This is a genomic window from Xanthomonas sp. WHRI 7065, assembly GCF_040203115.2.
Classification (GTDB): Bacteria; Pseudomonadota; Gammaproteobacteria; order Xanthomonadales; family Xanthomonadaceae; genus Xanthomonas; species Xanthomonas arboricola.
Window position 1 is genome coordinate 1,824,099 of sequence record NZ_CP168194.1, and the last position, 56,494, is coordinate 1,880,592.

Consider the following 56,494-nt stretch of genomic DNA (forward strand, 5'->3'; position numbering starts at 1 on the left):
TCAGCGACTTGGTCGTTGAACGGATTGAGGAGCGCATCGGCGACCAGCTTCTGCTGTTCGACGATGTGGTCGGCCATATGGCCGGCGGCAGGCGAGGGCGAACGGGCACGGCCGGCGTAATGCAGGCTCTGGCCGCTGGCCAGGCAGAAGTTCAGGTGGTGGCGGATCTGGTACCAGGCACCCTGGTTCTGCGGTTCTTCCTGGCACCACACCACGTCGGTGGCGTTGGCATAGGCCTTGAGCTCGGCGGCCAGCTGCGCACGCGGGAACGGATACAACTGCTCTACGCGCAGGATGGCGACGTCGTCCTGGCCACGCTTGGTCTGGTCTTCGAGCAGGTCGTAATAGACCTTGCCCGAGCACAGCACCACGCGCTTGACCTTGCCGGCGTCGGCCTTGGCGTCGGGAATCAGATGCTGGAACTCGCCCTCGGCCAGTTCTTCCAGGCTCGATACCGCCAGCTTGTGGCGCAGCAACGACTTGGGCGTCATCACCACCAGCGGCTTGCGGGTGGTCATGCGCATCTGGCGGCGGATCATGTGGAAGCACTGCGCCGGCGTGGTCGGCACGCAGACCAGCATGTTCTCCAGCGCGCACAACTGCAGGAAGCGCTCCAGACGCGCGGAGCTATGCTCCGGGCCCTGGCCTTCATAGCCGTGCGGCAGGAACAGCGACAGGCCCGCGATACGGCCCCACTTGGCTTCGCCAGCGGCGATGAACTGGTCGATCACCACCTGCGCGCCGTTGGCGAAGTCGCCGAACTGCGCTTCCCAGATGCACAGCGCATTCGGGTCGGTGGTGGAGTAGCCGTATTCGAAGCCCATCACCGCTTCTTCGCTGAGCAGCGAGTCGATGATGGTGGCATCTTCGGGGTTCTGCACCAGCTGGCGCAGCGGCAGGTGATAGCTGTCGGTCTTCTGGTCATGCAGGATCGCGTGACGGTGGAAGAACGTGCCGCGACCGGCGTCCTGGCCGACCAGGCGCAGCTTGTGGCCTTCGGCCAGCAAGGTGGCATAGGCCAGGTTTTCGGCAAAGCCCCAGTCGCCGGCCTGCTCACCGGCGGCCATCTTGACGCGGTCGTCGTAGATCTTGCCGACGCGCGCATGCAGCTCGACGCCTTCCGGAATCGTGGTGATCAGCTTGGCCAGACGGTCCAGCTGCTCGCGCTTGACGCGGGTGTCGACCGGATCGGCAGCGGTGCCGACCAGATACTTGGACCAGTCGATGGCGAATTCGTCCGGCTTGCGCGTCGCCAGTTCGGTGGTGTACTCGCCCGAATCAAGCTTGTTGCGATAACCGTCGACTAGCGCCTTGGCCTCGTCGGCGCTCAGCACGCCGTCGCTTTCCAGCTTGGCGGCGTACAGCTCGCGGGTGGTCTTGTGCTTGCGGATGGTCTGGTACATCACCGGCTGGGTCGCTGCCGGTTCGTCGGCCTCGTTATGGCCCCAGCGGCGGTAGCAGACCAGGTCGATGACCACGTCCTTCTTGAACTGCTGGCGGAATTCGTAGGCCAGCTTGGACACGAACATCACCGCATCCGGGTCGTCGCCGTTCACGTGGAAGACCGGCGCGCCGATCATCTTGGCCACGTCGGTGCAGTACAGCGTGGAACGGGCGTCGTCGCGGGCGCTGGTGGTGAAGCCGATCTGGTTGTTGACCACGATGTGCACGGTGCCGCCGACGGCGAAACCACGCGCCTGCGACATCTGGAACAGTTCCATCACCACGCCCTGGCCGGCGAATGCGGCATCGCCGTGGATCAGGATCGGCAGCACGGTCTTGCGCTCGGCATCGCCAAAGCGTTCCTGACGCGAACGCACGCTGCCGACCACGACCGGGTCGACGATTTCCAGGTGCGAGGGGTTGAAGGCCAGCGCCAGATGCACCTGCTTGTCGCCACCGACCGCGATGTCGGCCGAGAAGCCCATGTGGTACTTCACGTCGCCGGTGTGGGCGCGGTCGTCGTGGGCGTGCTCGAACTTGCCTTCGAACTCGTCGAACAGCTTGCGCGGGTTCTTGCCCAGCGTATTGACCAGCACGTTGAGGCGGCCGCGGTGGGCCATGCCGATCACGATGTCCTTGACCTGATCGTTGCCGGATTGGCGAATGATCTCGTCCATCATCGGGATCAGCGCGTCGCCGCCTTCCAGCGAGAAGCGCTTCTGGCCGACGTACTTGGTGTGCAGGTAGCGCTCCAGGCCTTCGGCAGCGGTGAGCCGCTCCAGCGTGCGCTTGCGGCTGGCCGCGTCGCCGGCGATCTTGCCGCCGGCATCTTCCAGGCGCTTGTAGATCCACTGGCGCTGGTCGAATTCCTGGATGTGCATGAACTCTGCGCCGATGGTGCTGGCGTAGGTCGCCTTCAGGCGGGCCAGCAGATCCTTCAGCTTCATGCGCGGCTGGCCGCCGACGCCGCCGGTGCTGAACTCGCTGTCCATATCCGCCTGCGACAGGCTGTGGAACGGCAGGTCCAGATCGGGCGGGTTGACCGGCGGGGTCAGGCTGAGCGGATCGAGCTGCGCGCCGAGGTGGCCACGCGCACGGTAGGCGGTGATCAGGCGGCCGACGTTGCGCTCGCGCTCGTCACTGGCCGCTGCGCCGGTGCCGGCATTGGCAGCCTGCTTGGAGGCGGTGAGGATGTGGGCAATGGCTGCCGAGTGCGGTACATCACCGGCATCGCGACCCTTGAAGCCATCGAAATAGCTCTTCCACTTCGGGTCAACACTGTCCGGGGCGACGAGGTACTGCTCGTACAGATCCTCGATATAGGCGGCGTTGCCGCCGGCGAGCTGCGATGACTGTGCGAACTGCTTTAGGAGATTATCCACGATGGTAAGTCGGGTCTGCTGTGGGGATGATTGTGCGGAAGCGGCGGGGCGAGATGCCCTGTCGGTCGGTCTCAAATCTCTAAAAATTATACCCCCTTGCGCTAGTGAGGGGGCGTCTGCCAGCTGACCGGACGGGTAGGTGCAACCGCCTGGCGCCTACGTGCGAAGGGCGCTGCGGTCTCAGATGCCGAGTGCGCGCGGTTCGTTCCAAAGCGCGCTACGCTCCCATATCTGCGCGAATTCGCGCTCCAGCTGGCGGCTGCGCGCCGCGCCCGACAGCCAGGTTTCGCCATCGTCGAAGCGATGGCCTGTTGGACGAAAGTAGTAGGCGTCATCGCCCACCACATAGGCCGACGCGTAGCTGGCATCGACCGGATCGCTGACCGCGCGGAAGCGGAACACGCTGGGCAGGCGCTGGGCCAGCCGCAGCATCGCGCTGCTGTTGGCGCCCGCGGCGGCGGTGTCCTGCACCAGCACCTGCACGCGCTTGTCGTGGCGGGCGGTGGCGAAGCGGCGCAGCGCATCGAGCACTGCGGGGTTGTCGAACAGCGGTGGATCCAGTGCCCGCGTATAGATCAGCACCTGGCGGCGTGCGGCGCACAGCAGGCCGGTGGTGGCGGCCAGGGCCGCGCGCAGGTCGTCCACCGCCATCGGGCCGTCGAGACGGCGGTGCAGGGGCCTACCCGGGCGATCGCCCGCCGTTGCCGCGCTAGCCGAGTGCCGGTCGGAAGAGGTGTCCGGCAGGAAGCCCAGGCGTGCGAACACGGCCTCGGCGTCTGTGTTCACGCGGGTTTGCAGGCCGGGCCAGCCGCGTTGTTGCGCGGTGGCGACGGCGGCTGCGAGCAACCGGTCGGCCAGGCCGCGGCGGCGCCAGCCCGGCAGCACGCCGAGCCGGTCGATGCGCCGATCCGCCGTCAGCCGCACCGAGCCGACCAACTGGCCGTCCTCGTTGCGCAGCGCCAGGTGCAGGCTGAGCGGGTCCAGGGCGTCCCAGTCGGCAGCGCTGTCGTCGGTGCTGCCGGTGCCGCAGGCCAGGCGCAGCGCGCGCAGGGCTGCGGCGTTGGACGCCGCATCCAGCGAGACGATCTGCGGCCCGGCCTGGGAACTCATGCGCGCTGGTCGGACCCGTCGTCGTCGCCAGCGTCCGATGCCGCGTCGTCGTCGGCCAGCCCGCGGTCGTCGTCCTGGTCGGCATCCTCGCCTTGTTCGGCCTCCTCAGCCTGGGCCGGGCCGTCCGCGGCGTCGGCGACCTGCTCGACGTCGGCCTCGGCGTCGATTTCATCGTCCGCGTCCGGCGTGTCGGCCTCGGCGTCGGCATCGTCTTGGTCAGCCGACAGGCTCAGGACGTGGGCCTGGTCGTCGTCGATGTCCTCGATGTCGTCCTCCGCGTCCTCGTGGGCGCGCTGGTAATGGCCCTGCGCCAGCAGCTCCAGCACCACCTCGCGGCCACGGTTGGACAGCTGCGCATACAGTGCGCCGTCGATCTCTTCGGCTGCGGCCAGCCGTGCGGCGTCCTTGGCCGACAGCGCGAATTCCAGGCCGCTGCAGAACAGGGTGGCGCCACGCTTGGCGCGCCGCCAGGCCAGCCGCGACCAAGGGTGACGGTGCAGCAGCACGCCTTCTTCCAGCGCCTGCTCGACCGCCTCGCGGGGGATCGGTTCGGGTGCCGGCACTACGTCGCCGGAGGCGCGGTAGGTGGTCATGAAGCGGCCGAACCAGTCGCCCAGGCGATCCGGGTCGTTCATGCGCAGCGCGTTGAGCGCTTCGACCACGCGGTTCATCGCGGTGACGTCGATCTCGTACGGATCTGCCGGCACCTTGAGGTCTTCGTCGTGATAGCGCACGGCCTCGTCGGCATCGGCGATCAAGGTGTCCAGGTAGTCGCCGATCAGCTCGGCCGAGGACGGCGCGCGGGTGCCGATGGAGAAGGTCAGGCAGGCGTCTTCGGCCACGCCGTGGTGCGGCACCAGTGGCGGCAGGTACAGCATGTCTCCCGGGCCCAGCACCCAGTCGTGGGTGGGCTTGAAGTCGCGCAGCAGCTTGAGCTCGACATCGTCGCGAAACGCCAGCGGCGCGGCCTTGCGGCCCTGCTGCGCGCGTGCGTCGATCTGCCAGCGGCGGTGGCCCTGGCCCTGCAGCAGGAACACGTCGTAATGGTCGACATGCGCGCCGACCGAGCCGCCGGTGGCGGCGAAGCTGATCATGATGTCGTCGATGCGCCAGCGCGGCAGGAAGCGGAACTGCTCCAGCAGCGCGCGGACGTCGGCGTCCCACTTGTCGACGTCCTGCACCAGCAGGGTCCAGTCATGGTCGGGCAGGCCGGGGAAGTCGGTTTCCTGGAACGGGCCGGTGCGCACGTTCCAGTCGTCGGTGGCGCGGTCATGGCTGATCAGGCGTGCCAGCACGCCGTCTTCGCAGGCCAGGCCGGCCAGGTCTTCGGGCTGCAGCGGGGACTGGAAGTCCGCAAACGCATTGCGGATCAGCAGCGGGTGCTTGTGCCAGTAGTTGCGCAGGAAGCGCTCGACCGGCATGCCCAGCGGCTGGTCGCGGGTGGCGTGGATCTCGAAGGGCAGTGGCGCGCCTTTCCTGGCGGCGATCTTTTTTGCGGGGGTTTTTTTCATGGTGTCACGGGTCCGACTGGAGGGCCGGCGCGGTGCGGCCGGCGAGGTGGCTTATTGTCGCCCAGCCCGCCATGCGCTGCCTTGCATGCGGGTGTCGCGGTAAGGTTGCGGTGCGCGTCCGGGCCATGCAGGGCCGGGTATGCAGCTTGGTGTCTCGGTGTCAGCAGATCAGCGGGTGGATATCTGGTTGTTGCTGCCATAGTCGTTGACCATCGCAGTGCCGGATTGCTGGGTGATGCGGTTGCCGCGGCCGTGCAGCGTGACGGAGGCGATCGCCTGCGCCTGTACCTGGTTGTCGTCGCCCGGCACCAGCAGCGTGCCGATGCGGCCGGCCTTGAGCGTGGAGGTGCGGCTGAACAGTTCGATGGTGCTGGCATCGCCGGCGAGGGTGACCTGGGCATCGTTGCCGACCATGCGCACTGCCTCGGCGCGCTCGATCTGCACGATCGCATGCTGGCCCAGCACTGCGATCGTGCCGCAGTCACCCTTGAGGACCAGATTGGCGTTCTGGCCGGTCAGATCGACGTTATGGCCGTCGCAGCTGACCGTGCCGCTGGTCGAGGTGACCATCAGTGTCTGCCGCTCGCCATTGCTGGCGACCTGGGTGGCGCCGTCCATGCTCGGAACTGACGGAACCGAAGGAACCGGCGGCACCGGTGCGGCCGCCACGCCGGCCGGCGCGTGCGGCGCGGCAGCGGCGGAGTCGGGGTGCGAGTCGGGAGTGGCCTGCTTCCCGCAGGCCAGCAATCCGCAGGCCACCGACGCAAGCAGGGAGGCAGACAGCAGCGCGCGCAATGCCATGGCAATACTCCTGACAGCTGGATACAAGGGCGTGATACCGGTGGATGAATACCGCTGCTTAGATCGCGCGCGCCAGCTGTTCGGCCAGCCCGGTGTACGCACCCGGCGTCAGCGCCCGCAGCCGCTGCTTGTCCTGCTCCGGCAACTGCAGGCTCTCGACAAAGGCCTGCATGGACGCGGCAGTGATGCCCTGGCCGCGGGTCAGCGCCTTGAGCTGTTCGTAGGGGTTGGGCAGGCCGTGGCGACGCATCACCGTCTGCACGGCTTCGGCCAGTACTTCCCAGGCCGCATCCAGATCGGCATCCAGGCGTTCGGGATTGACGGTCAGCTTGCCCAGACCCTTGGCCAGTGAATCCAGCGCGACCTGGGTATGGCCGAACGCGGTGCCGAGCGCGCGCAGCACGGTGGAGTCGGTGAGGTCGCGCTGCCAGCGGCTGATCGGCAGCTTGGCGGAAAAATGCTCGAACAGCGCATTGGCGATGCCGAAATTGCCTTCGGCATTTTCGAAGTCGATCGGGTTGACCTTGTGCGGCATGGTCGAGGAGCCGACTTCGCCTTCCTTGAGCTTCTGCTTGAAGTAGCCCAGCGAGATGTAACCCCAGATGTCGCGCGACAGGTCGATCAGGATGGTGTTGACGCGGCGGCTGGCGTCGCCGATTTCGGCCACGTTGTCGTGCGGCTCGATCTGGGTGGTGTAGGGGTTGAACACCAGGCCCAGGCTTTCGACGAAGCGCTGCGCGAACGCGGCCCAGTCCAGCTCCGGGTACGACACCAGGTGCGCGTTGTAGTTGCCGACCGCGCCATTGATCTTGCCGGTCAGTTCGACCGCGGCGATCTGCTTGCGCTGCCGCTCCAGGCGCGCGACCACGTTGGCGATTTCCTTGCCCAGCGTGGTGGGCGAGGCGGTCTGGCCATGCGTGCGCGACAGCATCGGCTGGCCGGCCTGGGCATGGGCGAGGGCGCGCAGGCTGGCAGTGATGCCGTCCAGCGTGGGCAGCAGCACCTCGCGGCGCGCCTGCTCCAGCATCAGGCCGTAGCTGAGGTTGTTGATGTCCTCGCTGGTGCAGGCGAAATGCACGAATTCCAGCGCCGGGCCCAGCTCGGCATCGTCCTTGAGCTGTTCCTTGATGAAGTACTCCACCGCCTTGACGTCGTGGTTGGTGGTGCGCTCGATCTGCTTGACCCGCGCGGCATCGCCGACGCTGAAGTCGTCGGCCAGGCGGCGCAGGGTCTGGGTGGCGGCGGCCGAGAATGGCGCCAGCTCGGCGATGCCCGGCTCGGCGGCCAATGCCAGCAGCCATTCGATCTCGACCTTGACCCGCGCCTTGATCAGGCCGTATTCGGAGAAGATCGGGCGCAGCGCATCCACTTTGGAAGCGTAGCGGCCGTCGAGCGGGGACAGGGCAAGCAGGGCGGAATCCGACATGGGCAGGGCACTGGGAGGCTGGCGGGGGTGCGTATTCTACGCCGCCCCGGCGCCGGCTTCGCCGATCGGCCGCACCGTGATGGCCTGGATCCGGTGCCCGGCCATGCGCCGCACCGTCAGTGCGTGGCCGTCCAGCTCCAGGGTTTCGCCTTCTTCGGGCAGCCGCTGCAACCGGTGCACGATCAGCCCGCCGACCGAATTGACGTGGTCCGGCGCGCTCAGATCCTGGCCCAGCAGACGTTCCAGGCGGAAGATCGAGGTGCTGCCGGCCACCAGCAGCGAGCCGTCCTGGCTGCGGATCGGGGCATCGCGCACCACGTGGCGGTGCTCGTCCTCGATCTCGCCGACCACCACTTCCAGCAGGTCTTCCAGGGTGAAGAAGCCCAGGATGCGTCCCTCGTCCTCCACGCACAGCGCCAGATGGGTGGTGCCGGTGCGGAACTGCTCCAGCGCGCTGGGGATCGGGGTTTCCAGGGTCAGCAGGGTGGGCGGGCGCAGCAACGGGCGCAGATCGTCCAGGTCCTGGCTGCGTGCCATCGCCACCAGCAGATCCTTGGTATGCAGGATGCCCAGCACCTGCTCGCCATCGGCGTCGAACCACGGGTAGCGGCTGTAGCGCGACTCGCTGAATTCGGCCAGCACCGATTCCAGCGTCATGCCTTCGCGCAGGCTGCGCAGGTGCTCGCGCGGGCGCATCAGGTCGCCGGCGACCAGGTCGGGCAGTTCCAGTGCGTGGCTCATCAGGGCCAGCCCGTGATCGGGCGTGGTGGCGTTGGGATCCTGGCGGCCGACGATCAGCATCAGCTCCTCGCGCGAATAGCGATGCGACTGATGTTCCACATCGCCCCAGCCCAGCACCCGCAGCAGGCGGTTGGCGCTGGTGTTGAGCACCCAGATCGCCGGGTACATCAGCCAATAGAACACGTAGAGCGGCGCGGCGGTCCACAGCGACATCCGCTCCGGGCGGCGGATCGCCATGGTCTTGGGCGCCAGTTCGCCCAGCACGATGTGCAGGAACGAGATCAGGCTGAAGGCGATCGCCAGTGCGGTGAACTGTGCCGCTTCCGGCGACAGGCCGGCGGTGTCGAACAGCGGCTGCAGCAGATGCGCGAAGGCCGGCTCGCCGACCCAGCCCAGGCCGAGCGAGGCCAGGGTGATGCCGAGCTGGCACGCTGACAGGTAGGCATCCAGATGCGCATGTACCCCGAGCAACAACCGCCCACGCCAACCGTTGTTCTGCGCCAGGCCCACCGCCTGCGTGTGGCGCAGCTTGACCAGCGCGAACTCGGCGGCGACGAAGAAGCCGTTCAACAGCACCAGCAGCAGTGCGACGAACAACAGCAGCACGTTACCCAACATGGCGTCCGCCTCCATGGCGCGTAGCGGCAGTGACGCGGTATGTCAGCGGCTGCGCGTCGGTGCCGGGGCAGTGTGCAAGCAAGCAAGACGCAAACGATGCGTTTCTACAGTCAGGGTCGTCGCCCATGGCGGCGTGGTACCTCGTATGGATCATTGGGCAGTCTAGCCCAGGGCTTGCGACGACACGGTCGCAACGCTGCGAGCGAGTATCGTAGGCAGCCTCGCCAGCGTGGGCACGCCCGCTGCCAGCCATCCATCACCACAAACCAACAATGTGCGGAGAGTGCAGATGAGCGAACGTTTCAGGACCGAACACGACAGCATGGGCGAATTGCAGGTGCCCGCCGATGCCTTGTGGGGCGCGCAGACCCAGCGTGCCGTGCAGAATTTTCCGGTGTCCGGCCAGCCGATGCCGCGCGGCTTCATCCGCGCGCTGGGGCTGATCAAGGCCGCTGCGGCTAGCGTCAATGCCGAACTCGGGCTGCTGCCCAAGTCGATCGGCAAGGCCGTGCAGGATGCGGCGCTGCAGGTCGCCGACGGCACGTATGACGCGCAGTTTCCGATAGACGTCTACCAGACCGGCTCGGGCACCTCGTCCAACATGAATGCCAACGAGGTGATCGCCACGCTGGCCACGCGCGCCGGCAAGGACGCGGTGCATCCCAACGATCACGTCAATCTCGGCCAGAGCTCCAACGACGTGGTGCCCACCGCGATCCGGGTGTCGGCGTTGCTGGCGGTGCAGGAACACCTGCAGCCGGCGCTCAAGCATCTGCGCAAGACCATCGACAAGCGCGGCAAGGGGCTGGACAAGGTGGTCAAGACCGGGCGCACGCATCTGATGGATGCGATGCCGCTGACCTTCGGCCAGGAATTCGGTGCATGGTCGGCGCAGCTGAGTTCGGCGCAGGAGCGTATCGACGATGCCCTCAAGCGCCTGCGCCGGCTGCCGCTGGGCGGCACCGCGATCGGCACCGGCATCAATGCCGATCCGCGCTTTGGCGGCAAGGTGGCCAAGGCCTTGTCGGGCTTGAGCAAGTTCAAGTTCGAGAGTGCGGACAACAAGTTCGAAGGTCTGGCTGCGCAGGACGATGCGGTGGAGTTGTCCGGTCAGCTCAATGCGCTGGCGGTGGCACTGATCAAGATCGCCAACGACCTGCGCTGGATGAATGCCGGCCCCCTGGCCGGGCTGGGCGAGATCGAGTTGCCGGCGCTGCAGCCTGGCAGTTCGATCATGCCGGGCAAGGTCAACCCGGTGATTCCCGAAGCCACCGTAATGGCCTGCGCACAGGTGATCGGCCACCACACCGCGATCACAGTGGCCGGGCAGACCGGCAACTTCCAGTTGAACGTGACGCTGCCGCTGATCGCCTACAACCTGCTGGATTCGATCAACTTGCTGGGCAATGTGGCGCGGTTGCTGGCCGATAGCGCGATTGCCGGGTTGAAGGTACGCCAGGAGCGCGTGCGCGAGGCGCTGGATCGCAATCCGATCCTGGTTACCGCGCTCAACCCGATCATCGGCTACGAGAAGGCCGCGGCGATCGCCAAGCGTGCCTACAAGGAACAGCGCCCGGTGCTGGACGTGGCGCTGGAAGACAGCGGGCTCAGCGAGGCGGATCTGCGCCGTTTGCTGGATCCGGCTGCGCTGACCCGCGGTGGCATCCAGGCCGGCAGCACGGGCGGCGGTGGCTGACCACCGCAGCGTGCGCTCCTACATGGCTTTGCGCGAATCCGCGGCTTCGCCAGGACTCAGTGCCGCTCGGCCTGCACGTTGCCGAAGCTCTCGCGATACGGCTGCAGCGACGGGATTTCATCGAGCAATTCGCCGCTGAGCTTCTGGATCTCCGGGGTGGCGGTCAGCTTGATCGACTTGTATTCCGGGTCCGCGCCAGCCTCATTGATGGCCTGCTGGCGCAGCATCTGCAGGTGCCCGAACAGCAACTGCAACTTGGCGCGCGTCGGCTCTTTCTGCGGCAGCGCGATATCGTCGATCTTCAGCGTGCCGTCGGGGGTGATTTCCGCATTGGCCGCGGGTGGGCGGCGGATCATCACCGACTGGGTGGTGATGGCAACGCGCGGCTTGCCGCGTTCGGCGCGCCGCGACGACTGGTCGCCGCAGGCGGTCAGGGCGCATAGCAGGAGCGCCATGCAGAGCATCACCAACTTGTTCATGGGGTCGCCGAGTTCAGGGGAGCGCACTAGTGTAATCCCGCTCCGGCCAGCCGATCGGCGCCTGTGGCATATGGCGCGGCTGACAAGATGTCGCAGGCGGTATCGGGTACCTAGCGTGCGCGCAGCAATCGGCGTGACGATCCATAAGGTTCCGGTCAGCCGCTGCGCCCGTCGATGCGGGCGCAGCGGCGATCAAGGCCGCGCTTACTTGCGGCAGTCGTCGATATCGTGCTGGGTGAGGGTCGAGTACGGCGCGAATGCCGGCACCAGTTGCGCGGCGGCGTCCTGCGCGTTGCGCAGCTTGGCCAGCTGATCGCAGATCTGCATCGCAGTGTGTTTGAAGGTTTCCGCCTGCGCTTCGATCTTGTCGCCGATCTGGTCGGTGTTGCCGCTGAGCACACCCTTGAGCGCTTCGCCGGCGGCATGCGCACCGAAGGCCGCGCCCTGCGTGCCGATGTCGATGCCTTTATCGGCGACGCCCTGGATTTGCACGTAGAAAGCGCGCATCGCCTGCCGCTGCGCATCGTTCAGGCTCACCGGCTTGCCGGCGATGCTGAGCGCGCCATCCACGCCGATGGTGGCCGCAGGCAGGCCGTCGCGGTGGAGCGTCAGGCTCTTGCCGTTGAAGATCACCCCGTTCGCGTTGGTCTTGCCCGACACCACGACCGTGGGTTCGGACTTGCCGCAACCGACCAGCAGCGCGCCCACCAGTACCGCACAAATCAACAGTTTCATCAGCCGTCCCCCTCTTGAATGGTCAATGCAGTGGTCAGTTGTCGGTCGGCACGCGGGTGGTGCCGGCCACATCGCTGACGTCGATATCGCCGCTGCCCTTGCGCGCGACGCTGACATCGCCGCGCACCTTGTGCACGCTGAGTGCGCCGGAGCTGACCGCTTCCACGCCGACATCGCCTTGCACATCGTCGATGTCGACATCGCCGGAGCCGATCGTGCCGAACTTGACGTTGCCTGCCACGCCGCGCAGCTTGACGTCACCCGAACCGACCTTGCCGACCTCTGCTGCGCCATGCACCTGCCTGGCCTTGAGATCGCCCGAGCCGACCGCCAGCACGCGCAGCGACCCCATCTCTTCCAGTTCGATATCGCCGGAACCGACCTTGGCGGTGACCCGGCCCCTGGTGCGGCGGATCGCCATGTCGCCGGAACCGACATCGGCACTCACGGCAGCAGCGCCGCTGATCTCGGCGTCACCGGAGCCCACGTCGAACTGCACCAGCAGCGTGTCCGGCACGCTGCCGCGCAGGTCCAGGTACGAATAGCTGTCGCCGATGGAGATGCGCAGCGGGCAGTCGTCGGCCAGCGTCACCACCAGCTTGTCGCCGACCCGCTTCTGGGTGACGGTCAGGCCCTTGAGCAGCTCGGCCCTGGCGGCGCAGGCGCGGCCGCCCAGACGCCCGCCGTTGCCCGGCGCGGCGTCCAGATGCAGGTCGTTGGAGCCGACCTCGAACAGCACCGACTTCACTCCGCTCAGCTTCAACTCCAGACTGCGCGGTTCGGAGAACTTGCATTGCTCCTCGGCAAACGCAGCGCCGGGCACGGCGAACAGGATGGCCAGACTCAGCAGACGACGCATGGGATGTCCTTCAGGCTTCGGAGCGCCGACGGCGCAGGTAGATGGAGGCGGCGATCAGGACGACGCCGATTGCAGCGCCGATCCAGATGTCCGGATTGCCGTAGACCCGTGCGCTGTCGGTGTGCTGCAGCGCCCACTGCACCAGATCGCTGGGGTTCTGCATTGCGCTGCTGTCGAGGTTGCCGCTGACCGCACGCGGCGACCACGTGCCGGGAAGGGCGCTGAGCAGGCCGCGGTAGCCGACGATGTACCAGATCCAGCCGATCGGCAGCGAAATACCCGGCATCGCCGAGAGGATGCTCAGCATCACGCAGGCCAGCAGCGGGAACAGCACCGCCCACAGGAACGGCTTGCTGGTGGCCCAGGCCGAGCAGAACATCAGCCAGCCCACCGTCGGCAACGCCCACAGCAGACTCATCGGCACGGTCTTCAGCAACAGCCACAGCAACGAGAACGGGTGCGAGTGGGTGGCCAGGGCCCAGGGGCTGGGGACGCCGGCGATCGAGGCGCCCACGATGGCGATCAGCCACAGTGCCAGGCCGACCAGCACGCCGATCACGATGGCGATCAGCGGCGCCAGCAACAGCGCCCAGGCGGCCTTGGACAGCACCGTCTGCACATCGGACACCGGCAGCGATTTCCAGAACAGCACGCTGCGGTCGCGGCGGTCGTCGTACAGGCTGCCCAGCGAATAGAAGAACACCACGAACGCCAGGACCACCGAGGCGATGCCGATACCGCCCAGCAGCAGGCCGTCTCCAACTTGTCCCAGGGTGCGCGTGTATTCGGCCAGATCGTCCATCGTGATGCTGTCGCCGATCATGTTGCGACGCGCGCTGATCGCGCCGATCACCGCGCCCAGCAGCGCGAAGAACACCGCGATGCCGCCGGTGATGATCTGTGCCCAGACGAAACCGCCACGGTGTTCCCAGTACTCGCGTTTGAGCAGCCAGCCGAACGTGCGTGCGGGAGAAGCTTGGTGGGTGAGTGCATTCATGCGTAGGTCCCCTTCATGACCGCAACGAACAGGTCGGCAAGGCCGGGATTGCGGATTTCGCCAAAACGGGCGAGCTGCGCTTTCGGCACGCCATCGAACAGCATCACGGTCTTGCCAAACGGCAGGCTGCGCTCGTCGATCGGCTGCAGGCCTCTGGCGGCGTCGAGATGCTCGGCACCCACCAGCACTTCGGTGTACCGCTCGGCCACGTTTTCCATGTCAGCGGTCAGCACGATGCGGCCGTCGCGGATGAACATCACATCGGTGAGGATGTGCTCGATCTCTTCGACCTGGTGGGTGGTGACGATGATGGTCTTCTGCTCGTCGAAGTAGTCCTCCAGCAGGCGCTGGTAGAACTGCTTGCGATACAGGATGTCCAGGCCCAGGGTGGGCTCGTCCAGCACCAGGATGCGGGCATCGATGGCCATCACCAGCGCCAGGTGCAGCTGCACGATCATGCCCTTGGACAGTTCGCGCACCCGCGACTTGCGGTTGAGCTGCGTATTGGCCAGAAAGCGTTCGCACTTGGCGCGATCGAAGCGCGGATGCACGCCGGCAACGAAGTCGATCGCCTCCCCGACCCGCAGCCAGCGCGGCAGTACCGCCACGTCGGCGATGAAGCAGACCTCGTTCATCAGCGCATTGCGCTGGGTGCGCGGATCCATGCCGAGCACGCTCAGTTCGCCGTCGAAATCGGTCAGCCCCAGCACCGCCTTGAGCGCAGTGGTCTTGCCGGCGCCGTTGGGGCCGATCAGGCCGACGATGCGTCCGGCGGCGATGGTGAAGCTGGTGTTGTCCAGCGCGAGCCGATGCTTGTAAGCCTTGCGCAGGCCACGTGCGTCGACCACATGGTCGGAGGAGACGGCGGTCATGGTGTTTTTCCCTGTGGCAACAGATCGTCGATGGACAGTCCCAGGCGCTGGATGCGTTCCAGCACTGCGGGCCATTCTTCATTCAGGAAACGCTCGCGCTCGCTGCCGCGCAATTTCTGTGCGGCCTCCGGGGTCATGAACATGCCCAGGCCGCGGCGTTTCTCCACCAGGTTCTCGTCGGCCAGTTCCTGGTAGGCGCGCGAGACGGTGATGGGATTGAGTTGGTAGTCGGCCGCCACCTGCCGTACCGAGGGCAGGGCGTCGCCAGGCTTGAGGATTCCATCGAGCATCATGGCTATCACCCGTTCCTTGAGTTGGCGGTAGATGGGAGCGCCGTCGCTCCATTGGATGTCGTTCATGGTCAGCTCCGTGGACGCAGAACCTGCGCGAAGGAGAAATAGGGCATCGACAGCGAAGCGCGCAGGTGCCGGCTGGGCCTGATGCGCGCCTCGGGGGGAGTTGTCGCGTTTTCCGTAACCGCCTCCGACACGCCATAATCGGCGCCGGACTCCGTGACCTGACTGGAAGCGGCTCCCAGGCAACCAATGGCGAACAGGGCGCTGCCGAACAGCAGCAATGGAGCTGGTCGCGTGAAGCGTGTGCTGTTCATGCTTTCCCCTGCGTTGGATGACTGGTGTTGTATTCAACTATAACACCGACACGCGGGCAGTCAACTGCCTGTCATACCCAACTGATGGCACCCCGCGTCGGCGGGTGGCCCGGACCTATCGAAAGGGATCGCTCATGTTGCTCAAGCGTCTGCTGGTCGTTGTATTCGCTGGCTTTTTCTCCATCTCGGCGCTGGCCGCCGGTGCGCCGGTGCTGGATCTGGACTACCGGCCGCTGGCCGGCAAGGCGCCAATCAACCTGAACCGTACCTACGGCGGCAAGGTGCTGATGGTGGTCAATACCGCCAGCAAGTGCGGCTACACCCCGCAGTACGAAGGGCTGGAGGCGCTCAACCAGCGCTTCGGCAGCCGCGGTTTTTCGGTGCTGGGCTTTCCGTCCAACGATTTCCAGGGGCAGGAACCCGGATCTGAGAAGCAGATCCAGGAATTCTGCACGCTGACCTATGGCGTCAAGTTCCCGATGTTTGAGAAGGTGCATGTGTTGGGTGCACAGGCCACGCCGCTGTATCAGCGCCTGACCCAGGCCACCGGTGTGGCGCCGGGCTGGAACTTCCACAAGTATCTGATCGGGCGCAATGGACGGGTGGTGGCGCAGTTCCCCAGCAAGATCAAACCGGACGATCCGAGCGTGCTGGCGGCAATCGAACGCGAGCTCAACGCGCCGTCGCGCTGAGCACGGCGCTCGCAAGGCCACGCGCACATGCGACAATGCGCATTCAGCGCCGGCGTCGGCGTGTCTTTTCACTTTCGGGAAGTGCATCGAATGAAGATGGGAAAGCGCGGCGCGGCGGCGTCGCTACTGATGGTGGCACTGTCGGCATCGATGCCGGCGATGTCGCAGCAACCGGCCGCAGCGGCCACCAAGGAGAAGCCAGTTTTGAATGCATCGTCTGAGAAGAGCACGCGCGACAACGTCAGCTACGCCATCGGTATGGACGTGGCACGTTCGTTCGAGCCGATTGCCCAGGACATCGATGTGAGCGCACTGCAACGCGCCATCGAGAATGCATTCAAGGGCGGCAAGCCGCTGTTGTCCGACGAGCAGACCCAGGCTACCGACACCGCACTGCGCACCGCGCTGGCGGCGCGTAATGGCCAGCAGGTTCCGGGCATGGCGCCGGGTAGCGCGCCGGCCGCACCGTCCAAGGAAAATGTCGGCCTGATGTTGGGCGACCGCGCGGTCGGTCCGTCGCTGGCCGGCATCAAGGACGAGATCGACCTGTCGATCCTGATGGAAGCGGTGCGCACCGTGTTCGCCAAGGGCACCACGCGTCTGACCCAGCAGGAAGCCGCTGCCACCATGCAGGCGTTCGCCTCTGCCAAGCAGGGCGCTGCCGGTGCCAAGAATCGTGAGGAAGGCAATGCCTTCCTGGCCAAGAACAAGACCGAAAAGGGCGTGATCACCACCGCGTCGGGCCTGCAGTACATGGTGCTGCGCCAGGGCAGCGGCGAGCGGCCGATGCCCACCAACACGGTGCGCGTGAACTACGAAGGCAAGCTGCTCAATGGTCAGGTGTTCGACAGCTCCTACCAGCGCGGCCAGCCGGCGGAGTTCGGTCTGAATCAAGTCATTGCAGGTTGGACCGAGGGCGTCGCGTTGATGCCGGTCGGTTCGAAATACCGTTTCTGGATTCCATCCAACTTGGCCTATGGCCCGAACGGCACGCAGGGGGGGCCGATCGGACCAGACGCAACGTTGACGTTCGATGTCGAACTGATGGGTATCCTTCCCTGATCCCCCACAGGAGTACCCCCACCCATGCGAGTTGCGATCTTTGGTACCGGCTATGTTGGTCTTGTCACCGGTACCTGTCTGGCGGAAGTAGGTCATCACGTTATCTGCGTGGATATCGACCAGGCGAAAGTTGATGGTCTCAATCGTGGGGTGATTCCCATCTATGAACCCGGCCTGGAGCCGATGGTGAAAGCCAACCACGCCTCTGGCCGGTTGCGCTTCACCACCGATGCGGCCGAGGCGATTGCGCACGGCGAAATCACCTTCATCGCCGTGGGCACGCCGCCGGACGAGGATGGCAGTGCCGACCTGCAGTACGTGCTGGCGGTTGCGCGTACCGTCGGTCGCCATATCGATGGCCCTTCGGTGGTCGTCAACAAGTCCACCGTGCCGGTCGGCACCGCCGACAAGGTGCGCGTGGCGATCCAGGAAGAGCTGGACGCACGCGGCGTGGACCATGAGTTCGATGTGGTCTCCAACCCCGAGTTCCTCAAGGAAGGCGACGCCGTGGCCGACTGCATGCGTCCGGATCGCATCGTGATCGGCGCCAAGAAGCCGGCGGCCATTGCCCGCATGCGTCGTCTGTATGCACCGTTCAACCGCAACCGCGACCGCATCGTGGAGATGGACGTGCGTTCGGCCGAGCTGACCAAGTACGCGGCCAACGCGATGCTGGCGACCAAGATCAGTTTCATGAACGAGATCGCCAATATTGCCGAGCGTGTCGGTGCGGACGTCGAGCACGTGCGTAACGGGATCGGTTCGGATCCGCGCATCGGCTGGCACTTCATCTACCCCGGCGCCGGTTATGGCGGCTCGTGCTTCCCGAAGGATGTGCAGGCACTGGCCAAGACCGCCGAACAGTACGGCATGGAGCCGATCCTGCTCAACGCGGTGGAAAGCGTCAACAACGCGCAGAAGGGGCACCTGTTCGAACTGGTGCAGCGGCATTACGGCGCTGAAGGCACCGGCAGCATTGCCGGCAAGACCTTCGCGGTGTGGGGCCTGGCGTTCAAGCCCAATACCGACGACATGCGTGCCGCGTCCAGCCGCCGTTTGATGGAGCAATTGTGGGAAGCCGGCGCCACCGTGCGTGCCTACGATCCGGAAGCGACCCATGAAGCCAAGCGCATCTTCGGCGAGCGCGACGATCTGACCTTCTGCGACGAGGCATTTGCCGCACTGGAAGGCGCCGACGCCCTGGTCGTGGTCACCGAGTGGAAGCAGTTCCGCAGCCCGGATTTCGGCAAGATCAAGCAGGCCTTGAAGGACGACGTCGTGTTCGACGGCCGCAACCTTTACGACCCGCAGGAAATCGAAGCCGCAGGTCTGGCCTACTACGCCATCGGACGAGGCCGTTCGTTGCATGCATGAGCAACTCTCGCCGCGCGACCAGGAACTGGACGCGCGGTTGGTTGAACTGGAAACGCGCCTGTCCTTTCAGGAGCAGGCGCTCAATGAACTGAGTGAAGCACTTGCGGACGCCCGTTTGACGGGCGCCCGCAATGCCGAACTGATCCGCCACCTGCTCGAGGATCTGGGCAAGGTGCGCTCCACGTTGTTTGCCGACGCAGCGGATGAACCGCCGCCTCCGCATTATTGATTGCAGATTGCCACCGCCATGAGCGATACCTTACGTGACCAGTTGCTTGGGTTGGGCTTCAAGTCCGCACCCAAGCCCGAACGCAAACCCGACGCACGGCCTGCCGCGCGTCAACATGGCAACGGTGGCAGGCCTGCGCCCGGCGGCAACAAGCCGGGCGGCCAGGGCAGGGGACCGCAGCGGCCGCATGCCGCTGCGGCGACCGACGGCAAGGGCGAGCGCAAGAATGACGGCAGGCCGGAGCGTCGCAACGATGGCAAGCCGGCAGGATCGCAACGTCCGCCGCAGTCCACGGCCGACCGCCGCGGACCCAGGCCGGCACGCACGCGTGAGGACATCGACCTGGCCAAGGCCTATGCGATCCGCGCGCAACGCGAGAAGGACGAGCGCATCGAAGCCGAGCGGCTGAAGCAGGAAGAAGCACGCCTGCGTCGCGAGGCCAAGGCCAAGCTCGAAGAGCTGCTCAAGGACAAGGGGCTCAATCATGCCGATGCGGATATCGCCCGGCATTTCCCGTATGGCGGCAAGATCAAGCGTATCTACGTGACTGCCGATCAGCTCAAGGCGCTCAACGCCGGCGAGCTCGGCGTGCTGCAGCTCAACGGTCGTTATCTATTGGTGACTGCCGAGGTACTGGCCAACGCCGAAGCGGTATTTGCGCCGTCGGTGGCATTGAAGGTGGACCCGAATGCGCCGGCAGGCGAAGACCCGTATGCCGATCCCCAGTACCAGGTGCCCGACGATCTGGTCTGGTAAGGCTGCGTAGATAGTTTTGTGTTGGCACATGGGCACCTGATGGGTGCCCATGTTTTTTGTGCGTTGCCCTGTGTGTTGCGTGCTTGAATTGTTACTTGCGCGCCTTCGGGTCGAGCTATGCGGCAAACGCACCGCCGGCGATACACGGGCCGGTCACGGCGCGCGCGGCACCATCGCCGCGTTACTGTCGACGCAGCCGGGCATGGTGCCCACTGCGTCGCTGCCCACTCCTGCCGATGGTGCCGTGTATGTCCATGTTGTCGAACGTGTTGAAGTCCCGTGCCGCTGCGTCGATTGCGTCCACTGCGCGTGGCCCTTCGGGTTTGCAGGCGACGCGCGCCACGGTGTTGGCCGCTGCCATGCTTGCGTTATGCGGGATGAGTGGGCAGGCCGCTGCACAGACGGAGGATGCGCCCGCGTTTGACCGTCCCGGCATTCCGTTTGCCGCCGAGGTGCTGCAGCCCGGTGTGTTCGCCTGGGAGCAGGGGCTGCCGGATGCGAGTACCGATCGCAGCGACGGGCAGCGAATCACGCAGTACACCGCCGATACGGTGCTGCGCCTTGGCTTGTTCCAGAACGTGGAACTGCAGGTCGGCAGCGACAGCTACAACTGGCAGCACGGCGGCGGTGCGCATGTGCGTGGCGGAGGCGATAGCCATATCGGCCTGAAGGCGGCATTGCCGTCACAGTCGGACAGCTTTCATTGGGCCGCGCTCGGCAGCTACAGCGTGCCGACCGGCAGCGCTGCCTTCAGTGATGGCTACGCGCGCGAACTGGGCGTGACCGCGTCCTGGGATCTGGCCCAGCAGCGCGCACTGGCGCTGTACGTCAACTATGCGCGCGACAGCGATGGGCATACCTGGACCTTCTCGCCCAACTACACGTTCTTTTCCGGCGAGCATTTCAGCAGTTATGTCGAGGCAGGCTTCGATACCGGCAGCGAGCATTCGCGGGTGGCTGGCGCCGGCGGTGCCTGGCAGCTGCCGCACGCGATGCAACTGGATGTCTCGGTGCTGCGCGGGCTGACCTCGGAGAGCCCGGACTGGCAGGGTGGAATTGGCCTGTCGATTGCCTTTCAGTGATGGGATGATGCAAGGCGGCGGCGACGTCGCGGCCGCTGCCTATGTTGCACTGCCGCATGCATTGAGTGCGCGGAAAAGGCCTAATTGGATCGATCCAATCGACGCCAGATGCATGCGCACTTCTCTCATTGCAAGGTCGGCAACGTGACGCGTGCCAAACCGGCGCCCTCCACTTCGGAGGACGGCGACGCGCGCCGCAACGGACGCGGGGCGGTGACCCTGCGCGATATCGCCAGTGCCATCGGCGTGTCGCGCGCGACGGTGTCGTTGGTGCTGCGCGGCAGCCCGCTGGTGCATGCGACCACGCGCGCGCGCGTGGAGGCCGAACTGGATCGGCAGCACTACGTCTACAACCGTGCTGCGGCCAATCTGCGCTGCCGCACCTCATCCAGCATCGCGCTGGTCATCAACGATCTGTCCAATCCGTTCTTTGCCGAATTCGCCGCAGGCGTGGACGAAGCGCTGGGCGCGGCGGGTTATGTGACCCTGCTCGGCAGCACCGGCGAATCGACGCAGCGCCAGCAGGCGGTGCTGACCTCGTTGATGGAGCATACCCCTGCCGGCATCATCCTGTCGCCGGCCGAGGGCAGCCAGGCACAGGCGCTGACCCAGGTGCTGGGACGACAACACAACGTGGTGTTGTTCAACCGCGAAGTGGAGGGCGCGGGCTGGGATCTGCTGGCGCTGGACAACGAGCAGGGCGCATTGCTTGCCTGCGCGCATCTGATCGCGCAAGGCCATCGGCGCATCGTGTTCTTCGGTGGCCATGCCGAATCCAGTTCCTGCCGGCAACGCCGCGCCGGTTACGCGCGCGCGATGGCCGATGCCGGTCTGGCCGCGCATTACGTCGAATCCGCACCGAACCGGCAGGATGCTGCGCTATGTGCCGCTCGTATGTTGGACAGCACCGCGCACGATCGCGCAACTGCGGCGGTCTGCTACAACGACAGCGTCGCGTTGGGCCTGATGGCGGCGCTGGCGATGCATGGCATCGTGCCGGGGCGCGATTTCGCGGTGACCGGTTTCGACGATATTGCCGAAGCCGCGTTGTTTACGCCCGCGCTGACCACGCTGGCCGCAGATCCGCGCGCGCGTGGCCGCCAGGCTGCGCAACTGGTGTTGCAGCGTATCGGGAGTCCCACCCTTGCATCGCAGCGCCTGACCGCCGCAGTCGAATTGAAGATCCGCGCCAGCAGCGCCAGCGCGTTGAGCTCCGTGATTCCGCTTCACTCCCCCAGCGATTCTCCCGCCCATTCCCCCACCAAGGCCTCAGGCCGCTGACCAGGCAATTCCTATGGTTTCCCTTTCCACGCAGTCCACAGCGCCAAGCGGCAACAAGGCGCCCGTCAACAACGGCGTTGCGTTGTCGGTCGTCACCACGATCTTCTTCATGTGGGGCTTTCTCACCTGCCTCAACGACATCCTGATCCCGCATCTGAAGGCGGTGTTCGAGCTCAACTTCGCGCAGGCGATGCTGGTGCAGTTCACCTTCTTCGGCGCGTATTTCCTGATGTCGCTGCCCGCCGGTTGGCTGGTGGCCAGGCTTGGCTACAAGCAAGGCATCGTGGCCGGGCTGGCGGTTGCCGCGGTCGGTGCGCTGGGCTTCTGGCCCGCAGCCGAACTGCGCGTCTATGGCGCATTTCTCGGCGCGTTGTTCGTGCTGGCCACCGGCATCACCATCCTGCAGGTGGCGGCCAACCCTTATGTCGCGCTGCTGGGTCCGGAGCGCAGTGCGTCCAGCCGCTTGACCCTGGCGCAGGCGCTCAATTCGCTGGGCACTGCGATCGCGCCGCTGTTCGGTGGCTGGCTGATCCTGTCCAACACGGTGATGAGCGGCGACCAGCTCAAGGTGCTGCCGGAAGCCGAGCAACTGGCCTATCGCGTGCAGGAAGCGCAAGCCGTGCAGGGGCCGTACATCGGTCTGGGCATCGTGCTGTTTCTGCTGGCGATCTTCGTGTTCCTGTTCCGTCTGCCGGCCCTGACCGATGCGGGCGCGCAGAAGGATGAAAGCAGGCATTCGCTGCTGGATGCGCTGGCGCATCCCCATGTGCGCTTTGGTGTATTGGCGATCTTCTTCTACGTCGGTGCGGAAGTGGCGATCGGCAGCCTGATGGTCAACTATTTCTCGTTGCCGCAGATCGGCGGGTTCACCGAACGCGAAGCGACCCACTACGTGTCGGCGTACTGGACGCTGGCGATGATCGGCCGCTTCATCGGTTCGGCCTTGCTGGCCAAGTTGTCGCCGCGCGTGCTGTTGTCGGTGTTCGCCGGGATCAACGCACTGCTGCTGGGCCTGACCATGGCCAGCGGCGGCATGCTGGCGGTGTATGCGCTGGTGGCGATCGGCCTGTTCAATTCGATCATGTTCCCGACCATCTTTACGCTCGGCATCGAGCGGCTTGGCCCGCTGACCGGCCGCGCCTCGAGCCTGTTGATCATGGCCATTGTCGGCGGCGCCATCGTGCCGTATCTGCAAGGTCTGCTGGCCGACAGCATCGGTCTGCACGAGTCGTTCGTGTTGCCGCTGGTGTGCTACCTGTACATCGTGTTCTACGGCATCTGGGGTTCGCGTTTGCGCGGCGCACTGGCGGAGGCGCGCGCATGAGTGCCTTGAAGAACCGGGTGGTGTGTTTTGGCGAGGCCTTGATCGACATGCTGGCACTGCCACAGGCCGGTCCGGATGAGGCACGCACGTTTGCGCAATACGCCGGCGGTGCGCCGGCCAATGTCGCAGTCGCAGTGGCGCGCCTGGGCGGTGCGGCGCATTTCGTCGGCATGCTGGGGCGCGACATGTTCGGCGATTTTTTGCTGCAGAGCCTGCAGCAGGCCGGCGTCGCCACCGATGGCATCGTGCGCACCGATCAGGCCAAGACCGCGCTGGCGTTCGTGGCGTTGGATGAAGCCGGCGAACGCAGTTTCAGTTTCTACCGTCCGCCTGCGGCGGATCTGCTGTTCCGGCCGGAGCATTTCGCCGCAGACGGCTTCACGCAGGCTGCCGTGCTGCATGTGTGTTCCAACAGCATGACCGAGCCTGCGATCGCGCAATGCACGCTGGACGGCATGCGCCGCGCACGTGCCGATGGCGCCATCGTCAGCCTGGATCTCAACCTGCGCCCGATGCTGTGGCCGCAGGACGTGGACCCGGCTGCACTGCTGTGGGAGGCATTGGCGCTGGCCGATGTGGTCAAGCTCTCGCGCGAAGAACTCGAGTACCTGGCCGGCACGCTCGATGGCGACGCCAGCGCGGTCACCCGCAAGCTCTGGCAGGGCCAGGCCAGCTGGTTGCTGGTCACCGACGGTGGTGGCCCGGTGCACTGGCAGACACGCACCGATTCGGGTCAGGTGCCGGCCTTCCGCGTGCAGGTGCGCGACAGCACGGCAGCGGGCGATGCGTTCGTCGGTGGCTTGCTGTTTCAACTGGCGACGCGTGCATCCACGCTGGAGCAGCTGTCCGGCGATGCCGCTGCGATCACCGAGGTGATCCGTTTTGCCGCGGCGGTCGGCGCGCTGGCGGTGACGCGCAAGGGCGCGTTTGCGGCGATGCCGAGCGTCGATGAAGTCCATTCCCTGATCCAGGAACAATCATGAGCCGTTTGCCTGCGAGCCCCGCACCCGATTTCCGTTCGGCCGATGTGCTGCGTCAGCATATCGCCGACACCATGGCGTTCTACCACCCGCGCGCGATCGACCCGGCGGGCGGGTTTTTCCAGTATTTCCGCGACGATGGTTCGATCTACGATGCCGGGCATCGGCATCTGGTCAGCAGCACGCGCTTCGTCTTCAACTACGCGATGGCGTATCGCGAATTCGGCGATGCGCAGTACCTGCAGGCGGTGCGTCACGGCCTGGACTATCTGCGCAACGTGCATCGCAATCCGGCCACCGGCGGTTACGCATGGACCTTGCGTGACGGCGTGGTCGAAGACGACATGAATCACTGCTACGGCGTGGCCTTCGTGCTGCTGGCGTATTCGTGCGGCCTGAAGGCGGGCGTCGAGGAGGCGCGCGCATGGATGGACGAGACCTGGCAGCTGCTGGAAAAGCACTTCTGGGAGCCGGAATTCGGCCTGTACCGCGACGAGGCCGATGCGCAGTTCAACTTCACCAGCTACCGCGGCCAGAACGCCAACATGCACATGTGCGAGGCGATGATCGCCGCGTACGAATCCAGTGGCGAGCAGCGCTACCTGGACCGTGCGCTGTCGCTGGCCGACACCATGACCCGGCGTCAGGCGGCCAAGGCCGACGGCCTGGTGTGGGAACACTACGATCTACAGTGGAACATCGACTGGGACTACAACCGCGACAACCCCAAGCACCTGTTCCGCCCCTGGGGTTTCCAGCCGGGGCATCAAACCGAATGGGCCAAGCTGCTGATGCTGCTGGATCGCTACGCACCGACCGACTGGTTGTTGCCGACCGCGCAACACCTGTTCGATGTGGCGGTGGAGCGCTCCTGGGATGCGCAGCGTGGCGGGCTGTATTACGGCTTCGATCCGGATGGCAAGGTCTGCGACGACGACAAGTATTTCTGGGTGCAGGCCGAATCGCTGGCGGCGGCGGCGTTGCTGGCGCAGCGCAGCGGCGAGCCGCGCTATTGGCAGTGGTACGACAAGCTCTGGGCGTATTCCTGGGAGCACATGATCGACCACCGCTATGGTGCGTGGTACCGCATTCTGGATGCGGACAACCGCAAGTACAGCGACGAAAAGAGCCCCGCCGGCAAGACCGATTACCACACCATGGGCGCGTGCTACGAGGTCTTGAACGTGTTGCGGCCGGCTGCTTGATGCTGGCGTGATCAAGGGCGCCGCCGCGCAATGCGTCGGCGCCGCGTAGGAGCGCACCCGGGCGCGATGCGGCTTTAGCGGTAAAGCCGCATCGCGCCCGGGTGCGCTCCTACGATGTCTGTGGTCTGCAGCTGCCCTTATTCCGGGTCGTAATCCAGATTCGATGCCAGCCAACGTTCGGCCAATGCCACGGTGATGCCCTTGCGCTTGGCGTAGTCGGCCACCTGTTCCTTGCCCAGGCGCCCGACCACGAAGTACTGGCTCTTGGGATGGCTGAAGTAGTAGCCGGAGACCGCTGCGGTGGGCAGCATCGCAAAACTTTCGGTCAGCGTCATCGTGGTATGACGCTCGGCATCGAGCAGGTCGAACAGAGTGCGCTTTTCGCTGTGCTCGGGGCAGGCGGGATACCCCGGTGCCGGGCGAATGCCGCGATAGCGCTCGGCGATCAGCGCCTCGTTGTCCAGCGTCTCATCCTCCACATAGCCCCAGAATTCGGTGCGCACGCGTTGATGCAGGCGCTCGGCCAGCGCCTCGGCCAGACGGTCGGCCAGGGCCTTGAGCAGAATCGAATTGTAGTCGTCATGCGCGGCTTCGAACCGCGCCACATGCGGCTCGATGCCGATGCCGGCGGTGACTGCAAACGCGCCGATCCAGTCCTGCTTGCCGCTGCTCTTGGGCGCGATGAAATCGGCCAGGCAGAAGTCGGGGCGGTCGACGGGTTTGTCGACTTGTTGGCGTAAGAAGTGCAGGGAATGGGGAATGGAGAATCGGGAATGGTCGGGCGCCGATGCATCGCCTTGCGATTCCCGATTCCCGATTCCCGATTCCGCAGGCTCGGTCAGCACAACAACATCATCGCCTACTGCATTGGCCGGCCACAGCCCGAACACCGCCTTAGCGGTCAGCCATTTTTCGGCGACGATGGTGCGCAGCATCTTGCGTGCATCGTGGTACAACTCGCTGGCCTGGCTGCCGACCACCTCGTCGCTGAGGATCGCCGGGAACTTGCCGGCCAGCTCCCAGGCCTGGAAGAACGGGGTCCAGTCGATCAGCTCGATCAACTCCTGCAGCGGGTAGTCGTCGAACACGTGCAGGCCCGGCTGGCGCGGTGCGGGCGGTGTGTAAGTGTCCCAATCACCGTCGAAACGCTGTGCGCGTGCCTTTTCCAGCGACACCAGGCGTTTGGCGTCGCCGCGGTTGCGATGGCGCGCGCGGATCTCTGCGTAGTCGGCATCGTTGGCGGCGACAAAGGCCTGGCGCAGGTCGCGCGAGATCAGCGATTGCGCAACGCCCACCGCGCGCGAGGCGTCCTTCACCCATACGGTGGGGGCGGTGTAGTGCGGGTCGATCTTCAAGGCGGTGTGCGCGCGCGAGGTGGTGGCGCCGCCGATCAACAACGGAATCTCGAAGCCTTGCCGCTGCATCTCGCGTGCGACATGCGACATCTCTTCCAGCGACGGCGTGATCAGGCCGGACAAGCCGATCAGGTCCGCATTCTCTGCGCGTGCACGGTCCAGTATCACCTGCGCCGACACCATCACGCCCAGATCCACCACGTCGAAGTTGTTGCATGCCAGCACCACGCCGACGATGTTCTTGCCGATGTCGTGCACATCGCCCTTGACGGTGGCCATGATGATCTTGCCGTTGGACTTGCCGACATCGCCGGTCCGCAGCTTTTCCGCTTCGATGAAGGGCAGCAGATACGCCACCGCCTTTTTCATCACACGCGCGGACTTGACCACCTGCGGCAGGAACATCTTGCCGGCACCGAACAGGTCGCCGACCACGTTCATGCCGTCCATCAGCGGGCCTTCGATCACGTCCAGCGGGCGGGTGGACTGCTGGCGCGCTTCCTCGGTATCGGTTTCCACGAATGCGTCGATGCCGTGCACCAGCGCATGCGCCAGCCGCGCACGCACCGGCTTCTCGCGCCAGGCCAGGTCCTCGACTTTCGCCGCGCCCTTGCTGCCCTTGTAGCGCTCTGCAATTTCCAGCAAGCGTTCGGTGCCGTCCTTGCGGCGATTGAGGATCACATCCTCCACGCGTTCGCGCAGCTCCGGGTCCAGTTCGTCGTAGATCGGCATGCCGCCGGCGTTGACGATGCCCATGTCCATGCCGGCCTTGATCGCATGGAACAGGAATACCGAGTGGATCGCCTGGCGCACCATCTCGTTGCCGCGGAACGAGAACGACACGTTGGAAACGCCGCCGGAAACATGGCAATGCGGCAGCGTGCGTTTGATCTGCCGGGTGGCTTCGATGAAGTCCACCGCGTAGTTGTCGTGCTCCTCGATGCCGGTGGCCACGGCAAAGATGTTCGGGTCGAAGATGATGTCTTCCGGCGGAAAGCCCACCTGCTCGGTCAGCACCTTGTAGGCGCGCGTGCAGATCTCGACCTTGCGCGCGCAGGTATCGGCCTGACCCACTTCATCGAAGGCCATCACCACCGCGGCAGCGCCATAGCGCAGTACCTTGCGCGCCTGTTCGATGAATAGCGCCTCGCCTTCCTTGAGCGAGATCGAGTTGACCACGCTCTTGCCTTGCAGGCACTTCAGGCCGGCTTCGATTACGCTCCACTTGGAGGAATCCACCATCACCGGAATGCGCGCGATATCCGGCTCGGACATGATCAGGTTGAGAAAACGCGTCATCGCCTTTTCCGAATCGATCAGGCCCTCGTCCATGTTGACGTCGAGGATCTGCGCACCGTTGGCGACCTGCTGGCGTGCCACCTCCACCGCCTCCTCGTAGCGCTCTTCCTTGATCAGCTTGCGGAACTGCGCGCTGCCGGTGACGTTGGTGCGCTCGCCCACGTTGACGAACAACAGGTCCGGGGTGATGACCAGCGGTTCCAGGCCGGACAGGCGGGTGTGGCGGGGAGTGCTCATGCGATGCTCTGAAGAAGGGCGGCCGCGTTGCTAGCCCGGATCGGAAAAGGAAGTGACGGGACGCAGCCGTCCGCACTCATCCGGCGCTGCACGCCTGCTTCCCCGGCATGCGGGTGAAGGTGCCCGAAGGACGGATGAGTGTCATCGCTCTGCATCACGCAGCAAGCTCCTGCGCGCCAGGCAATTGCCGCGGCGGCAGGTCGGCGACCGCTTGGGCGATCGCACGGATGTGATCCGGCGAGGTGCCGCAGCAGCCGCCGACCAGATTGAGCAGGCCGGCCTGCGCAAATTCGCGCAGGGTTTCGGCCATTTCTTCCGGGGTTTCGTCGTACTCGCCGAAGGCATTCGGCAGGCCGGCATTGGGATGCGCGCTGACATAGGCGTCGGCAATCTGCGCCAGCGTTTCCACATGCGGGCGCAGGTCCTTGGCACCGAGCGCGCAGTTCAGGCCCACCGACAGCGGCCGCCCGTGCGCGACCGAGGCGTAGAACGCCTCGGCCGTCTGGCCGGACAAGGTGCGTCCGGAGGCATCGGTGATGGTGCCGGAGATCATCACCGGCAGGCGTCCGCCGCGTGCTTCGAACACTTCCTCGATCGCATACAGCGCGGCCTTGGCGTTGAGCGTGTCGAAGATGGTTTCCACCATCAGCGTGTCGGCGCCGCCGTCGATCAGGCCGTCGATGGCCTCGCGATAGGTGTCGCGCAAGGCGTCGAAGCTGGTGTTGCGGTAGCCGGGGTCGTTGACGTCCGGGCTGATCGAGGCGGTGCGGCTGGTGGGGCCGAGCACGCCGATCACGAAGCGCGGCTTGTGCGGGGTCAGCGCCTCGACTTCGTCGCAACAGGCGCGCGCGACCTGTGCGCCGGCCTTGTTCAATTCGTAGACCAGATGTTCCAGGTGATAGTCGGCCTGGCTCACCGAGGTGGCGTTGAAGGTATTGGTTTCCAGCAGGTCGGCACCGGCGTCCAGATAAGCGCGATGGATGCCGGCGATGATCTCCGGGCGCGACAGCAACAGCAGGTCGTTGTTGCCTTTCAGGTCGTGGCCTTCCGGTGCGTGTGCGTGATCGCAGCCCGGGCCATGCACGTGCACCTGCGCACTGTCGTAACCGTCGGCAAAGCGGCTGCCGCGATAGTCGGGCTCCTGCAGATCGTGGCGCTGGATCATCGTGCCCATCGCGCCATCGATGATGAGGATGCGTTCGGCGAGCGCGGCAGTGAGTTTGGCGGCACGCTCGGGATGCAGCCAGGGCAGTGCAAACGGGATTGGGGGTTGGGAATTGGGGATTGCTGCGGGCGTCATGATGCGATTCTCCGTGAGGCAGTGGCGCCGCTTTCAACGATTCCCGATTCCCGACTCCCAATTCCCGGCTTCACCGCAATCAATGAAATCACCTCGAAATGCGGCGGGCGCTTCTCGCGCGTCACCGTCTCCAGGCTGGACACGTCCAGCCCGGCTTTCTCGGCAAACCTGCGCAGTTCCTTGGCAGCAAAGCCAAGATTGACGTGGCCATAGGCATGCACCGCGGCGCGGTGTTCGTGCTTGGCCAGGCTGCACAGCAGCAGCCGCCCGCCGGGGCGCAGCACGCGCGCAGATTCGGCCACTGCCTGCGCCGGCTTGGCTGCGTAGGTGAGCGCATGCATCAGCACCACTAGGTCGAAGCTGGCATCGGGAAACGGCAACGCATGCATGTCACCCTCGCGCACTTCCACATTGCGCAGCTTGCGCAGGCGCTCGCTGGCGGCGGCGACCACGCGTGCGCTGGTGTCGATGCAGATGTAGCGGGTGGCATGTGGCGCCACCAGCTCGGCAAGCACGCCGTCGCCGGAAGCGATGTCGAGCACGTCGCCGGTTTCCAGCAAGGGCAGGGCGGTGCGCGCCAGCGCCTCCCAGGTGCGCCCCGGGGAGTAGTGCCGCTCCATGTCGCCGGCCACCGAATCGGCCCAGTTCTGGTCGGCGGCGCGGTTGGCCAGCACTGCGGCCACGCGCTCGGCATCCTGACGCAGCAGCGGATCGTCGCTGCCGGTGCTCAATGCCAGCCACAGGGCGCGCTGCGCCGGGTCCAGCGACACCTCATCGAAACGGTAGTAAGCCGACACGCCGGCGCGGCGGTCGCGCACCAGCCCGGCTTCCTTGAGCTTGGCCAGGTGCGTGGACACGCGCGGCTGGGCCAGGCGGGTGATCGCCGACAGCTCAGCCACGGTGAGTTCTTCCTGCTCCAGCAAGGTCAGCAGGCGGACGCGGGTGGCGTCGGCAAATACCTTCAGGCGCGCCGACCAGTCTTCCAGATCCATGAATATCTCTATATCGCGATATGGAGATATTTTCGGCCGGGCAGGGTGTGGGGTCAACTACATACGCATGCGAATGGTTGGGGCTACAATGGGCGCTCAGCCTAGGCCTGGAGGGGTGCGACGTGGATTTCAGCTTTACCGAAGAACAATTGATGATCCAGGATGTGGCGCGCCGCATCGCCCAGGAAAAGATCGCCCCCAGCGCGGAGCAGTTCGATCGCAGCGGCGAGTTCCCGCTCGAGAACATCCGCCTGCTCGGCGAGAACGGCCTGATGGGCATCGAGGTGCCGGCCGAGTACGGTGGCGCCGGCATGGACCCGATCAGCTATGCGCTGGCGATGATCGAGATCGCCGCCGCCGACGGTGCGCATTCCACCATCGTGTCGGTCAACAACTCGCTGTTTTGCACCGGCATCCTGAAGAACGGCAGCGAGGCGCAGAAACAGCTGTATGTGCGCGCGATCGCGGAAGGTGCGCAGATCGGCGCGTTCGCACTGACCGAGCCGCAGTCCGGTTCGGATGCTTCGGCGATGCGCTGCCGCGCGGTCAAGCAGGCCGATGGCAGCTTCGTGATCAACGGCAAGAAGAGCTGGATCACCTCCGGCCCGGTCGCCAAGTACATCGTGTTGTTTGCAGTGACCGAGCCGGACAAGGGTTCGCGCGGCATTACCGCTTTCATGGTCGACGCCGATCGCGCCGGCTTCCATCGCGGCAAGACCGAGCCCAAGCTCGGCATCCGTGCCTCGGCCACCTGCGAGATCGAGTTTGCCGATTACATCGCCCAGCCCGAGGAAGTGCTGGGCGTGGAAGGCGAGGGCTTCAAGACCGCGATGAGCGTGCTCGACGCCGGGCGCATCGGCATCGCTTCCCAGGCGGTCGGCATCGCGCGTGCCGCCTATGAGGCGACCCTGGCCTACGTCAAGGAGCGCAAGGCCTTCGGCGCGGCCATCGGCACCTTCCAGATGACCCAGGCCAAGATCGCCGACATGAAATGCAAGCTGGATGCGGCGCTGCTGCTGACGCTGCGCGCGGCCTGGTTGAAGGGGCAGGGCCAGAAGTTCGGCACCGAAGCGGCCGTGGCCAAGCTCACCGCCTCGGAAGCGGCGATGTGGATCACCCATCAGGCGGTGCAGATCCACGGCGGCATGGGCTATTCCAAGGAAATGCCGCTGGAGCGTTACTTCCGCGACGCCAAGATCACCGAAATCTATGAGGGCACCTCGGAAATCCAGCGCCTGGTGATCGCCCGTGGCGAGACCGGCTTGCGCTGAAGAGCATGATCCGGCAGTACGTCGCGGTCGACACCATCGGCCCGAGCTGCGCAGCAGTCGATCCGGCACCTTGGCGCTGGCGATTGCCTCGCACTATGTAGGAGCGCGCTTGCGCGCGAAGCGGCGTTCTCGATAATGCCCCATCGCGCGCAAGCGCGCTCCTACGCAAACGTGGGCGGTCAGATGTCGCAGCGGCGCCGTGTCAGTGGCCTGGCGCCGGCACACCGCAAGCACCGTCACAGTCTTACGTCGCGCGTGGTTGCGCCCGACCTTGTCGCGCGCGGCGCGCGCGGATCACAATCGCAGCTTCTCTGGCCTCTGGTGCGCGCATGCCCCGGTCCTTGCACGCTGTGTTGTCCCGCCTTTCGTTGTCCGCCATTGCGCCCGTGCTGGTGTGTTGGGGGCTGTTGCTGGTCTGCGCTGCCGCAAGTGCGCAAACGCCGCCGCCCTCGATCGTGCCCACCGACCGCCTGCAGGAAGCCTGGTGGGCGCAGCGGCATGCGCAGGTGCTGGAGCAGGTGAAACAGCACGCCGACACGCCGCTGTTGTTGATCGGCGATTCGATCACCCAGAACTACGAAAAAGCCAAGGCGCCGGACGAGGATTTTCAGCCGACCTGGCAGACCTTCTACGGCAGCCGTGGCGCGCTCAACCTGGGCTTCAGCGGCGATGGCACCGAACACGTGCTGTGGCGGCTGGCCAATGGCGAGGTCGATGGCCTGCAGCCCAAGGTCGCGCTGGTATTGATTGGTACCAACGACACCGGCCATCTCGGCCAGACCGCGGAGCAGGCCCAGCTCGGTATCGATGCGGTGGTGGCGGCGATCGAACAGAAATTGCCGCGCACGCAGATCTTGCTGGTGGGTGTGCTGCCCAGTGGCATCTCCAGCGAGAAGTCACGCCGCGATGCGCAGATCAACCAGGGCCTGGCGGTGCGCTATGGCGACAATCCACGCGTGACCTATCTGGATGTGGGGTCGATCTTCCAGCGCGACGGCAAGCTGCGCACCGAGCTGTTTTACGACACCCGCTTCCGCCCGCCGGCCGGTGCCCTGCATCCGGACACGCAAGGCCAGCGCATGCTGGCCGAGGCGATCGAGCCGACCCTGGCGCGCCTGCTGGGCGAGCCGCCGGTCAAGCCGGTTGCCGCGCTGGGCCGCGATTTTGCGACCTCGTTGATTCCGGTCGACCGGCTGGAGCAGGATTCCTACGACTGGTATGCGCGTCACCATGCGGCGCTGGCCGCAGCGCGCACGCTCAAGCCTGAGGTGGTGATGATCGGCGATTCGATCACGCACTTCTGGGCCGGCCCACCGCAGGCCACGCGTGTCAGTGGCCCCGAGTCCTGGAGCTGGTTGTACGGCAGGGCCCCGGTGCTGAATCTGGGCTTTGGCTGGGACCGCACCCAGAACGTGCTGTGGCGGATCCGCCAGGGCGAGCTCGACGGCCTGGATCCGCGCTGGGTGGTGCTGCACATCGGCACCAACAACCTCACCGGCACCGCGCAAGCGCGCGCCTCCACGCCGGCCGAGACCGCGCAGGGCGTGGAGGCGGTGGTGAGCGAGGTGCGTCGCCGTTTGCCCAGGAGTCAGCTGATCCTGATGGCGATCATGCCGCGCGGCCGCCATGCCGGGGATGCGCAGCGCGCGCCCATTGCCGAGACCAATCGGCTGCTGGCCGCGCGGTATGGCAAGGATCGGTCCGTGCGTCTGGTCGACATCGGCCCTCGGATGCTGCAGCCGGACGGGACCTTGCCCGAGGCGCTGATGCCCGACGGCACCCATCCCAGTGAGACCGGGTATGCGATCTGGGCCACGGCGCTGCGCGAGGCGGGCATCACGGCAACGCCATAAGCCGTCCTGCGCTGCAGAGTCAGGGCTGCGGCGTCGAAGAGGGCGCTGCCGCCGCGCAGCAGGCTATCCGGTTGCCCAGTTGCCGCGTCATGGCGTGAGCGGAATGAAGCGCCGGCCGCCGATCAATAGCGGGCTGCCATCGGCCGGCAACGCAGGCGCACGGCCACCAGCAGAACTTTCCGGACCCCAGAAACCAGAAGACCCCCGATCGCTCGGAGGTCTTTTTAAACTGGTGCCCAGAAGAGGACTCGAACCTCCACGAAGTTGCCCCCGCTAGCACCTGAAGCTAGTGCGTCTACCAATTCCGCCACCTGGGCAGGTGAGCCGCGAATTTTGCAGACTCCCGGCGGGCTTGTCAATGCCTGGCGAGCGGCAATGATGGCCGGCCGGGCGAGGCTTGCTGCCCATGGCGCGTCCGCAAGGGGTACCATGTAAGCAATGACAAAGAAAAACACCCCAGATTCCGATCGGCCCAGTCGCCGCAAGTCCACCAGCCCGGGCGAGTCCACCACCGCCGAAAAACAGAAGTTGCCGGGCTGGATGCCGGACTTCCTGGTCCGCGCCGCCGCCGGTGCGTCGACCAAGTCCGCCAACAAACGCGCTGCCGACAAGGCCGCCAACGCCTCGCCCGAGCTGCCGGTAGCGCCCGCGCTGCCCACGCCGCCGGCACCACGCGCACCGCATCCGCGCAAGAGCGGTCCGCCGGCGCCGCCGCCGGAACGCTTCCAGCAGGCGCCGACCGAAGCGCCCGCGCCGGCGGCGGAGTTCAAGGACCCGCATGCCGATCGCGAAGCATTGCGCTACGCCGAGCCGATCGCCAGCCGCGAGGCCATCCTGCAGTTGCTCGACGCCTGCGATGGCCCGCAGACCGCCGAGGAAATCGCCGAACAACTCAATCTCAGCGACCGCATCGACGCGCTGGGCAAGCGCCTGGCGGCGATGGTGCGCGAAGCGCAGCTGGTGCAGAACCGTCGCGGCGGCTACGCGCCGGTGCAGCAGACCAGCCTGATCGCCGGCGTGGTGATCGCCAATCCGGAAGGCTTCGGTTTCCTCAAGCCGGACGAAGGTGGCGACGACCTGTTCCTGCCGCCTTACGAAATGCGCAAGGTCATGCACGGCGATCGTGCGCTGGCCAACGTCACCGGCATCGACCGCCGTGGCCGTCGCGAAGGTGCGATCGCGCGTGTGCTCGAACGCCGCATGTCACGCATGCTCGGACGCTTCTTCTATGAGCATGGCGTGGCCTATGTCGACCCGGACGACAAGCGCGTGCAACGCAACGTGCAGATCGCACCGGATGGCATCGGCGATGCGCGCGAAGGGCAGTTGGTGGTGTGCGAACTGATCGCGCCGCCGGACGCGCGGCGCCCGGCGATCGGCAAGATCATCGCGGTGCTCGGCGACAAGCTCACTCCGTCGCTGGTGGTGGAGATGGCCATCCATGGCCATGAGCTGCCGCACGAATTCCCGCAGGAAGTGCTGGACGAAGCCGCGGCAGTGCCGTTGGTGGTCGAGCCGCAAATGATCGGCGGGCGCGTGGATCTGCGGCAGATGCCGCTGGTCACCATCGACGGCGAAGACGCCAAGGATTTCGACGACGCGGTGTATTGCGAGCCCAATGCCGACGGCTTCCGTCTGGTGGTGGCGATCGCCGACGTGTCCAACTATGTGCGTCCGGGCACGCCGCTGGACGATGAAGCACAGAAGCGCGCCACCTCGGTGTATTTCCCGGGGTTCGTGGTGCCGATGCTGCCGGAGACGCTGTCCAACGGCATCTGCTCGCTGATGCCCAAGGTCGACCGCATGTGCTTCGTCTGCGACATGCAGGTGGGCCGCGACGGCGAAGTCACCGGTTCGCGTTTCTACGAAGCGGTGATGAACTCGCATGCGCGACTGACCTATAACCAGGTCTGGAAGGCGGTGGGCGAAGACGACGCCGACACCAAGGCCTTCATCGGCCCGTTGCTGCCGCAGGTGCAGCGCCTGCACCAGCTGTACAACGTGCTGTCCAAGGCGCGCACGCAGCGTGGCGCGATCGAGTTCGAGACCTCCGAAGTGCGCTTCGTGCTCGACAACACCGGCGAAGTCACCCAGGCCGGCATGCTGGTGCGCAACGATGCGCACAAGCTGATCGAAGAATGCATGATCGCCGCCAACGTCGAGGCCGCGCGTTACCTGCTGAGCATGCATGTGCCGGCGCCGTACCGCGTGCACGAGCGGCCGCCGGAGAGCAAATACGAAGACCTGCTGGAGTTCCTCAAGGAATTCCAGCTGAGCCTGCCGGCATGGAGCAAGGTGCGCCCCGGCGACTACACCAAGTTGCTGAAGAAGGTGCGCGCGCGCCCCGACGCGGCGCTGCTGGAATCGGTGCTGCTGCGCAGCCAGAGCCTGGCGGTGTATTCGCCGGACAACAACGGCCACTTCGGTCTGGCGCTTGAGGCGTATGCGCACTTCACCTCGCCGATCCGGCGTTACCCGGACCTGCTGGTGCACCGCGCGATCAAGCACGCCCTGACCGGTGCCAGCCCGGAAAAATACATCTATACCCCGCGTCAGATGGCGTCCCTGTCGCTGCAGTGTTCCGAGCGTGGTCGGCGTGCCGACGAAGCCGAACGCGAAGTCGACGAGCGGTATCGCGCCGCATGGATGGAAAAGCATGTCGGCGGCCAGTTCGATGGCGTGATCAGCGGCGTGACCGGGTTCGGCCTGTTCGTGGAGTTGACCCAGTCCAAGGTCAACGGCCTGGTGCATGTCACCCAGCTGCCGCAGGACTATTACCAGTTCGATCCGATCCGCAAGACGCTCAGTGGCGAGCGCCGTGGCCGCACGTTCCGTCTGGGCGATCCGGTGCGGGTGCTGGTGCTGAAGGCCAGCATGGAGGAGCGCAAGATCGACTTCCGCCTGGCCGAGGATCGCGGCGATTCGCCCGAACCGCCGCCGCCGCCGAGCGCTCAGCCGGCCAAGCGCAAGAAGAAGCAGTACTAAGCGCGTCTGCAGGACCGCGAGCCGCCGTCCGACGGCGGCTCGCGATGCGTACGGACCGCCCGATATTGAGCTGCAGGTCGTTGCGGGCAGACGCTCGTAACGCGCGCTGGGTGCCCACTTCCAAGGCTTGAGGCGACGATGGACGCAGCAATCGAGTACAGCGGTGGCTGCCAATGCGGTGCCCTGCGTTTCCACGTGCGCGGCAGGCTGACGGACGCCTCGATCTGCCATTGCCGCATGTGTCAAAAGGCCTTCGGTGCCTACTACGCGCCGTTGGTTTCGGTGCGCGGTACCGAGTTCAGCTGGACCCGCGGCGAGCCGAAGCGCTTCACCTCTTCATCGTTGGTGTCGCGTGGCTTCTGCGCCGAATGTGGAACGCCGCTGACCTATGAAGCGCCCGATGGCCTGGCGATTGCTGCCGGTGCGTTCGATACGCCCGAGCGGCTGCCTCCGGCAATCCAGTACGGGGTGGAGCGCAAGCTGCCCTTCGTCGATGCATTGGCCGGTCTGCCGGCGCGCACCACCGAGGACGATGTCGCCGCATTGGCGTTTCTGGCCGATGTGGTGTCAAGGCAGCATCCGGATCACGATACCGCGCAGTGGCCAGTGTGAGTCCGCGCCCGCAGGCGTGAATGCCTACCGCAGAGGGGGCGCGACAGCGGGTGCGTGCAGGTGCCGGCACCATCACGACGGCGCGAGCGCCATCTTCGATCCCCGCAATTGGCCGTACAGCGTGCTGAAGTTCTGGCTGTGGCCCAGGAACAACGCGATCTCCGTGCTGGCAGCGCCGTCTGCGCTCCGGCCGTGACGTGGCAGGCCGCAGGCCCTACCATTCCCCTTTATCTCTTCGTATCCGGCGCAATGAGCAGCAAGCAGAATCAGTGGATCGTCGGCGTCAACGCCGTCGCCTCGTCCGTCGAGAACGACGCAGACAACGTGCGCGAGGTCTTGATCGAGGCCGGCAGCAAGAATCCGCGCCTGATCGAAATCGAAGAGCAGGCCCGCCGCAAGGGCATCGACGTGCGCCGGGTCAACACCCAGGCACTCGATGGCGTCGGTGGGCAGGTGCGCCACCAGGGCGTGGTCGCGCGTTATGCCGCATCGCGGCTGTGGGCCGAAAACGAGCTCGAAGCGCTGGTGACCGCAGCCGAGGGACGTGCCTTGCTGCTGATCCTCGATGGCGTGCAGGACCCGCACAATCTCGGTGCATGCCTGCGCAGCGCGGCCGCGGCCGGCGTCACTGCGGTGGTCATTCCCAAGGACAAGTCGGCCACCGTCAACGCGACCGTGCGCAAGACCTCGGCCGGTGCGGCCGACCGTATTCCGGTGGTCGCGGTGACCAATCTGGCGCGTTGCCTGCGCGATCTGCAGAAGCAGGGCGTGTGGCTATATGGCCTGGCCGGCGAAGCCGAGGCGTCGCTGTACAGCGTGGACCTGCGCGGCAACGTCGGGCTGGTGCTCGGCGGCGAGGCCGACGGCCTGCGTCGTCTCACCCGCGAGCATTGCGATGGCCTGGTCAAGATCCCGATGCCGGGCGATATCGAAAGCCTCAATGTGTCGGTGGCCGCCGGCGTGACCCTGTTCGAAGCGGTACGCCAGCGCCTGGGCGCCTGAAGCGGCGACCGAAACGACTGCGCTCACCGCCAGGTGAGCGCGGGAGCGGCCGATGCCCTGACTCGGCATGCACCACCCGTGCACTGCGCTTGCTGCGCGTCGTCCGCATCCAGCTGGCGACTGTTCGCCCTGTGTTGCCAACCACTCTGCATCGCACGTGTGTGCCAATGGCGAACCGCGCAGATCGATCGGCATGGCGAGATCGCGCGTGCGGCGCGGTTCGATCCGCGCACCCACGCAGCAGCCGATCTGCGCAAACCATGGCGCCGGTGCACTTGCCGCTGCAGTCTCTGGAGCGCAGGTAGCGCGCTGCATATGACTTTCGCCCAGGCATGCGGAGATCCACCGGCGCGCGTGCCCGTTTTTGCCTACCATATCGGCAGCGAACGGCGTGTTATGTCTGATGAGAGATGGGGCGGGGGCCTGGTCGACGGGCGAGAACGGATGCGATGCCAAGGCGTCGGCACGGGGAGACAAGCGGCCGCAGCGCTGGCTCGGTGCCGTTGTCTGCATGCTGCTGGCGCTGTGCTCGCTCGCGGCACTGGCTGCACCGGCCGGCACGGCGCCACTGCGCGACTACGCGATCGACAGCTGGAGCTCGCGTAACGGCCTGCCGCACAACTCCTTGCGCGATATCGCCCAGACCCGCGATGGCTACCTGTGGTTCGCCACCTGGGAAGGCCTGGTGCGTTACAACGGCCTGGAATTCGGCATCATCGACCGCAGCACGCGTCCCGGCCTGCCCGACAACGGCGTCGGCGCCTTGTACGTCGACCACGACGGGGCGCTGTGGCTCAGCGATGCGCGCGGCAATCTGGTGCGGCACGGCAGCGACGGGCAGTGGCGGCACTGGCAGCGGCAGGGACAGTGGCCGCAGGCGCTGATCCATGCAATGACCATGGATGCGCACGGCCGCATGTGGTTGCTGTTCGAGGGCCACGGGCTGGGCTGCCTGTGGCCGGATGGGCGCTTCGAGTATTTTCCGCCGCGCGATGGCGTGCCGCTGCAGAGCAGCTTTCCGCGCATGGCGTTCGACGACCAGGGCCGGCTGCTGATCGGCACGCTGGACGGCCTGATCTACCGCGAACCGGACGGGCGCATGCATCGCGCCCCGGCCGCGTTCGGCCTGCCGGCGGGGCTGGCGTGGCCATACCGCGCGCCGGACGGCACGCTGTGGGTCGTCGCCGGCGAGCAGCTGTATCGGTTGCGGGGCGAGACTGCCGAGCTGGTGCGGCGGGTGCCCGGGCAGGGCCATTTCACCGCGATGCTGCAGGACCACCATGGCGACCTGTGGCTGGGCAGCGAAAATCAGGGGCTGCTGCGCATCGGCAGTCATGGAGTGGAGCATCTGCCGGCTGGTCGCAGCCTGCCGACCGGGCGCATCGTCAGCCTGCGCGAGGATGCCGAAGGCAGCATCTGGGTCGGCGCCAACGGCGGGCTGTTTCGGCTGCGCGAAACCCTGTTCAGCAGTTATAGCCAACGCGATGGGCTGAGCGGCGACTACGCCCGCGCGGTGCTGGAAGACCGCGACGGCAGCCTGTGGATCGCCAGCACCGCCGGCCTGGATCGCATGCTGCCGGACGGGCGCATCGTGCCGGTGGCGGTGGCCACGCCATCCGGGCGCAAGCTCTCGGTGCTCAGCCTGGCGCTGGATCGGCACGGCGATCTGTGGGTGGGCACCTATGCCGATGGCGTCTTCGTGCTGCGCGACGGACGCCTGCTGCGGCATTACGGCGACGCCGAGGGCATTCCCAGCGGGCATATCCGCGCCATCGTGATCGAAGACTCCGGCGTGGTGTGGCTGGCCACGCAGCGCGGCGTGGTGAAGCTGGTGAACGGCAAGCGGGTGCCCCTGGCCGTCGACGGCCTGCCCGATGGCGTGGTGACCGCGCTGGCCAGCATCAATGGTGCGCTGTGGATCGGCTCGGTCGACGGCGCGGCGGTACTGCGCGAGGGAAAACTGCAGCAATTGAATCTGGAGGCGCTGGGCGGTGCGCGGAGCGTGTTCGGTTTTCAGCGCATCGGTGACGCTGTCTGGATCTCGACCGATCGCGGCCTGTACCGGGTGCGCAACGGCAGGCTCGCACGCGTGGGTCTGGAGCAGGGCATGCCGGTCGATACGGTGTTCCAGCTGGTCGGCGACCGGTTCGGCAATGCCTGGATCAGCAGCAATCGCGGCGTGTTGCGCACGCAACTCACGCAGCTCAACGCGGTTGCCGATGGACGCGGCCGGCTGGTCATCGAACGCTATGGCGAGATCGACGGCATGGGCAACGCGCAGGCCAACGGCAGCTCCGGGCCGAGCATGATCGCGCGTGCCGATGGATCGATCTGGGTGGTTACCGCCGGCGGCGTGAGTACGGTCGACCCGGCGCGCCTGCAGCGCTTTCGCGAGCGGCGCGCGCCGCCTGCGGTGATCGAGAGCGTGCAGCAGGACGCACGTCCGCTGACATGGCGACAGCAGGCACGCCTGCCGGGCGGGCACCGCCTGAACGTGTCCTACGTCGGCATGAGCTTTCTGCTGCCGGAGCGGATCGAATACCGCACGCGCCTGGAAGGCCTGGACAACGACTGGACCGAGCGTGGCCGGCAACGCAGCGTGGAATTCATCGGCCTGCCGCCGGGGCGCTACCGTCTGCATGTGGCGGCCCGTCACCCGGGCGGTGCCTGGAGTCCGCACGAGGCGGTGTGGGCGTTCGAGGTGCTGCCGCTGTGGTGGCAGCGCCAGGACGTGCGCCTTGCCGCGGTGCTGGGTGCGATTTTATTGCTGGCGCTGGTGTACCGATTCCTGTTGCGCCGCTACAAGACCCATAACGCACGCCTGGCCGAACTGGTGCGCAAACGCACCGAAGATCTGCAGCTGCAGGCACAGCGCTTGCTGCAGGCCAACCAGGAAAAGAGCGAGCTGCTGACGCGGCTGCGCATCAAGTCGGATGTGTTCGAGCGCCAGGCGCACGAAGACGCCCTGACCGGGCTGCCCAACCGCCGGCATTTCGACGAGGCGCTGGCGCGCGACATCAGCCGCGCACGCCGCAGCGCGCGCCCGTTGGTGCTGGCGATTCTGGATATCGACCATTTCAAGCGCATCAACGACCACTATTCGCATGCCAGTGGCGATGCGGTGCTGCACGAAGTCGGCGTGCTGCTGACCGCCGCCGCGCGCGCGTCGGACCTGCCGGCACGCCTGGGCGGCGAAGAGTTCGCCCTGCTGCTGGCCGACACGACGCTGGAGGATGCGCAGGCGCTGTGCCAGCGCATCCGCGAGCTGTTCCACGCGCGCCACGGCTGGGGCGGCGTGGAAGGCCTACAGGTGACCTTCAGTGCCGGCGTGGCCAAGTTGCGCGACGACGACACCGGCTCATCGCTGATGCAACGCGCCGACCAGGCGCTGTACCAAGCCAAGAGCGCGGGGCGCGATCGCATCTGTGTGGGTTAGGTGCGGGGATTGGGGAATCAGGAATCGGGAATCGCAGAGCCAAGGTGCCTGGCGCTTTCCTTCTCCTGCGGGAGAAGGTGCCCGAAGGGCGGAGGAGGGTAAGGGCACACGCAGTGGCGCCGCCAACTGCTGATGTCTCAAGCAGGGAGCCCCGCTGCTTTTTAACGATTCCCCAATCCCGATTCCCGATTCCCGGCTCGCTCAGCCCGCGCCAGGCCCCGGCCAGGCATTGGCGATCGTGCAGAACAGCCGCGCGGTCTGCTCGGTGTCGTAGACCGCGCTATGCGCATCGGCGGCGTTCCACTCCAGGCCTGCGGCTTGTGCCGCGCGCGCCAGCACGGTCTGCCCGTAGGCCACGCCGGCCAGGGTCACGGTGTCGAACACACTGAACGGATGGAACGGATTGCGTTTGTGGCCCACACGCGCAACCGCGGCGTTGAGGAAGTTCAGATCGAAATGCGCGTTGTGGCCGACCAGGATCGCGCGCTGGCAGCCGTACTTCTTCACTGCCGCACGCACCGGTGCGAACACATGGTCCAGCGCGTCCTTTTCCTGCTTGGCGAAGCGGAACGGGTGGTCGAGCACGATGCCGGTGATCTCCAGCGACTTCGGGTCGATCTCCAGTCCTGGCGCCGGCACCAGATGGGCACTGGCGGTGTCGCCGGGGAAAAACCGCCCGTCGGCATCCATTTCGATCGGCACACAGGCAATTTCCAGCAGGGCGTGCTTGTTCCAGTCGAAACCTCCCGTTTCCACATCCACCACCACGGGCAGGTAGCCGCGGAAGCGCCGCGACATGGGCAGGAAGGAGGGGGCAGGCTGCAGGTCGACCGGTTCGTTCATCGGCATAGCCTAGCAGGTCGCACGGCCGGCCCGATCGTGGCAGCTGGCGGCCTGCCCGCGTGTACTGAGCGGCGATCCGGCAAACAAAAGCCCGACCCGTGTTGCCACGGATCGGGCCCGGAAGCTGTGCTACACCGCTGGCGTCAGCGGGCGGCGACCACGCTTGCGATCAGCCCGGTGGCCACCGCAATTAGCACGTAGTTGTTGTCCACGCGGCGCCACTCGTGCCCGCGCTGCGGCGTGTTCAAGTGATGCTTGCGGTAGTCGGTTACCCGTATGCCGCGATGGTCGGGTGCCAGGCGCTCGCCACGCCGATACGGCGGGCCGCGACGATCGTTGCGGTGGTCGTCGTTGTGCGCGCTGGGGCGGTGGTCACGCTTGTCATCGTGCCTGTCGTCGCGATGATCGTCGCGGCGGTCCGGACCACGCGCGTCGTGGTGCTGCGCGCCGCGGTCGCGGTCGTCATGCTGTTGCGGCGCGGCGAACGCTGCGCCGGACGTCAACAGCGACACAACCATGAGGGATCCGATGATGCGTTTCATCTGCCTACTCCTGCGTCACAGGAACAGCCTGTGCGAGTTGACCGTAGGCATTTGGAGCTGAATACGTAATGAAATAAGGCGTTGCGACCTGTGCCGGCAGATGCCGCCGGCACTTGTTGCGATCAGATGACGCCGGTGGTGCTGGTGTCGTCGCGCTTCAGGCGCGGCGGCAGCGGCTGTTCGCCATGGACCAGGAACCACACGTTCTCGGCGATGTTGGTGGCGTGGTCGCCAATGCGCTCCAGGTTCTTGGCCATGAACAGCAGGTGCGTGCAGGGAGTGATGTTGCGCGGGTCTTCCATCATGTAGGTCAGCAGCTCGCGGAACAGCGCGGTGTATTGCGCATCCAGGCGTGCATCTTCGTCGCGCACGCGGATGGCCGCATCGGCATCCTTGTTGCGGTACGCCTGCACCGCTTCGCGCACTGCATCGGCGGCCATCTGGCCGAGCGCACGCAGGCCCACCGTCTGCGGCAGCGGCGGTGCGGAATTGAGCGCGATCGAGCGCTTGGCGACATTGGCCGCGTAATCGCCGATGCGTTCGATATCGGCCGGAATACGCAGGCCGGCCAGAATCTCGCGCAGGTCGCGCGCCATCGGCCCACGCAACGCCAGCCGCATCACGTCGTGGCTGATCGCATGCTCCAGCGCATCGATCGCCTCGTCGTTGACCACGATGCGATGCGCGGCGTTGTCGTCGCGACGCTCCACCACATCCAGTGCGGCTTCCAGCTGCGCCACCGCCGTGTCGCCCATGCGCACGATCTCAGCGACAAGACGGTGCTGCTCCTCGTCGTAGCTTTTGACGATATGGTCGTTGAGGTGCTGGTTCATCGTGATCTCGATTCGTGGCGGTGGTGGATGTCCGCCGTAACCCCGGCGACATCGCAGGTGATGCAAATGTCGTGCCGGGCAGTGCGGCGGAGCTGCGTCAATGCGGCGTTGTGATGGCCCGCCTTACATCAACCGAAGCGGCCGGTGATGTAGTCCTCGGTCTGCTGCTTGGACGGCTGGGAGAAAATCGTTTCGGTGCGGTCATGCTCGATCAGGTCGCCCAGGTACATGAAGGCGGTGTAGTCGGAGACACGTGCCGCCTGCTGCATGTTGTGGGTCACGATCACGATGGTGTATTCGCGTTTGAGTTCTTCCACCAGCTGCTCGATACGGCTGGTGGAAATCGGATCCAGCGCCGAGGTCGGTTCGTCCAGCAGCAACACGTCCGGGCGTAGCGCCACTGCGCGTGCGATGCACAGCCGCTGCTGCTGGCCGCCGGACAGGCCCAGCGCGCTTTGCCCCAGCTTGTCCTTGACCTCGTCCCACAGCGCGCCCTGGCGCAGCGCCTGCTCGACCCGGTTCTGCATGTCGGCCTTGGACAGTTTTTCGTGGTGGCGGATGCCGTAGGCGACGTTTTCGAAGATCGTCATCGGAAACGGCACCGGCTTCTGGAACACCATGCCGACCTTGCTGCGCAGCCGGTTCATCGGGTACTTCGGCGACAGGATGTTTTCGTTGTCCAGCAGCACTTCGCCGCGCGCTTCCATCTTCGGATACAGCGCATAGATGCGGTTGAAGATGCGCAGCAGGGTGGACTTGCCGCAACCCGACGGCCCGATCAGCGCGGTGACGCGCTTTTCCGGGATCTCGATGTTGATGCCCTTGAGCGCGTGGTACTTGTCGTAATAGAAGTCCAGATTGCGTGCGGCCACTTTCACCGGCGCCTGCGCGGCCGGTGCTCCCTTGGCGGCCGGAACGGCGATGCGATGCATCGGCATGGCGTTTTGGAGATCGTTCATGTCGGGTGTCCGGAGGGAGATGTCAGTCATTGGAAATCTTGTTGCGCAATAGCAGGGCGCGCGCGCCCAGGCTCACCAGCAGCACGAACACGGTCAGCACCAGCGCGCCGGACCAGGCCAGGGTCTGCCAGGTCTCGTACGGGCTGCCGGCGAACTGATTCATGATCACCGGCACGCTGGCCATCGGCTGGAACACGTTGCTGTTCCAGTACTGATTGCCAAAGGCGGTGAACAGCAACGGCGCGGTCTCGCCGCTGATGCGGGCCAGGGCCAGCAGGATGCCGGTGAGGATGCCGGCCGATGCGGCGCGATACAGCACCTGCACGGTGACCTTCCATTGCGGGATACCCAGCGACAACGCCGCTTCGCGCATCTGCGCCGGCACCAGGCGCAGCATTTCATCGGTGGTGCGCACCACCACCGGCAGCACGATGAAGGCCAGCGACAGCGCGCCGGCAAACGCGGAGAAGCGCCCACCGGTCTGCATCACGTACAGCGTGTAGACGAACAACCCCAGCACGATCGACGGTGCCGACAACAAGATGTCGTTGACAAAGCGCACCACCAACCCGGCCTTGCGTGCATTGCCGTATTCGGCCAGCCAGGTGCCGGCGGCAATGCCCAGTGGCGTGCCGATCGCCAGCGCCAGGCCGCACATCACCGCACTGCCGAAGAAGGCATTGAGCAGGCCGCCTTCCTGCATCGGCGGCGGTGTCATCTTGGTAAACAGGTTGACGTCGATGCCTGGCACGCCCTTGGACAACAAGGTCCACAGGATCCAGCCCAGGAAGAACAGGCCGAACACCGCGGTGACGCAGGACAGCAACAGTGCGATCGCGTTGGTCACGCGGCGGCGGTTGTACAACGATTGCGAGACCGAGGACATCAGTTGCCCTCCCGACGCGACAGCTGCATCAGCATGAAGCGCGCAATCGCCAGCACGATAAAGGTCACGATGAACAAGACAAAGCCCAGCAGCAGCAATGCCGAGCGATAGGTTTCGGTGGCCTCGCCGAAGTCATTGGCGATCAGCGCGGCGATGGTGGTGCCGGGCTCCAGCAGCGACGGCGACAGCCGCACCGTGTTGCCGACCACGAACGCCACTGCCATGGTTTCGCCCAGCGCACGGCCCAGGCCCAGGAACACGCCGCCGATCACCGCAGAGCGGGTGTAGGGCAGCACGATGTCCCAGCTGACTTCCCACTTGGTCGACCCCAGCGCGTACGCCGATTCCTTCAGGCGCGTCGGCACGGTCAGGAACACCTCGCGCATCACCGAGGAGATGAACGGAATCACCATGATCGCCAGCACGAAGCCTGCGGTCAGCAACCCGATTCCCAACGGCGGGCCCTGGAACAACGGGCCGATCAACGGCAGCGTGCCCAGGTGATCGTTGAGCCAGGGCGTCACGTGCTCGGTCATCACCGGCACCAGCACGAACAAGCCCCACATGCCATAGATGATCGACGGGATGCCGGCCAGCAGTTCGATGGCGGTGCCGACCGGGCCGCGCAGCCAGCGCGGCGCCACCTCGGTGAGGAAGAACGCGATACCGAAACTCACCGGCACCGCAATCACCATCGCAACCAAGGCGGTGACCAGGGTGCCGTAGATCGGCGCCAGCGCGCCGTATTTGTTTTCCACCGGATTCCAGTCGGCGGAATAGAAAAAGCTCAGGCCCTGCATCTGCAAGGCATGGCGCCCGCCCCACAGCATCGACAGCGCGGCGCTGCCGAGCGCCAACAGGACGAAGACGACCGTGGCGGCCAGCGCAAGCTTGAACAGGCGATCGGCACGTGCATCGCGCAGGTCGCGGCCGCGCGGGGCGGTCATCGCTTCGGGAATGGCGGTGGCATTCATTCGATTGGACTCGTCACCCGCGCACTGGCGGGAGCGTGAGACAGCAGGAACGGCGAGGCACCCGCAGGCACCTCACCGCAGCGCAGCCCGCCATCACAGCGGGTGCAGGGCATCACTTGAACTCGCTGGCCCAGTAGGCCTGGATCTGCTTGACCAGTTCCGGCGGCAGCGGCACGTAATGCAGTTCGCTGGCCTGGGCCTGGCCGTTGTCCAGCGCCCACTTGAAGAAGTCCAGCGTCGCCTTGCTGCGCGCCGCATCCTTGGGCTGCTTGTGCATCAGCATGAAGTTGGTCGCGGTGATCGGCCAGGCCTTCTCACCCGGTGCGTTGGTGATCACCAGGTTGAAATCCTTGGCGTTGGCCCAGTCGGCGCTGGCGGCAGCGGCGGCAAAGCTTTCCGCATTCGGCTCCACCCACTGGCCGGCCGCATTCTGCAGCGAGGCGTAGGGCATCTTGTTCTGCAGTGCGTAGGCCAGTTCGACATAACCGATCGAACCCTTGATCTGCTGCACGTACGAGGCCACGCCTTCATTGCCCTTGCCGCCGACGCCACCCGGCCACTGCACCGAGGTGCCTTCGCCGACCTTGCTCTTCCACTCCGGGCTGACCTTGGACAGGTAGTTGGAGAAGTTGAAGGTGGTGCCCGAACCGTCGGAGCGATGCACCAGGTTGATCTTGGTCGCCGGCAGGGTCACGCCCGGATTGGCCGCGACGATCGCCGCGTCGTTCCACATCGTGACCTTGCCCAGGAAGATGTCGCCCAGCAGCGCGCCGGTCAGGCGCAGCTTGCCCGGTGCGATGCCTTCCAGGTTCACCACCGGCACCACGCCGCCGATCGCCGACGGGAACTGGCCCAGGCCGGCCTGCTGCAGTTCGGCGCTGTCCAGCGGCTTGTCGGTAGAACCGAAGTCCACCGTGCCGGCCTTGATCTGCGCGATACCGCCGCCGGAGCCGATCGACTGGTAGTTCACCTTGTTGCCGGTGGCGGCGTTGTAGTCAGCCGACCACTTGGAGACCAGCGGATAGATGAAGGACGCACCGGCGCCGGAGATCTCGGCGCTCTTGCTGTCGCCAGCGGTGGCACCTGCGGCGGTGGCACCCTTGGCGGTGTCGCCGGACTGCGCATCCTTGCCGGGCGAGCAGGCGGCCAGGGCGAGGGCGATGGTGAGGGACAGGGCGGTCAGGCTGGCCGACTGCAGTTTCATGGAAGCTCCGAGGCTGGGTTGGCCGGGGGACCCGGCAGACCACGCTATGAAATGATGTTTTTGTTACACGTGCATGACAGTGCCTTTTGGAGAAGGCATCACAAAAAAGACGCGACCCCGTGGGGGCCGCGTCCCGGTGCCGACGCCGGGGAGAGAGACGGCGTCGTTCCTGTCGCTGTGGCTGGGGTTACTTGGGCAGGTTCTTGGCCCAGTAGCCTTCGATCTGGGTCACCAGGCTGTCCGGCAGCGGCACGTAGTCCAGCTGCTTGGCCTGCGCATCGCCCTTGCTGTAGACCCAGCGGAAGAACTCCAGCGTGTTCTTGAGGCCGGCCGGATTCTTGGGCTTCTTCTGCACCAGGATGAAGTTGGTGGCGGTGATCGGCCAGGCGTTGTCGCCGGAGGCGTTGGTCATCACCAGGTAGAAGTCCTTGCTGTTGCCCCAGTCGGCGCTGTTGGCGGCGGCTGCAAAGGTCTCGTCGGACGGCTGCACGAACTTGCCGGCGGCGTTCTTCATCGCGGTGTAGGCCATCTTGTTCTGCAGCGCATACGACAGCTCGACGTAGCCGATGCCGCCCTTGATCTGCTTCACGTACGCGGCCACGCCCTCGTTGCCCTTGCCGCCGATGCCGGTCGGCCACTGCACCGCGGTGCCTTCGCCGACCTTGCCCTTCCAGTCCGGGTTGACCTTGGACAGGTAGTTGGTGAAGTTGAAGCTGGTGCCCGAACCGTCGGAGCGATGCACCACGGTGATCTTGCCGTCGGGCAGCTTCACGCCCGGGTTGAGCGCGGCAATCGCCGGGTCGTTCCAGGTGCTGACCTTGCCCAGGAAAATGTCGCCCAGGGTCTTGCCGTCCAGCTTCAGCGCGCCTGCCGCCACGCCGGGCACGTTGACCACCGGCACCACGCCGCCGATCACCGACGGGAATTGCGCCAGGCCGGCCGCGGCCAGTTCTTCCGGCTTGAGCGGCGCATCGGACGAGCCGAAATCCACGCTGGCTGCCTTGATCTGGGCGATGCCGCCGCCCGAACCGATCGATTGATAGTTGACCTGCTTCTTGGTGGCCGCGTTGTAGTCGGCCGACCACTTGGACATCACCGGGTAGATGAACGACGCACCGGCGCCGGTGACATCGGCGGCCTGGGCGCACAAGGCCAGCGAGGCGGTGAGCACGCCGACGGCCAGACGGGTCTTCAGAGAGTGGATCACGGAACAGCTCCTGTAGCGAAGGGATGAGGACGTCCCGCGGTCGTGCCATTGCAGGGCAGGGGCATGACTGCGCGATGTCCGGGAGATGACATGCATATGACGGCGTTGCGGTGGGGCGCGTTGCCGGGTCGGATCAGGATGGTTGCCGCCGTGGCGCGCTCACGGGAGCGCAGCACGGCGGCCGATCCAGCGCGCACTTACCAATAGAACTGAGCACGTGCCTCGATGATCGACGGGTTGTCGTCGACCAGGCCACGCGTGGCGCTGTTGTAGCGGGTGCTTTCCACCTTCGCGTAGTCGAGTGCGAACTTGAAGTTGGAGCGCCAGTACCAGTTGGCACCGATCGTCCACACGTCCATCTTGCCGCCCAGCACGCCGTCCACGAACGGGGTGGTGCCGTTGGAGACCAGGTGGCCGTCGTTGAGGTCCAGGGTGTCGTAGCGCACCGCCAGCTGCCACATCCCCGAGGCCGGCGCGTTCGGCAGCGGGGTGGTCGGCACGCCGGCCTTGTAGCCCCAGGTCTCGCCGGTGATGTTCCAGACGCCGCTGACGTACCAGCCGTCACTCTTGTAATCGTTGGCGTTGTTGCCGATGCGCTTGGCGTTTTCCTGGAAGAACTCGCTCTGCAGCTTGAACGGGCCGGTGATCCACATCGCCTCGGCGCCGGCCACACCCACGCTGTCCACGTTGGTGATGGCGCCGCTGTCGATCAGGCGCACCGTGGTCAGGTCGGCGTCCGGGCGTGCGCGCAGGCGCAAGGTGTCGTCGTCGGTGTCATAACCCAGGTAGCTCAGACCGAAGTGCAGCACGTTGCCGCTCTCGTTGATCGGCGCCCAGGTGCCGCGCGCGCCGTAGCCACTGCCGTGTGCCTGGTTGCGGGTCAGTTCGCGGCCGAATGCACTGGCGGTGATGCTCCAGTCGTTGTCGCCCATGCCGTAGGCCACGCCCAGCCGGCGCGAGATGCCGTAGGTGTTGGTCACTGCGGCCTTGGAGACGAAGTCGTTGTTCTTGGTGCTGGACAGCTCTTCCAGGCTGTTGGGCTGCTTGAACTGGCCGACCTGCAGGTAATTGTTGGCGTTGCCGGCGAACTTGTACTTGATGTTGTTGTCGAGGAAACGCCCGGTGCTACGGATAGTGGTGCCGCGGATGGTGACTTCCTTCAGCACGCTCGGGTCGTAACCGGCCACCCATTCGAAATTGCCCGGGCCCTTGCCCTTGAGCACCAGCTCGGCACGGCGGATGCTGAACTCGGAATTGTCGCCATTGGCACCGATCGGGCCATTGAGGTCCTGCACATCGTTGTGGAACCAGTTGCCGTCGGCCTGGACCAGGCCTTCGAGCGACATCTCCGAGCCGCCGATCACGTCGATGGCGATTTCGGCGTGCGCAGCGGGTGCGGCCAGCGCCAGCAGCAGGGCGGAGCCAAGCAGGGTGGGAGAAAGTTTCATATGTGCCTTGCGACCTGAGAAAGTGAGCGCAGGCTATGGCGTGAAAGTTGCGTTAATGTGACAACTTCGAATCGCATTGCAATCTGATTTTTGTCAACAAAGACAAAGATTTACGTGTGTTTGTTTTTTGTCATCGTGTGTCATGAGTCTGAACGGACCGCGTCGTATGACAGATGTGACAGTGGCGCAGTTCACCGTTTCAGCGAGCTCAAGCTTATTGCGACCTGAACCGACCAAGTGGAACTGTGGCGTATCAAGCGCTTTGTGCGTCGCACCACTTGCACAGGCGCGTTCTAAATTGTTAGTTTCGAGGCCATGTTTCCTCGATTCCTCCAATTGCTGTTGGTCTGCTTGCTCGCGCTTACTGCGTGGTCGGCGGCCGATGCACACAGCCGCATCCACGATGCGCTTGTGGGCGATGGCGTGGCGGTAATGGCGGATGCTGGCGAAGAACGTGACGCAGCCGATGATCTGCAGGGCGACGGGGACGCACAGACCCAGGTCGATACCCATTCTGCAGACGATATCCCCTTGCTCTCCCAGGCATGGCCGGTGGTCGCACGTTATTTCCCCTCCTGGTACGCGCATTACGCGCCGGCAACTCAAAAACGCGACCTGATCCCGCAACTGCGTCCTCCCAACGCAGTGCGCGCCTGATCCTTCGTTAGTCGCGTCAACCGGTGCAGCGCACCGGCTTCCTTTGATTTGTTCGTCTTTGCACTTCGCGGTTTGCGCCGCGGATGGCCATTCGTTGCCTAGAGGTATCTCCCATGGAAAGTTTGCTAGAAGGTTTTCGTCATTTCCGTAAGGAAGTGTATCCGCGCCAGAGTGCGCGCTTTCAGGAATTGGCCGGCGGCCAGAGTCCGCATACGTTGTTCATCACGTGCGCCGATTCGCGTGTCATGCCGGAGCTGATCTTCTCCGCACAGCCGGGCGAATTGTTCGTCTATCGCAACATCGGCAATGTGGTGCCGCCTTACTCCCAGCACGTCAGCGGCGTGGTTGCGGCGATCGAATACGCCATCGCCGTGCTAGGCGTGCGGCACATCGTGATCTGCGGTCATACCGACTGCGGCGCAATGAAGGCGGTGCTCAAGCCGGAATCGCTGGAAGACGTGCCGTCCGTGGCGGCCTGGCTCAAGCACACCGATGCAGCGCGTCACGTCACTGCCCATCACGGGCACGATCCGCACAGCCAGGAAGCGCTGAGCTGCATGACCGAAGAGAACGTGGTCTCGCAGCTGGACCATCTGCGTACGCAGCCGGTGGTCGCCGCGCGTCTGGCGGCCGGCACCTTGCGCATCCACGGCTGGATCTATGACATCGCCCATGGCGAGATCCGCGCCTTCGATGCCGAGAAGGGTGGCTTCCGTCCGCTGTTGGCGGACAACACCCCCGAAGCCACCCCACGTCCGCGACTGCAGCAAGTCGTGCGCGCTGAACTCGCCTGACGGAGCACATCATGAACACATCAGGTATCGGCGGATATTTCCGCCAGGGACTGTTCGGACGTGATTTGTTGTCGTCTGTCGTGGTCTTCCTCGTCGCGCTCCCGTTGTGTATGGGCATTGCGATCGCTTCCGGCATGCCGCCGGCCGCAGGCCTGATCACCGGCATCATCGGTGGGCTGGTCGTCGGCTTCCTGGCGGGCTCTCCTCTGCAGGTGAGCGGACCGGCCGCCGGCCTGGCTGTGTTGGTGTTCGAACTGGTTCGCGAGCACGGCATTGCCGCCCTCGGTCCGGTGATCCTGCTGGCCGGTGCGATTCAGTTGATTGCCGGCCTGTGCCGCGCAGGCGTGTGGTTCCGGATGACGTCGCCGGCCGTGGTGGCCGGCATGTTGTCGGGTATCGGCATCCTGATCGTGGCCTCGCAGGCGCATGTGCTGATGGACGCCGCTCCCAAGGCGCGCGGTCTAGAAAACTTCGCTGCATTGCCGGCCGTGGTGTGGCAGGCGATCAGCGAAGGGACCGGCCGCACCGCGTTGTTCGTGGGCCTGGCCACCATCGGCATCATCCTGGCCTGGGACAAGCTGCGTCCGCAGCGTCTGCGCTTTCTGCCGGGTGCGTTGATCGCGGTGGTGGTGGTCACGGCGACGGTGCAGTTGCAGGGCCTGAACGTCAACAAGGTCGATGTGCCGACCAATCTGTTCTCGGCGATCAGCATCCCCAGCGTGGCGGACATCTTCGGCGTGTTCAATGCGACCTTGCTGGTGTCGGCGGTGACCTTTGCCTTCATCGCCAGCGCAGAGACCTTGCTGTCGGCGGCGGCGGTGGATCGCATGCATCAGGGTGCGCGTACGCAGTACGACCGCGAGCTGGCGGCGCAGGGTGTGGGCAATATGCTGTGCGGCTTCCTGGGCGCATTGCCGATGACCGGCGTGATCGTGCGTAGCGCGGCCAATGTGCAGGCCGGTGCGGCCACGCGCATGTCCACGGTGCTGCATGGCGGCTGGTTGCTGGTGTTCGCGATGCTGCTGCCATGGCTGTTGCGGATGACGCCGGTGGCGTGTCTGGCCGGCATCCTGGTCTACACCGGCGTGAAGATGATCAAGATCGGGCAGGTCAAGGAGCTGGCGACCTATGGTCGCGGCACCGCGGCGATCTACCTGGCGACCACCTTCGCGATCGTGGCGACCGACCTGCTGACCGGCGTGCTGATCGGCTTCGGCCTGTCGTTGTTCCGTCTGGCCCTGCATTCTTCGCGCCTGAAGGTGGACGTGCGTGAGCACGAGCACAAGAAGGACGAGATGCATCTGACCCTGCAGGGCTCGGCGACGTTCCTGAAGGTGCCGGCGATGGCGCGTACGCTGGAAAGCGTGCCGCCGAACACCGCACTGCACCTGGACGTGGCCAAGCTGCATCACGTTGACCACGCCTGCATCGAGTTGCTGCGCGACTGGAGCCGGAATGCGGCCTCGCGCGGCTGCGAGCTGGTGGTGGACTGGAACGAGCTGGATCGACGCGTGGAAGGCCAGCCGACGGTGGAAAGCGCGCTGGTCGAACAGCGCGTGGAGCAAGCCAAGGCGGCGTAGACCTGCTGCAGACGCCCGGCGCTCGCGCCGGGTGACATCTATCGTGACCGGGTGATGCATGGCGCCGCAAGACGCATCATCCCGGTCGCGATTTTTTTTGGGCGGGGATTGGGGAGTCGGGATTTGGGATTCGTAAAGGCACACGTAGGCTTTGCCAGCGTGATTGCTTGGCGTTGGTTTTGCGGGTTGGTTGCTGTGACGGCTGGTTAGCCTTTTGCTGTTGTCGGCCTTTCGGCGGGTGCGGGGGTCTTGTCGCGGTAGCGGCATAGGTCGTGGATCACGCAGCCTGGGCAATCGGGTTTGCGTGCCTTGCAGACGTAGCGGCCATGCAGGATGAGCCAGTGGTGTGCGTCGTGCAGGAATTCGGCCGGAATGACCTTGACCAGCTTGTCCTCGACCACGCGCACGTCCTTGCCCGGTGCAAGACCGGTGCGGTTGGCGACGCGGAAGATATGCGTATCCACCGCCATGGTGGGCTCGCCGAACGCGGTGTTGAGCACGACGTTGGCGGTCTTGCGGCCGACGCCGGGTAAGGCCTCCAGTGCAGCGCGATCGTGCGGCACCTCGCCGCCGTATTGCTCCAGCAGGATCCTGCAGGTGGCAATGACGTTCTTGGCCTTGGCGTTGAACAGGCCAATCGTGGCGATGTAGCGCTTCAGGCCTTCTTCGCCCAGATCGAGAATGTCGCGCGGGGTATTGGCCACCGGGTACAGCTTGCGGGTGGCCTTGTTGACGCCGACATCGGTGGCTTGTGCCGACAGCAGCACCGCGATCAGCAACTCGAACGGCGTGGTGTATTCCAGTTCGGTGGTCGGGTGCGGATTGAGCTCGCGCAAGCGCGCGAACATCTCCTGTATTTCGGGCTTGCGCATGCTGCTGCCGCGCCGTGCAGGCGCGGTGACGTGGATCGCGTTCATGGTTGTACTCCACCAGCGGCCTTGGCCTTGGCGCGCGCCAGGATGGCCGCAGCCAGCGGCGGTAATGCGGCGGCCGCCGGTTGGCTGGGCGCCGCTGCCGGCGTCCGGCGTGCATCGCGTTCGGCAGCGCGACGTTGCAGGCGCGCAGCGCGTGCACGGTAGCGGTCGCGTGCTGCCCAGGCATCGCGCAGCCGTTGTTGTGCGGCCAGCAGCACCGCGCTCAGTTGCGGGCAGGCCGGATCCAGCAGGTCGTCGCGTGGATCGGGCCGGTACTCCATCAGGCCCAGTGCCAACGCACGATCGAGATCGTCGGCGTGGACGCAGTCGAACAGCTGCAGGGCCAGTGGACGTGGTGCCGGTGTGGGGTCGAACGTCATGGCAGGCCGATCAGCGATTGAGAAAGTGCGCGGGGCGTTTTTCGAGAAAGGCGCCGGTGCCTTCGCGCATGTCGTCGCTGGCGAACAACAGCGCAAATTGCGCGGTTTCCAGCTGCAGGCCTTCTTCGATGGCGCATTCGCCACCGAACACCACCGCATCCAGGATGCCGCGCAGCGCGAGCGGTGCGGCAGCGGCCAGGCGTTGTGCCAGGGCGAGGGTTTCGTCCTGCAGTGCCTCCGGCTCGACCACGCGATTGACCAGACCCAACTGGAACGCGCGCGCGGCATCGATCGGCAGGCCGAGCAGGCACAGTTCCAGCGCCGCTGCTCGTCCGGTCAGACGCAACAGCCGTTGCGTGCCGCCGAAACCGGGGATCAGGCCGAGATTGATTTCCGGCTGCCCCAGGCGCGCACTGGATGCGGCGATGCGCAGATGGCAGGCCATCGCCAGCTCCAGCCCGCCGCCGAGTGCAAAGCCATTGACCATGGCGATCACCGGCTTGGGCATGCGCTCGATCCGGCGCATCAGCTGCTGGCCGAGCAGCGAGAACTCGCGGCCCTGCATCGCCGACAGATCGCGCATTTCGGCGATGTCCGCGCCGGCGACAAACGCCTTGGGGCCGGCGCCGGTCAGTATCACCACGCGGATGTCGTCCGCGCTCGCTGCCTCGGCGAAGGCATGATCCAGCGCGTGCAGCGTTTCCTGGTTCAAGGCGTTCAGTTTGTCCGGTCGATTGACCGTGATCGTCCGTACACTGGCGTGGTCGGCGATCAGAATGACGTGATTGGACATGGAAATCCTTACGAACGTAAAAAATTAGTAAATACGGAACTTCCGAAAGCCTTGCTGGTCATAGCTTTCGTGATAAGTAGCGGTTCGCTATCGCGGCCGCTATCCTAGCGCGTCATCTCAGGCGGCAGACCCGTCCTGTGCCACCACCCTGGAGAATTGTTTGATGAAGTTGCGTTCTATCGCGGTCGCTGTGGCGGCCCTGGCCCTGACGGGCAATGCACTGGCCCAGGACACGACGTCCGAGAAGGGCAAGTTGAGCTACTACTTCGGCTATGACTACGGCAACAACCTTGCCGAGCTCACCGGCCGCGGCGAGCAGCTCGACATCAACTCGGTGGTAAAGGGTCTGCAGGACGCCTATGCCAAGAAGCAGCCGGCGATCACCGCCGACCAGCTGAAGCCGGCTGTCGAAGCGTTCCAGAAGCGTGAGCAGGGCCGTGCCCAGCAGGCCAAGGCCGAATACGACAAGGCCGCCGCTGCCAACAAGACCAAGAGCGACCAGTTCCTGGCCAAGAACAAGGGCACCGCTGGCGTGCAGACGTTGCCGAGCGGCGTGCAGTACCGCGTGATCGAAGCCGGCAAGGGCGCCAAGCCGACCCAGGCCAGCACCGTGCAGCTGGAAGTGGCCGGTCCGTTCCCGTTCGGCGACCGCGAGAAGGCCCGTCCTGCGCAGCAGATCCCGGCCATCAAGGTCAGCGAAGTCGAAATGCAGGCCATGCGCGACACGCTGCTGCAGATGCCGGCCGGCTCGAAGTGGGAAGTGACCCTGCCGCCGGAGAAGGCCTACGGTGCCGACCCGCGTACCCCGTTCCCGCCGAACGTGGCCGTGCAGTTCGAGATCAAGCTGGTCAGCGTCAAGTAATTGCGTTTGCT

Annotated in this window: 50 protein-coding genes, 1 tRNA gene and 1 other RNA gene (1 of these 52 running past the window's edge); 22 read left to right on the top strand and 30 right to left on the bottom strand. The window is 65.5% G+C overall.

Going from position 1 to position 56,494, the window contains the following annotated elements; all coding sequences use genetic code 11:
• The 6 genes from ABQY64_RS07880 to ABQY64_RS07905 all read right to left on the bottom strand — a co-directional run.
• Window positions 1-2,900, bottom strand: the 5' portion of a protein-coding gene (locus ABQY64_RS07880; protein WP_349779936.1) for a 2-oxoglutarate dehydrogenase E1 component. Its footprint begins 4 nt before the window's first position; 2,900 of the gene's 2,904 nt are visible here — the first part of the coding sequence; it begins with the start codon at window positions 2,898-2,900; its stop codon lies beyond the left edge, outside the window.
• Window positions 2,901-3,005: 105 nt separating this feature from the next.
• A complete protein-coding gene (locus tag ABQY64_RS07885) occupies window positions 3,006-3,935 on the bottom strand; it encodes a GNAT family N-acetyltransferase (protein ID WP_166764243.1) in 930 nt (309 codons plus the stop codon).
• Window positions 3,932-5,422: a cupin domain-containing protein gene (locus ABQY64_RS07890; RefSeq protein ID WP_349780030.1), complete on the bottom strand. Its 1,491-nt coding sequence runs from the start codon at window positions 5,420-5,422 to the stop codon at window positions 3,932-3,934. Before ABQY64_RS07890 ends, ABQY64_RS07885 begins: the two co-directional genes overlap by 4 nt.
• Window positions 5,423-5,614: 192 nt before the next feature.
• Window positions 5,615-6,247 (bottom strand): DUF3060 domain-containing protein, encoded by a 633-nt coding sequence (locus ABQY64_RS07895; RefSeq protein WP_349779937.1) that lies wholly within the window; start codon window positions 6,245-6,247, stop codon window positions 5,615-5,617.
• A 58-nt stretch (window positions 6,248-6,305) separates the two neighbouring features.
• A complete protein-coding gene (purB, locus tag ABQY64_RS07900) occupies window positions 6,306-7,673 on the bottom strand; it encodes an adenylosuccinate lyase (protein ID WP_349779938.1) in 1,368 nt (455 codons plus the stop codon).
• Window positions 7,674-7,709: 36 nt separating this feature from the next.
• The gene (locus tag ABQY64_RS07905; protein ID WP_166768215.1) at window positions 7,710-9,032 is read right to left on the bottom strand and encodes a hemolysin family protein; all 1,323 of its coding nucleotides are present in this window, start codon (window positions 9,030-9,032) and stop codon (window positions 7,710-7,712) included.
• A gap of 289 nt (window positions 9,033-9,321) precedes the next feature.
• Here ABQY64_RS07905 and ABQY64_RS07910 point away from each other — a divergent pair, with 289 nt between their 5' ends.
• Window positions 9,322-10,728 carry an aspartate ammonia-lyase gene (locus ABQY64_RS07910; protein WP_102252181.1) on the top strand — a complete coding sequence of 469 codons (1,407 nt, stop codon included), beginning with the start codon at window positions 9,322-9,324 and terminating at the stop codon, window positions 10,726-10,728.
• Window positions 10,729-10,784: 56 nt separating this feature from the next.
• On the opposite strand, the gene ABQY64_RS07915 is transcribed toward ABQY64_RS07910, so the two are convergent.
• The 7 genes from ABQY64_RS07915 to ABQY64_RS07945 all read right to left on the bottom strand — a co-directional run bounded on the left by ABQY64_RS07915 (window position 10,785) and on the right by ABQY64_RS07945 (window position 15,280).
• Window positions 10,785-11,207, bottom strand: a complete 423-nt coding sequence (locus ABQY64_RS07915) for a hypothetical protein (protein WP_102252182.1) — start codon at window positions 11,205-11,207, stop codon at window positions 10,785-10,787.
• A gap of 204 nt (window positions 11,208-11,411) precedes the next feature.
• Window positions 11,412-11,942, bottom strand: coding sequence for a DUF2884 family protein (locus ABQY64_RS07920; protein ID WP_065048880.1), 531 nt, complete (start codon window positions 11,940-11,942; stop codon window positions 11,412-11,414).
• Window positions 11,943-11,976: 34 nt separating this feature from the next.
• Complete coding sequence (locus ABQY64_RS07925) at window positions 11,977-12,801, bottom strand: GIN domain-containing protein (protein WP_349779939.1); 825 nt, start codon at window positions 12,799-12,801, stop codon at window positions 11,977-11,979.
• Between the two features lie 10 nt (window positions 12,802-12,811).
• Complete coding sequence (locus tag ABQY64_RS07930; protein WP_039520498.1) at window positions 12,812-13,798, bottom strand: ABC transporter permease; 987 nt, start codon at window positions 13,796-13,798, stop codon at window positions 12,812-12,814.
• Window positions 13,795-14,670: an ABC transporter ATP-binding protein gene (locus ABQY64_RS07935; protein ID WP_166764246.1), complete on the bottom strand. Its 876-nt coding sequence runs from the start codon at window positions 14,668-14,670 to the stop codon at window positions 13,795-13,797. The genes ABQY64_RS07930 and ABQY64_RS07935 overlap by 4 nt, the downstream gene beginning before the upstream one ends.
• Window positions 14,667-15,029 (bottom strand): GntR family transcriptional regulator, encoded by a 363-nt coding sequence (locus tag ABQY64_RS07940; RefSeq protein ID WP_003483692.1) that lies wholly within the window; start codon window positions 15,027-15,029, stop codon window positions 14,667-14,669. The genes ABQY64_RS07935 and ABQY64_RS07940 overlap by 4 nt, the downstream gene beginning before the upstream one ends.
• Window positions 15,030-15,031: 2 nt before the next feature.
• Window positions 15,032-15,280 (bottom strand): hypothetical protein, encoded by a 249-nt coding sequence (locus ABQY64_RS07945; protein WP_349779940.1) that lies wholly within the window; start codon window positions 15,278-15,280, stop codon window positions 15,032-15,034.
• 134 nt (window positions 15,281-15,414) lie between these two features.
• Here ABQY64_RS07945 and ABQY64_RS07950 point away from each other — a divergent pair, with 134 nt between their 5' ends.
• From ABQY64_RS07950 to ABQY64_RS07995, 10 genes are all read left to right on the top strand, one after another.
• A complete protein-coding gene (locus ABQY64_RS07950; RefSeq protein WP_349779941.1) occupies window positions 15,415-15,972 on the top strand; it encodes a glutathione peroxidase in 558 nt (185 codons plus the stop codon).
• Between the two features lie 90 nt (window positions 15,973-16,062).
• A complete protein-coding gene (locus tag ABQY64_RS07955; protein ID WP_016901531.1) occupies window positions 16,063-17,034 on the top strand; it encodes an FKBP-type peptidyl-prolyl cis-trans isomerase in 972 nt (323 codons plus the stop codon).
• A 24-nt stretch (window positions 17,035-17,058) separates the two neighbouring features.
• Window positions 17,059-18,408, top strand: a complete 1,350-nt coding sequence (locus ABQY64_RS07960; protein ID WP_349779942.1) for a UDP-glucose/GDP-mannose dehydrogenase family protein — start codon at window positions 17,059-17,061, stop codon at window positions 18,406-18,408.
• Window positions 18,401-18,637 carry a SlyX family protein gene (locus ABQY64_RS07965; RefSeq protein WP_024939344.1) on the top strand — a complete coding sequence of 79 codons (237 nt, stop codon included), beginning with the start codon at window positions 18,401-18,403 and terminating at the stop codon, window positions 18,635-18,637. The genes ABQY64_RS07960 and ABQY64_RS07965 overlap by 8 nt, the downstream gene beginning before the upstream one ends.
• An 18-nt stretch (window positions 18,638-18,655) precedes the next feature.
• The gene (locus ABQY64_RS07970) at window positions 18,656-19,393 is read left to right on the top strand and encodes a DUF2058 family protein (RefSeq protein WP_349779943.1); all 738 of its coding nucleotides are present in this window, start codon (window positions 18,656-18,658) and stop codon (window positions 19,391-19,393) included.
• 236 nt (window positions 19,394-19,629) lie between these two features.
• Window positions 19,630-20,475 carry a transporter gene (locus ABQY64_RS07975; protein WP_349779944.1) on the top strand — a complete coding sequence of 282 codons (846 nt, stop codon included), beginning with the start codon at window positions 19,630-19,632 and terminating at the stop codon, window positions 20,473-20,475.
• Window positions 20,476-20,583: 108 nt separating this feature from the next.
• A complete protein-coding gene (locus ABQY64_RS07980) occupies window positions 20,584-21,756 on the top strand; it encodes a LacI family DNA-binding transcriptional regulator (protein WP_349780031.1) in 1,173 nt (390 codons plus the stop codon).
• A 13-nt stretch (window positions 21,757-21,769) separates the two neighbouring features.
• A complete protein-coding gene (fucP, locus tag ABQY64_RS07985; RefSeq protein ID WP_039511711.1) occupies window positions 21,770-23,080 on the top strand; it encodes an L-fucose:H+ symporter permease in 1,311 nt (436 codons plus the stop codon).
• Complete coding sequence (locus ABQY64_RS07990) at window positions 23,077-24,063, top strand: carbohydrate kinase (protein ID WP_167704213.1); 987 nt, start codon at window positions 23,077-23,079, stop codon at window positions 24,061-24,063. The genes fucP and ABQY64_RS07990 overlap by 4 nt, the downstream gene beginning before the upstream one ends.
• A complete protein-coding gene (locus ABQY64_RS07995) occupies window positions 24,060-25,265 on the top strand; it encodes an AGE family epimerase/isomerase (RefSeq protein ID WP_167704211.1) in 1,206 nt (401 codons plus the stop codon). The genes ABQY64_RS07990 and ABQY64_RS07995 overlap by 4 nt, the downstream gene beginning before the upstream one ends.
• 137 nt (window positions 25,266-25,402) lie before the next feature.
• Here ABQY64_RS07995 and metH read toward each other — a convergent pair whose 3' ends face one another.
• From metH to ABQY64_RS08010, 3 genes are all read right to left on the bottom strand, one after another.
• Window positions 25,403-28,156 carry a methionine synthase gene (gene metH / locus ABQY64_RS08000; RefSeq protein ID WP_104600702.1) on the bottom strand — a complete coding sequence of 918 codons (2,754 nt, stop codon included), beginning with the start codon at window positions 28,154-28,156 and terminating at the stop codon, window positions 25,403-25,405.
• Window positions 28,157-28,310: 154 nt separating this feature from the next.
• On the bottom strand, window positions 28,311-29,456 hold the full coding sequence (locus tag ABQY64_RS08005) for a homocysteine S-methyltransferase family protein (protein WP_349779945.1): 1,146 nt from the start codon (window positions 29,454-29,456) through the stop codon (window positions 28,311-28,313).
• A complete protein-coding gene (locus tag ABQY64_RS08010) occupies window positions 29,453-30,448 on the bottom strand; it encodes a metalloregulator ArsR/SmtB family transcription factor (RefSeq protein ID WP_039520530.1) in 996 nt (331 codons plus the stop codon). The genes ABQY64_RS08005 and ABQY64_RS08010 overlap by 4 nt, the downstream gene beginning before the upstream one ends.
• A gap of 152 nt (window positions 30,449-30,600) precedes the next feature.
• Between ABQY64_RS08010 and ABQY64_RS08015 the strand changes: the two genes are divergently transcribed.
• Both ABQY64_RS08015 and ABQY64_RS08020 read left to right on the top strand, forming a co-directional pair.
• Complete coding sequence (locus tag ABQY64_RS08015) at window positions 30,601-31,719, top strand: acyl-CoA dehydrogenase family protein (RefSeq protein ID WP_223571058.1); 1,119 nt, start codon at window positions 30,601-30,603, stop codon at window positions 31,717-31,719.
• Window positions 31,720-32,048: 329 nt separating this feature from the next.
• The gene (locus ABQY64_RS08020; protein WP_349779946.1) at window positions 32,049-33,572 is read left to right on the top strand and encodes a platelet-activating factor acetylhydrolase IB subunit; all 1,524 of its coding nucleotides are present in this window, start codon (window positions 32,049-32,051) and stop codon (window positions 33,570-33,572) included.
• Between the two features lie 230 nt (window positions 33,573-33,802).
• Here ABQY64_RS08020 and ABQY64_RS08025 read toward each other — a convergent pair.
• A tRNA-Leu gene (locus ABQY64_RS08025) sits at window positions 33,803-33,889 on the bottom strand.
• Window positions 33,890-34,010: 121 nt separating this feature from the next.
• Between ABQY64_RS08025 and rnr the strand changes: the two genes are divergently transcribed.
• The 5 genes from rnr to ABQY64_RS08050 all read left to right on the top strand — a co-directional run bounded on the left by rnr (window position 34,011) and on the right by ABQY64_RS08050 (window position 41,607).
• The gene (gene rnr, locus ABQY64_RS08030) at window positions 34,011-36,557 is read left to right on the top strand and encodes a ribonuclease R (RefSeq protein WP_349779947.1); all 2,547 of its coding nucleotides are present in this window, start codon (window positions 34,011-34,013) and stop codon (window positions 36,555-36,557) included.
• A gap of 138 nt (window positions 36,558-36,695) precedes the next feature.
• Window positions 36,696-37,169: a GFA family protein gene (locus tag ABQY64_RS08035; RefSeq protein WP_349779948.1), complete on the top strand. Its 474-nt coding sequence runs from the start codon at window positions 36,696-36,698 to the stop codon at window positions 37,167-37,169.
• 249 nt (window positions 37,170-37,418) lie between these two features.
• A complete protein-coding gene (gene rlmB, locus ABQY64_RS08040) occupies window positions 37,419-38,171 on the top strand; it encodes a 23S rRNA (guanosine(2251)-2'-O)-methyltransferase RlmB (RefSeq protein ID WP_349779949.1) in 753 nt (250 codons plus the stop codon).
• 67 nt (window positions 38,172-38,238) lie between these two features.
• Window positions 38,239-38,314: non-coding RNA, sX9 sRNA (locus tag ABQY64_RS08045), on the top strand.
• A gap of 260 nt (window positions 38,315-38,574) precedes the next feature.
• On the top strand, window positions 38,575-41,607 hold the full coding sequence (locus ABQY64_RS08050) for a diguanylate cyclase domain-containing protein (RefSeq protein WP_349779950.1): 3,033 nt from the start codon (window positions 38,575-38,577) through the stop codon (window positions 41,605-41,607).
• 201 nt (window positions 41,608-41,808) lie between these two features.
• Here the strand turns inward: ABQY64_RS08050 and rnt are convergent, their stop codons facing one another.
• From rnt to ABQY64_RS08100, 10 genes are all read right to left on the bottom strand, one after another.
• On the bottom strand, window positions 41,809-42,456 hold the full coding sequence (gene rnt, locus ABQY64_RS08055; RefSeq protein WP_102252196.1) for a ribonuclease T: 648 nt from the start codon (window positions 42,454-42,456) through the stop codon (window positions 41,809-41,811).
• A gap of 137 nt (window positions 42,457-42,593) precedes the next feature.
• Window positions 42,594-42,992, bottom strand: a complete 399-nt coding sequence (locus ABQY64_RS08060; RefSeq protein WP_039511722.1) for an RcnB family protein — start codon at window positions 42,990-42,992, stop codon at window positions 42,594-42,596.
• A gap of 122 nt (window positions 42,993-43,114) precedes the next feature.
• Complete coding sequence (phoU, locus tag ABQY64_RS08065) at window positions 43,115-43,825, bottom strand: phosphate signaling complex protein PhoU (RefSeq protein WP_005994733.1); 711 nt, start codon at window positions 43,823-43,825, stop codon at window positions 43,115-43,117.
• Between the two features lie 128 nt (window positions 43,826-43,953).
• Entirely contained in the window at window positions 43,954-44,784 is an 831-nt protein-coding gene (gene pstB / locus ABQY64_RS08070) for a phosphate ABC transporter ATP-binding protein PstB (RefSeq protein WP_016902480.1), read from the bottom strand.
• A gap of 22 nt (window positions 44,785-44,806) precedes the next feature.
• Complete coding sequence (pstA, locus tag ABQY64_RS08075; protein WP_039520545.1) at window positions 44,807-45,670, bottom strand: phosphate ABC transporter permease PstA; 864 nt, start codon at window positions 45,668-45,670, stop codon at window positions 44,807-44,809.
• Window positions 45,670-46,644, bottom strand: coding sequence for a phosphate ABC transporter permease subunit PstC (gene pstC, locus ABQY64_RS08080; protein ID WP_349779951.1), 975 nt, complete (start codon window positions 46,642-46,644; stop codon window positions 45,670-45,672). The genes pstA and pstC overlap by 1 nt, the downstream gene beginning before the upstream one ends.
• Window positions 46,645-46,756: 112 nt before the next feature.
• Window positions 46,757-47,848 carry a phosphate ABC transporter substrate-binding protein PstS gene (gene pstS / locus ABQY64_RS08085; RefSeq protein WP_016902478.1) on the bottom strand — a complete coding sequence of 364 codons (1,092 nt, stop codon included), beginning with the start codon at window positions 47,846-47,848 and terminating at the stop codon, window positions 46,757-46,759.
• A 187-nt stretch (window positions 47,849-48,035) separates the two neighbouring features.
• Entirely contained in the window at window positions 48,036-49,055 is a 1,020-nt protein-coding gene (pstS, locus tag ABQY64_RS08090) for a phosphate ABC transporter substrate-binding protein PstS (protein ID WP_161961418.1), read from the bottom strand.
• 197 nt (window positions 49,056-49,252) lie between these two features.
• Complete coding sequence (locus ABQY64_RS08095) at window positions 49,253-50,503, bottom strand: OprO/OprP family phosphate-selective porin (protein ID WP_016902476.1); 1,251 nt, start codon at window positions 50,501-50,503, stop codon at window positions 49,253-49,255.
• 93 nt (window positions 50,504-50,596) lie between these two features.
• Window positions 50,597-51,016, bottom strand: coding sequence for a hypothetical protein (locus tag ABQY64_RS08100; RefSeq protein ID WP_349780038.1), 420 nt, complete (start codon window positions 51,014-51,016; stop codon window positions 50,597-50,599).
• On the opposite strand from ABQY64_RS08100, the gene ABQY64_RS08105 reads away from it, so the two are divergent.
• From ABQY64_RS08105 to ABQY64_RS08115, 3 genes are all read left to right on the top strand, one after another.
• On the top strand, window positions 50,915-51,160 hold the full coding sequence (locus ABQY64_RS08105; protein WP_226427117.1) for a hypothetical protein: 246 nt from the start codon (window positions 50,915-50,917) through the stop codon (window positions 51,158-51,160). The genes ABQY64_RS08100 and ABQY64_RS08105 overlap by 102 nt on opposite strands.
• 113 nt (window positions 51,161-51,273) lie before the next feature.
• Window positions 51,274-51,954 carry a carbonic anhydrase gene (locus ABQY64_RS08110; RefSeq protein WP_016902474.1) on the top strand — a complete coding sequence of 227 codons (681 nt, stop codon included), beginning with the start codon at window positions 51,274-51,276 and terminating at the stop codon, window positions 51,952-51,954.
• Between the two features lie 11 nt (window positions 51,955-51,965).
• Window positions 51,966-53,534, top strand: coding sequence for a SulP family inorganic anion transporter (locus ABQY64_RS08115; protein ID WP_184627280.1), 1,569 nt, complete (start codon window positions 51,966-51,968; stop codon window positions 53,532-53,534).
• 206 nt (window positions 53,535-53,740) lie between these two features.
• Here the strand turns inward: ABQY64_RS08115 and nth are convergent, their stop codons facing one another.
• The 3 genes from nth to ABQY64_RS08130 are packed head-to-tail and all read right to left on the bottom strand — an operon-like array spanning window position 53,741 to window position 55,621.
• Entirely contained in the window at window positions 53,741-54,451 is a 711-nt protein-coding gene (nth, locus tag ABQY64_RS08120; protein WP_184380054.1) for an endonuclease III, read from the bottom strand.
• Window positions 54,448-54,828: a hypothetical protein gene (locus ABQY64_RS08125; protein WP_349779952.1), complete on the bottom strand. Its 381-nt coding sequence runs from the start codon at window positions 54,826-54,828 to the stop codon at window positions 54,448-54,450. The genes nth and ABQY64_RS08125 overlap by 4 nt, the downstream gene beginning before the upstream one ends.
• 10 nt (window positions 54,829-54,838) lie before the next feature.
• Window positions 54,839-55,621 (bottom strand): enoyl-CoA hydratase-related protein, encoded by a 783-nt coding sequence (locus ABQY64_RS08130; protein WP_047125604.1) that lies wholly within the window; start codon window positions 55,619-55,621, stop codon window positions 54,839-54,841.
• Window positions 55,622-55,784: 163 nt separating this feature from the next.
• Between ABQY64_RS08130 and ABQY64_RS08135 the strand changes: the two genes are divergently transcribed.
• Window positions 55,785-56,483: an FKBP-type peptidyl-prolyl cis-trans isomerase N-terminal domain-containing protein gene (locus ABQY64_RS08135; RefSeq protein WP_016902469.1), complete on the top strand. Its 699-nt coding sequence runs from the start codon at window positions 55,785-55,787 to the stop codon at window positions 56,481-56,483.
• Window positions 56,484-56,494 lie beyond the last annotated feature (11 nt).

Coding starts and splice junctions, on each gene's coding strand:
- ABQY64_RS07885 (WP_166764243.1), bottom strand. CDS start 3,935: ATGAGTTCCCAGGCCGGGCCGCAGATCGTCTCGCTGGATGCGGCGTCC.
- ABQY64_RS07895 (WP_349779937.1), bottom strand. CDS start 6,247: ATGGCATTGCGCGCGCTGCTGTCTGCCTCCCTGCTTGCGTCGGTGGCC.
- purB (WP_349779938.1), bottom strand. CDS start 7,673: ATGTCGGATTCCGCCCTGCTTGCCCTGTCCCCGCTCGACGGCCGCTAC.
- ABQY64_RS07905 (WP_166768215.1), bottom strand. CDS start 9,032: ATGTTGGGTAACGTGCTGCTGTTGTTCGTCGCACTGCTGCTGGTGCTG.
- ABQY64_RS07910 (WP_102252181.1), top strand. CDS start 9,322: ATGAGCGAACGTTTCAGGACCGAACACGACAGCATGGGCGAATTGCAG.
- ABQY64_RS07915 (WP_102252182.1), bottom strand. CDS start 11,207: ATGAACAAGTTGGTGATGCTCTGCATGGCGCTCCTGCTATGCGCCCTG.
- ABQY64_RS07920 (WP_065048880.1), bottom strand. CDS start 11,942: ATGAAACTGTTGATTTGTGCGGTACTGGTGGGCGCGCTGCTGGTCGGT.
- ABQY64_RS07925 (WP_349779939.1), bottom strand. CDS start 12,801: ATGCGTCGTCTGCTGAGTCTGGCCATCCTGTTCGCCGTGCCCGGCGCT.
- ABQY64_RS07930 (WP_039520498.1), bottom strand. CDS start 13,798: ATGAATGCACTCACCCACCAAGCTTCTCCCGCACGCACGTTCGGCTGG.
- ABQY64_RS07935 (WP_166764246.1), bottom strand. CDS start 14,670: ATGACCGCCGTCTCCTCCGACCATGTGGTCGACGCACGTGGCCTGCGC.
- ABQY64_RS07940 (WP_003483692.1), bottom strand. CDS start 15,029: ATGAACGACATCCAATGGAGCGACGGCGCTCCCATCTACCGCCAACTC.
- ABQY64_RS07945 (WP_349779940.1), bottom strand. CDS start 15,280: ATGAACAGCACACGCTTCACGCGACCAGCTCCATTGCTGCTGTTCGGC.
- ABQY64_RS07950 (WP_349779941.1), top strand. CDS start 15,415: ATGTTGCTCAAGCGTCTGCTGGTCGTTGTATTCGCTGGCTTTTTCTCC.
- ABQY64_RS07955 (WP_016901531.1), top strand. CDS start 16,063: ATGAAGATGGGAAAGCGCGGCGCGGCGGCGTCGCTACTGATGGTGGCA.
- ABQY64_RS07960 (WP_349779942.1), top strand. CDS start 17,059: ATGCGAGTTGCGATCTTTGGTACCGGCTATGTTGGTCTTGTCACCGGT.
- ABQY64_RS07965 (WP_024939344.1), top strand. CDS start 18,401: ATGCATGAGCAACTCTCGCCGCGCGACCAGGAACTGGACGCGCGGTTG.
- ABQY64_RS07970 (WP_349779943.1), top strand. CDS start 18,656: ATGAGCGATACCTTACGTGACCAGTTGCTTGGGTTGGGCTTCAAGTCC.
- ABQY64_RS07975 (WP_349779944.1), top strand. CDS start 19,630: ATGGTGCCGTGTATGTCCATGTTGTCGAACGTGTTGAAGTCCCGTGCC.
- ABQY64_RS07980 (WP_349780031.1), top strand. CDS start 20,584: ATGCATGCGCACTTCTCTCATTGCAAGGTCGGCAACGTGACGCGTGCC.
- fucP (WP_039511711.1), top strand. CDS start 21,770: ATGGTTTCCCTTTCCACGCAGTCCACAGCGCCAAGCGGCAACAAGGCG.
- ABQY64_RS07990 (WP_167704213.1), top strand. CDS start 23,077: ATGAGTGCCTTGAAGAACCGGGTGGTGTGTTTTGGCGAGGCCTTGATC.
- ABQY64_RS07995 (WP_167704211.1), top strand. CDS start 24,060: ATGAGCCGTTTGCCTGCGAGCCCCGCACCCGATTTCCGTTCGGCCGAT.
- metH (WP_104600702.1), bottom strand. CDS start 28,156: ATGAGCACTCCCCGCCACACCCGCCTGTCCGGCCTGGAACCGCTGGTC.
- ABQY64_RS08005 (WP_349779945.1), bottom strand. CDS start 29,456: ATGACGCCCGCAGCAATCCCCAATTCCCAACCCCCAATCCCGTTTGCA.
- ABQY64_RS08010 (WP_039520530.1), bottom strand. CDS start 30,448: ATGGATCTGGAAGACTGGTCGGCGCGCCTGAAGGTATTTGCCGACGCC.
- ABQY64_RS08015 (WP_223571058.1), top strand. CDS start 30,601: ATGATCCAGGATGTGGCGCGCCGCATCGCCCAGGAAAAGATCGCCCCC.
- ABQY64_RS08020 (WP_349779946.1), top strand. CDS start 32,049: ATGCCCCGGTCCTTGCACGCTGTGTTGTCCCGCCTTTCGTTGTCCGCC.
- rnr (WP_349779947.1), top strand. CDS start 34,011: ATGACAAAGAAAAACACCCCAGATTCCGATCGGCCCAGTCGCCGCAAG.
- ABQY64_RS08035 (WP_349779948.1), top strand. CDS start 36,696: ATGGACGCAGCAATCGAGTACAGCGGTGGCTGCCAATGCGGTGCCCTG.
- rlmB (WP_349779949.1), top strand. CDS start 37,419: ATGAGCAGCAAGCAGAATCAGTGGATCGTCGGCGTCAACGCCGTCGCC.
- ABQY64_RS08050 (WP_349779950.1), top strand. CDS start 38,575: ATGAGAGATGGGGCGGGGGCCTGGTCGACGGGCGAGAACGGATGCGAT.
- rnt (WP_102252196.1), bottom strand. CDS start 42,456: ATGCCGATGAACGAACCGGTCGACCTGCAGCCTGCCCCCTCCTTCCTG.
- ABQY64_RS08060 (WP_039511722.1), bottom strand. CDS start 42,992: ATGAAACGCATCATCGGATCCCTCATGGTTGTGTCGCTGTTGACGTCC.
- phoU (WP_005994733.1), bottom strand. CDS start 43,825: ATGAACCAGCACCTCAACGACCATATCGTCAAAAGCTACGACGAGGAG.
- pstB (WP_016902480.1), bottom strand. CDS start 44,784: ATGAACGATCTCCAAAACGCCATGCCGATGCATCGCATCGCCGTTCCG.
- pstA (WP_039520545.1), bottom strand. CDS start 45,670: ATGTCCTCGGTCTCGCAATCGTTGTACAACCGCCGCCGCGTGACCAAC.
- pstC (WP_349779951.1), bottom strand. CDS start 46,644: ATGAATGCCACCGCCATTCCCGAAGCGATGACCGCCCCGCGCGGCCGC.
- pstS (WP_016902478.1), bottom strand. CDS start 47,848: ATGAAACTGCAGTCGGCCAGCCTGACCGCCCTGTCCCTCACCATCGCC.
- ABQY64_RS08095 (WP_016902476.1), bottom strand. CDS start 50,503: ATGAAACTTTCTCCCACCCTGCTTGGCTCCGCCCTGCTGCTGGCGCTG.
- ABQY64_RS08100 (WP_349780038.1), bottom strand. CDS start 51,016: ATGGGTATCGACCTGGGTCTGTGCGTCCCCGTCGCCCTGCAGATCATC.
- ABQY64_RS08110 (WP_016902474.1), top strand. CDS start 51,274: ATGGAAAGTTTGCTAGAAGGTTTTCGTCATTTCCGTAAGGAAGTGTAT.
- ABQY64_RS08115 (WP_184627280.1), top strand. CDS start 51,966: ATGAACACATCAGGTATCGGCGGATATTTCCGCCAGGGACTGTTCGGA.
- nth (WP_184380054.1), bottom strand. CDS start 54,451: ATGAACGCGATCCACGTCACCGCGCCTGCACGGCGCGGCAGCAGCATG.
- ABQY64_RS08125 (WP_349779952.1), bottom strand. CDS start 54,828: ATGACGTTCGACCCCACACCGGCACCACGTCCACTGGCCCTGCAGCTG.
- ABQY64_RS08130 (WP_047125604.1), bottom strand. CDS start 55,621: ATGTCCAATCACGTCATTCTGATCGCCGACCACGCCAGTGTACGGACG.
- ABQY64_RS08135 (WP_016902469.1), top strand. CDS start 55,785: ATGAAGTTGCGTTCTATCGCGGTCGCTGTGGCGGCCCTGGCCCTGACG.